Below are 48034 nucleotides of genomic sequence, written 5' to 3'. Positions count from 1 at the left end.
AAAAAGACACACTTTTTGTCGTATATCCCTCGCCGGAATCGGCCACCCGCCTGGACTCCAAAAGCCGGCAACCTAGATGGTGAGGTCGATTTTCCAAATGGTGAGGAAAGGATGGTGAGGTCAGCCGTCACCAGCCCCACCAGTTAACACGCGCCCCATTGACTGCGGGGCGACCTCACCATTTGCCACTGCGGGCGCAGGAGGAGGCAGCACCACGCCACAGAAAGCGTTAGATTGGCTCGCCCGCAATCTGATAGTCCTCCGGGTCGCCAACTGGAACCTCGGTGCCGTCAGACATCTTGAGGTCCTCGAGCTCGTGGTCTGGGTCCACCAGCTCGATATCGAAGCCCGACTCGCGGATGCGGCGCAGGCCCTCCTTCAACATGCGGCGCCCCATGCGGTTAGTCGCGGTGACATTGGAAAGCTCCAAGACCACTTTGGCGGTGCTCAGGTCATAGCGCTCCAACTCGTGCAGGACGGTTTCCGCGGCGTTGAAGTTGAGCACGCCCTGCAGGTAGATAACCGTCGCGGTATCTTCGTCCACGATGCGGCGGATTGGCTGCACGCCATAGCGCTCCTCAGTGGACATCAGGTGCAACCCCATGTCCTTAGACAAAAGCTTGAAGGCTTCCACACCGCGCACGGAATTGCCCTCCTCATTCAGACGCGGCGAGAAGGTAGCCACACCCAGCTGGCCCGGCAGCGTACCCAGTAGGCCACCTGCCACGCCCGACTTCGCCGGAATGCCGACCTCCGCCATCCAGCGACCCGCGCCGTCGTACATACCTGCCGAGCTCATCAGCGCCAGCGTGAGGCGGCAAACGTCGGCATCTAGGATCTTGTCATCGGTTATCGGTTGACGGCCGCCGTTAGCCAGCGTCGCAGACATCACCGCGAGGTCTTTGACTGTCACGCGGATAGAGCACTGCCGGGTGTAAGTCAGCACCGCATCGTGGGCTTCATCCTCAATAATGTTGTAATTGCGCAGCATGTGCGCGAGCGCGAGGTTGCGTTCCGCGTTTTCAAGCTCAGAGCCGGAAACGCTTTCGTCAATATGCAGCTCATGACCCGCCAGGCGAGACATGTAGCTGCGGATACGCTCAACACGTTCATCGACGCCCGAGTCCACGCCGTTGATGAGCTGCGTGACCGCAATTGCGCCCGCGTTGATCATCGGGTTGACCGGGCGGTGGTCGTCGCGGTTCAAAGACAACTCGTTGAAGGCCTCACCGGAAGGCTCCATTCCCACAATCGAGCGCACCGCTTCCAGCCCCAGCTCCTGCAATGCAAGCGCATACACAAAAGGCTTGGAGATGGACTGCATGGTGAACTCGATATCTGCATCACCTGCCCAATAAACATGGCCAGTGGTGGTGCACATCGCTGCGCCTAGGTAGTCCGGGTTCGCAACCGCAAGCTCTGGAATATAGTCCGCTACTTTTCCGCGTTTATCATCACGGACATGGTCAAGGATTTCCCGTAAGTAAAAAGGAATTGGTGTTTTCATCTCGCTCTAGCTTACGGATGACTATGCTGGCCCGCATGAACAGCACTCCTCAGGTTCTTGTGATTGTGGACGTACAAAATGACTTCTGCCCCGGCGGAGCCCTCGCAACGAGTCGCGGTGATGCGGTAGCCCGCGGCATCGCAAAGCTTGTGCGTGAAGCGTCGTATGACGTCGTCGTGGCTACGCAGGATTGGCACATCGAGCCGGAGGGGCACTTTGCCACCGAGCCGGATTTCATCGATACCTGGCCTGTGCATTGCGTTGCAGACAGCCAGGGTGCGGCCATGCACGCTGCGCTTGCCGACGCCCCCATCGACGCCTACTTCCACAAAGGCGCCTACACCGCTGCCTACTCCGGCTTTGAGGCCGAGTGCACCGACGATGGAGCAAGCCTCGCGCAGTGGCTGCGCGACCGTGGCGTAAAGGGCCTCGACATCGTGGGGATTGCCACCGATCACTGCGTGCGCGCCACCGCTCTCGATGCATTAAAAGAGGGCTTTGGCGTCAACGTTCTAGAAAATTACTGCGCGCCGGTGAGCGAAGAGCGCGCAAAAAAGACCTTTGCCGAACTGCTAGAGGCAGGGGCAAAGGTCAGCTAAAAGCGGTTAAATCCGCGCCGAGTTAGCGGCGCTCAGCGAGCAGGCGCTGCAGTTCCTTCAGGTCGTTCTTGCGACGCTTGGAACGGAATACAGAAAAAGCGATAAGGCCAGCTACTGCTGCGCCAACGCCGGCGAGTGCCATCTGTACGTTGCGGTCCTGCAGCTTCTCGGTTGCGGCGCCCTTTGCGTCATCAACCAAGTTCTGCGGCTTGCTGCGATCCGCGAGCTCGTCGAGGGTGCTAGCCAGCTGGCGGCGGGTGCGCTCGATGTCGCGCTGAATGTCGTTAATGTCGCGTGCCACGTTGTAACTCCTGAATTTGTTTTCGCATTTATGGCGTTAATGGCTCAGCTTCCACCGAGTCAATCAAAGAATAAGTCTACAGTGTTTGCCCGCCGGTGTGCACGGTATGGTTGAGGGCATGACTGAAGCAAAGCGTTTGGAAATCGGAGATACTGCCCCCACCTTTACTTTGAGCGATGACGAAGGCAACTCCGTCAGCCTTAGCGATTACGCAGGAAAGCGCGTGCTTGTGTACTTCTACCCGCGCGCTAATACCCCGGGTTGTACCAAGGAGGCTTGTGACTTCCGGGATGCTTTCGAGCAGCTCAATGGTCTAGACATTGCCGTCGTTGGCATCTCCCCTGATAAGCCGGAGGCCTTGGCCAAGTTCCGCGCAGACCACGAGCTGAACTTCCCGCTGCTTTCAGATCCTGACAAAAAGGTCATGAGCGCATACGGCGCATTTGGTGAGAAGAAGAACTACGGCAAGGTAGTCCAGGGCGTTATCCGCTCCACCTTCTTGGTCGAGGCCGATGGCACCATCGTCCAGGCACTCTACAACGTCAAGGCCACCGGCCACGTGGCTCGCGTGATGAAGGGTCTTTCCTAAACAAACAGATGAGCACTAAGCAGGACACAGAGCTGCTGGTTCCCCGCCGGCGCCCCGCCCAAGCACGCAGCCGCGAGAAGTTCAATCGAATCCTCAAGGCTGCGCGAAGCGTGCTTGTCGACGTCGGCTTTGAGTCCTTCACCTTCGACGAAGTCTCCCGGCGCGCCGAGGTTCCCATCGGCACGCTGTATCAGTTCTTCGCCAATAAATACGTGCTCATCTGCGAACTAGACCGCCAAGATACCGCGGGCAACCTGGAGGAAATCCGCCGCTTCTCCGAGCATGTCCCGGCCCTGCAGTGGCCGGATTTCTTGGACGAGTTCATCGACCATCTGGCCCGTATGTGGCGTGAGGATCCTTCGCGCCGGGCAGTCTGGCATGCGGTGCAATCCACCCCTGCCCCCCGCGCTACCGCCGCCGATACCGAGCTGCAGATGCTCAAGCCCTTGGCGGATATCTTGGAGCCGCTTGCCCAGCAGATGAGCTATGACGAACGCATCGAACTTTCCGGTTTCTTGGTGCACACGGTGGTCTCCATGCTCAATTACGCGGCTTCGGGGGAGCCAGAGAGCTTTGATGACGTCGTGCGCGAAATCAAGCGCATGCTCATCGCCTATCTCTTCGCTGTAGCGACGAGCTAACCAGCTGAAGCAATCTGCAGCAGCACCGTCGCAGTGGCGTAATCACCATCGTGGCTAATGCTCAGCGAGGTGAAAAACTGGCCCAGGCTGGCTGCGGCGCGCTCGCGGATTGCGCCTTTAAGCGAGATAGCTACCCTGCCCCAGGCATCGGGCTGGACCTCAATTTCTGCCCAACGCACCTCATCTTCCGCAAGCACCGGCGGGCGCCCATAGAGGGCCTGCGACCACGCTTTGATGAAGGCTTCCTTTGCCGCCCAGCGTCCGGCCAAATGCTCAGCGCGGCGCTGTGGACTCGGCTTCGTCGCTGCCACGCGCAACTCCGTGGGGCTAAAGACGCCCTCGAAGCGAGTGCCTGGCAGCTCCAGCTGCTGGGCAAACTCGGAGATACAAACGAGGTCCGTGCCCACGGCGAAGGTTGCTTGGCTCATGGCCGCTTATTCTAGCTGGCCAACTCCGCCTTGAGGGTTTCCATCTCTGCGCCACCGGCCATCCACTTCGTCAGCTCTTCGACGCTCGCGTCGGCCTTGTCAGCGTTCAGTGCCACCTCGCCAAGGTTCAAGACCACGAAGCGATCTCCCACCAGGTAAGCGTGCTGCGGGTTGTGGGTAATAAAGACCACGCCCATGCCGCGCTGCTTGGCCGCCGCGATAAAGCGCAGCACCATGCCGGATTGCTTGACGCCTAGTGCCGCAGTCGGCTCGTCCAGCACGATGTAGCGCGCGCCGAAGTAGATGGCGCGGGCAATCGCGACCACCTGGCGCTGCCCGCCGGAAAGCGCCTCCAACTCGACGTCGATGTCGGGCAGCTCCACGCCCATCTGCGCCAGCTGCTCGCGGGCGATGGCGCGCATCTTATTCTCCTGCAGGCCGCCGAAACGGCCCGTGAGCTCTTGGCCTAAGAAGAAGTTACGCCAAACCGAAAGCTGCGGCACAAGTGCCAAGTCTTGATAGACGGTGGCAATGCCCGCGTCCAACGCGTCGCGGGGGTTAGAGAAGGTGGTGGGCGCGTCGTCGACAAGCAGCTGCCCGCCTGTTGGAGTGTTCAGGCCGGACAAAATTTTTATCAGCGTGGACTTGCCGGCGCCGTTATCGCCCAGCACGCACGTGACCGTGCCAGGGACCAGTTTCATGGAAATCCCGCGCAGCGCCTGAAAGTTGCCGAATGTTTGCTCAATCTCACGCAGCTCAATAGCTGTAGTAGTCATGATGGTCTGCCCTACTTTCGCTTGTTGAAATTAGCCACGGAACTATTGGTCAGCACCGCAAACAGCAACATGGCGCCGAGGAAGAACTTGAACCAGTCCGGGTTCCAGCCGGCATACACGATGCCTTGGTTGGTCATGCCGAAAATGACTGCACCAATAGCGGTGCCCACGGCCGTACCGCGCCCGCCAGTCATGGAGCAGCCGCCGATGACGGCCGCGATGATGTAGAGGAACTCGTTACCAATGCCTTGGCCCGCCTGGATGGAGTCAAAGGCAAAGAGGGTATGCATGCCGACGAACCATGCGGCGAAGCCGACGAGCATAAACAAAATCACCTTCACGCGGCGCACCGGAACGCCTACCGCGCGCGCTGCTTCTGCATCGCCGCCGACGGCAAAGACCCAGTTACCAAAGCGGGTCTTGTACAGCACGAAGGAGGCCAGCGCCACGAAGAAAATCCACCACAAGACGGTGGCACGAATGCTGAGTGTACCGATGTGGATGGTCCCGGCGAATATGGTCTGCGCTGTGGGAAAGCCCTCCATATCCGCAATGGACGGGGTGGCAACCTGGCCGGTAATCAGCTTCGTCACTGCGAGGTTTAAGCCTTGCAACATTAGGAAAGCAGCGAGAGTGATAAGGAAGGAATCAATCTTCGTGTGCACCACAAGCAGGCCATTTAAGGCACCGATGGAAAGCGCGACCAGCAGCGAGAGCCCCGCGCCTACCCAGGAGTTTAGGTGCAGGTTGTAGTTGAGCATGGTGGCCACCAGCGCCGCAGTGGTTACGGCAACGCCGGACGATAAGTCAAACTCGTTACCAATCATCAAAAGACCCACGGCGAGCGCGACGATGCCGAGCGTGGAGCTGGCATAGAGCACCGTGGAGAAGGCCTCCATCGAGCGGAACGAGGGCGCGACTGCCATAAACAGCGCGAAGATGACGAGCGCGCCGAGCACGCTGGCCAGCTCGGGGCGGCGCATGATTCTCGTACCCAGGCTGCGCTTGTGCAGCCTTCCATCCGCGCTTGGCGACGCCGTATTTTCCGCACCCTTTGCCGCATCTTTAGCCGCGGTGTTTGCTACTTGCGTGGTCCGAACTGTCATCGCAGGCCTTCCTTCGCAGATTCAGAAATCACGTCGACGTTGTTCTCGTCAACGAAGGATGGGCCGGTATAGACCGGGCGTCCACCGCCGACGGTCGAACCATTGCGGTGCGCAAGCCACAGCGCATCAACTGCGAGGTAGCCCTGCATATAAGGCTGCTGATCCACGGCCCAGGCGACGTCGCCTTGGGCGATGGCGTCGACAAGCTCAGCGTTGGTATCGAAGGTGGCGACCTTGGCGGATGCACCGGCGTCGGCAATAGCGTCGACCGCGCGAAGCGCGACGGGCGCCTGGAGCGCCATGACCCAATCGATGGACTTATCCTGAGCGAGCTTCGCGTTCAGCGTGGACTGCGCGGCGGTGAGATCCTGACCGTTGACGTAGAGCAGTTCCACCTTGCTGCCCTGCCCCTTCTTGAGACCCGCGCAGCGGTCCTCCTGGGACTTGTTGCCTTGCTCGTGGATAACGCACAGCGTGTGCTTCGCGCCCTGGGATTTCAGGCGCTCGCCCGCCTTGTTGCCAGCAACCTTTTCTTCTTGACCAAAGAAGGCGCTCATGCCGTACTTTTGATACTCATCCATGCCGGCGTTCAGGCCGACGGTGGGAATTCCAGCCTCGGAAGCTTTCTTGGCCACTGGGCCGATGGCGCCCGCGTTCGGCATGGTTACGGCGATGCCGTCGACGCCGGAATCGATGGCGGATTGGACGAGGTTAGCCTGGTTCGGTGCCTGCGGGTCGGAGGAGTAGCGCAGCTCGATGTTGTCTTTCTTGGCAGCGTCCTCGGCGCCCTTGCGGACCAAGTCCCAGTAGGTATCACCGGGGGCGCCGTGGGAGATCATCGACACCACGATGCGCTCGGTGTCCACTCCCCCGGCGAGGCCGCCTTCTTCGTCAGCACGCGGGGCACCACCAGTAGCCGAACATCCCCCAAGTGCGACTACCAAAGCCACAGTTCCCACAATCTTGTTTGCTTTAACGTTGAACTTCACTCTTGCATAGTGCCCCACCGCAAGCAGCTACTCAAACCCCATGACCTGCATCTTTATCGTTTCAGACGGAACACGCTGGCACTTTCGCGGCGAATTTCACCCCCGTTTTGCGCGAACGACACACAAGAAGAGGGCTACCCCACAAGCTGGGGTGCCCTCCCTAAACCGCGGTCCTAAAGGTTTTTATCCTTTCCCAGGGCTAAGCACACCAACCTGGGCGGCGGCGAGATCGTCTGCGAGTGGCTCGAGGACCTCTTCCGCCTGCAGATTGGGAAGCCAGGCATAGCCCTGGCCTGAAAATGACAGCGCGAAGGGTTCGCCGTCTAGGTGGTTGACCAAGCGTTCGCCTGTGAAATGCGGCTAGAAATCACCCAAGAACTGGGAAACTAGCTCTTCAGCACGCTTTAGTTCCACGCGCGATTGGCCCCGGCGCACGCCTTCCCCGGCAGGACCTTCGGGCTCTACCTCTGCATAAATCTCGCATGCACTCGCCGGAACCACAAGCGCACTGCGGACAATCCCGCGCTGTTGCGTGTATTCATCAAAGAACCTATCGATACTCATTACCGGCGCCAGTCTAGCCGCTAAAATCATCCCCATCATGGCAGCCCGCTCCCCTTTTCGCCCGTACTACATAGTCGGCATCCTCAACCTCATCGTCGTAGCTCTCGTCATCTTTGGCGCAACTCTCGACGCCCCGACTTCGTCCACCTCAGCGACTGCGCCCACAACCACTGCAAACGATAGTCTGGACAATATACCCAACAACCCCACGGCACCGGCTCCAGCAACAGCTTCAGACGCAGCTTCGGCAGCACCCGAACCCCCTGCGACACCTGCACCAAATCCAGCATCAGAACAGCTCAACGCTCTGCCGGTTAAGGGCCGCGCGCCAAAGACTGACTACGAACGTGAGCAGTTCGGGCAGGCGTGGTCTGACGATGTCACAGTGGAATTTGGCCACAACGGCTGCGATACGCGAAACGACATTCTGCGCCGTGACCTCGTAGATATCACGCTCAAAGAAAACACTCATGACTGCGTGGTCCTGACAGGTACGCTGCACGATCCCTATTCCGACACTGAGATCAGCTTCCAGCGCGGGCAAGGCACCTCCGAGTTGGTACAGATTGATCACATCGTGCCGCTTGCCGACGCCTGGCAAAAAGGCGCCCAAGAATGGTCACCAGAAAAGCGCCGCGACTTTGCCAACGACCCGCGCAACCTCCTCGCGGTCGACGGCCCACTTAATCAGCAGAAATCCGCAGGCGACGCAGCAACCTGGCTGCCGCCAAGCAAGGAATACCGCTGCACCTACGCGCAGAAAATCATTGAAGTTAAAGCTATCTACGGACTGTGGGTAACACAGGCCGAACATGACGCCCTAGCTAGCCAGCTAGCTACCTGCCCTTGAGCTACCCCCACATTCTACCTGCCATGAATCTGCATATTTTGCGCATAGTTTGACCCTAAAATAGGGCACACCTTTTAGACAATAAGCCTGTATGCCGCGGGAAACGTGAGCACCCAAGCAAAGCAACGGCCGATATCATGCCCTGGAATAAATACAATCCGGGGCTAATAAGTTTTACCCCCAAACTTTAAAAAATTGGGCAAATAGGCGGCCAACCCTTTTCCAATTTCCTAGTATCAACGTCAGCGAAATTGATAGCCAAGTCACATTTTCTCCCATGTGTGTCGAGGGACTCAAAGACGCAACTCTCAACTGTCGACTCTGCGAACGGAAAACCCGATGTTCAAATACATCCTGAAGAAGACCGCTAGCTGGTTGCTAGTTATCTTCCTCGCGACCAACATCGCTTACCTTCTCGCGGCCACATTCCTTGATCCGCGTTCCAATTACATTGGCCGTAACCCGCCTCTTCGGCCAGAAGAAATCTCCAATATCCTCCAGCCATTGGGCCTCGACCCAGAAACACCCCTCCTCGAGCGCTGGTGGAACTGGTTTAGTGGGATTTTGTTCCACTGGGACTGGGGCAGCTCCCCTTTGGGAGACCCAGTCAGCGCCCAAATCGGCCACCGTGCGCTCGTGTCTGCCCAGCTTCTCCTCCTAGCAACCGTGCTTTCTGTTGTCATCGGTGTTGCTTTGGGCGTCTACACCGCTGCGCGCCAGTACAAGGCTGCCGACCGCGTATGGCAGGGCATATCCATCATCACGATGAACACCCACGTCGTTGTCGCTTCTATCTTGGTGGTCGCAGGTGGCCTGTGGCTAAACCGTGTGACTGGGCACCGCATCGTCTACGTCACTGGCTCTGCTATTCCGGACACCACTGGTTTTATCCCCAAGCTGATCGACTACGCCCAGCACCTCATCCTGCCCACCATCGCCCTGGTCGTCATCAGCTACGCCGGCTACCACATGATGCAGCGCACTCTCCTGCTGGACAACCTCAATGCCGACTACGTTCGCACTGCCCGCGCGAAAGGGCTAACCCGTGCTCAAGCCATCCGCAAGCACGCACTAAGAACCTCGATCATCCCGGTGGCAACGTCAGTTGCTTTCTCTGTGCCTGGAATCTTCACTGGCGCGATCATGACCGAGCAGATCTTCGCGTGGAAAGGCATGGGCCAGTACTTCATCGAAACCATCAGCCGCAACGACGTCAACGGCACCACCGCGGTCGCCGCCTTCGGCGCAGTGATGATTGCATTCTCTGCAATTCTTGCTGACCTCGTCGTTGTAGCACTCGACCCACGAGTGAGGGTGAGCTAAATGTCCCCAGAGAAAAAGTCCACGACTCCTCGCGCTTCGGCACGCCACCCAGAACGCCATCGCCGCAACGACCTCGCTATCGACTCCGCGGCGGATAACCTCGGTGTTCGCCCACACACCGCCACGGCCGACTTCAGCATGGCCTCGGAGCCAAGCGCCCAATCTGCACTGGCTTCCGGTGTTGACGTCGATGACGCCCAACGCCGCCAATTCACAGGCAACGACGGAGACGAAAAGGAAGAGGTATTCCGCGGCACGTCGAAGCTGAAGCTGTACACGCGGCGCTTCTTCCGCAACAAGTTCGCTTTAATCGGCGCAATCATCTTCCTGCTTCTAACCTTGCTGTCTCTTTTCGGCGGCCTTGTTGCCAAGTGGCCTTTCGACGAGCCTGACTTCTTGAACCTCGCCACAGGGCCTTCGCCGGAGCACTGGTTTGGCACCACCGATTCCGGCAACGACCTCTTCGCCCAAACCGTGCACGGTCTGGGCCGATCGCTCATCATCGCGTTGGTCGTCTCCATTGCCACGACCGTCCTTTCGGCACTCATCGGCGCGGCCGCAGCCATGTACGGCGGACACATCGAAAAGGCGATTCTGGCTATTATCCACTTCTTGCTCGCCATCCCGACCTTCCTGCTCATCGCCCTCGTGGTGGCAGACTCCGGCGGCGACTGGAAGCTGCTCATCGTGGTCCTCATCGCCTTTGGCTGGATGTACCCCGCCCGTGTTATTTGGGCGATGGCGCTGTCCGTGCGCGAAAACGACTACGTGCGAGCGGCCGACTACATGGGCGTATCGCGCTTTCGCACCATCGTTCGCCACATCGTGCCCAACATCGGATCGCTGCTCATCATCCAGTTCGCACTGGGCGTCGTGAGCACCGTCATGTCAGAAACAGCACTGTCCTTCTTGGGTTTGGGCGTGAAGCTTCCCGACGTCTCTTTGGGCACGCTGCTTTCCGTCGGCGCCAACGCCGTCGAATCTTCGCCTTGGCAGTTCTACTTCCCAGCGGGCGTGCTGACCCTACTCACTGTGTCCATGGCATTCATCGCGGATGGCCTGCGCGATGCCATTGACCCCAACTCGAACTCCGGAGGCCGAGCATGACAACGCCTACTACCCCATTGCTGCAAGTCCGCGACCTCGCCGTCACCTTCCCTTCTGAGGCAGGTTCGGTCCACGCCGTGCGTGGCGTCAACTTCGATCTTCTGCCTGGCCGCACCCTCGCCATTGTCGGTGAGTCCGGCTCCGGCAAATCTGTGACCTCCATGGCGGTGATGGGCTTGCTGCCTGAATACGCCAAGGTGGAAGGCTCCGTAAAATTCAAGGGTACTGAGCTCATCGGAATGTCCGACAAAAAGATGTCCGAAATCCGTGGCCAAGACATCGCCATGATTTTCCAGGATCCACTCTCTTCGCTGACTCCCGTCTTTTCCATCGGTGACCAGCTCAAGGAAGCCATCCAGATTCACCGCTCACTATCGGATAAGGAAGCCGAGCAAGAGGCCATCCGCCTTCTGGATTTGGTGGGTATCCCTGAGCCTGAAAAGCGCATCAAGTCCTTCCCGCATGAATTCTCCGGCGGTATGCGCCAGCGCGTGGTCATCGCTATCGCGATGGCCAACAACCCCAAAGTCATCATCGCCGACGAGCCAACCACCGCTCTCGACGTCACCATCCAAGCGCAGATTCTTGAGGTGCTCAAGGTCGCCCAACGCGAAACCGGAGCAGCGGTCATCATGATTACCCACGACATGGGCGTTGTGGCGGGCACTGCTGACGATGTCCTCGTAATGTACGCTGGCCGCGCCGTCGAATATGGCGACGTAGACACCATCTTTACCAACCCCAAGATGCCTTACACAGTGGGACTACTCGGTTCTACCCCGCGCGTGGACAAGTCAAGCGACGAGCCGCTGGTGCCCATCAACGGCACCCCGCCGCGCCTAATCGAGATTGTGCCGGAATGCTCGTTTGCTGCCCGCTGCCCCGTGGCACAGGAAGGCTGCTGGAAGCAGGAGCCTGAATTGCGCGCGCTTGACGACGCCCCGCAGCACGCCGCTGCTTGCCTGCGTTCCGATGAGATCAATCAGGGCAGCATCGGTGGCGAGCGAATGTACCCGCTGCCACAGATTTCCCCCGATGCCCTAGGCGATACCCCGTATGACGAGCGCCCCGTGACCCTAGAGGTAGAAAACCTCGTCAAGGAATTCCCGCTCATCAAGGGCGCCATCCTCAAGCGTCGCGTGGGCACCGTGCATGCGGTCAACAACATCAGCTTCACAGTGCACCAGGGCGAGTGCTTCGCCATCGTGGGCGAATCCGGTTCCGGCAAGACCACCACCCTGCTGGAAATCATGGATCTTAACCCACCTAAGGGTTCCACCATCGTTGTTAACGGCACCGACACCTCCGGTCTTAGCAGCTCAGCTCGCCGCAGCCTGCGTAAAGACATCCAGATCGTCTTCCAGGACCCAATGAGCTCGCTGAACCCGCGCATGACAATCCGCGAGATCATCGCGGAACCACTGGAATCGTTGGGTTACGAAGGCGACGTCGGCAAGCGTGTGAGCGAGCTAATGAAGCTCGTCGGCTTGGAATCTCATCAAGTAGACCGCTTCCCGGGGCACTTCTCTGGCGGTCAGCGTCAGCGCATCGGCCTGGCCCGCGCACTGGCTACAAGCCCGTCAATCATCGTCCTCGACGAGCCTGTTTCTGCTCTGGACGTGTCCATCCAGGCCGGCATCATCAATCTGCTGCATGACCTGAAGAACCGCCTGGGCATCTCCCTGGTCTTCGTAGCTCACGACCTATCCGTGGTGCGCAATCTTTCCGACAAAGTCGCCGTCATGTACAAGGGCGACTTCGTGGAATACGGCGCCACCGACGAGGTCTTCGATAACCCGCAGCACGCATATACCAAGGCGCTGCTGTCCGCTATCCCTATCCCGGATCCTGCCGTGGAACGCAACCGCAAGCGGGTGATCTACGAGGAACATGCCTCCTAGAAACCCCACGCTCGACCTAAAACTTAATATTTCATCTCTTTGTAATTCCTCCCCCTCTCACAAGGAAGATTCGAACCATGAACCTTAAGCTCCGTAATGCTACTTTGGCGGTCATCACTGCCTCCGCTCTCGTCATCTCCGGCTGCTCTAGCAGCGATTCAGGCTCCTCGGGCGAAGCCATCGACGTCAAGCTCAACGGTTCCTACAACCCAAAGGACCGCTCCGAGCTGAAGGAAGGCGGCGAACTTCGCCTGGCACTGGATGAGATTTCCCAGCAGGAAAACCCATTCCAGGCTGACGGCACCCGGTATACCAGCGATGTGTGGAAGTACTACAACCCGCAAATCGGGCTTTTCGACGGCTCCGGTGAGTTCCACCCCAACAACGACTACATCACCGACATCAAAGAAGAGGAGAAGGACGGCAAGACCGTCATCACCTACACCATCCATGACAAGGCCCAGTACAACGACGGCACGCCGATTGACTGGAAGTCCTTCGAGCACACCTGGAAGTACAACAACGGCGAGGACGAGTCCCTCAATGTCTCCAGCACCGAAGGTTACGAGCTCATCGAATCTGTGACCAAGGGCAAGACCGACAAGCAAGCTGTGGTCACCTACAAGCATGCATACCCATGGTGGCAGGGCCTGTTCAACTTCTTGCTTCCTCCGCAGGTCGACTCCGCAGAGAAGTTCAACAAGGCATACCTGGGCAAGCTGCGCCCAGAGTGGGGTGCTGGCCCGTTCAAGGTCGACAACGTCGACTTCGTCGGTGGCACGGTTTCCTTCGTGCCAAACGAAAAGTGGTGGGGTGACAAGCCATTCCTGGACAAAGTCACCTACCGCCAGATGGAAGACCAAGCTTCCATCAATGCCTTCAAGGCAGGCGAAATCGACGCCACCGGCGTGGGCAATAAGGATCGCCTAGCTGCGGTTAAGGACATGAATGACATTGAGATCCGCACCGCAATGATGCCTTCTAACTCCCTGATTGTTTTGAACTCTGGCAACGAGATGCTGAAGGACATCAAGGTCCGCGAGGCAGTGTTGACCGGCATCGATCGCTCCCAGTTGGCAGCCATTCGCTTCAACGGTCTCAACGGTTACAAGGAAGAGCTGCCGGGCTCCCTCAACCTCTATCAGACCCAGAAGGGCTACGAGGACAACGTTGGTGCCGTCGTGAAGTTCGACGCCGAAAAGGCCAAGTCGCTGCTGGAAGAAGCCGGCTGGAAGGAAGGAGCCGACGGAATCCGCGAGAAGAGCGGCAAGAAGCTCTCGCTGCGCTATACCCTGCTAGGTGACAGCGTCATTAGCAAAGCAATGGCCACCGCAACGCAGAAGATGCTCAAGGACATCGGAATCGATCTGAAGGTCGAAGAGCGTCCTTCCTCCGACTTCTCGGAGATCGCCACCAAGAAGGATTTCGATATCTTCCCGATGGGGTTCACCGCCGGCGATCCATTCGGCATCGCGTACTTTGGTCAGGTCTACCGCTCCGACTCCGAGCTGAACAAGTCCGGCACCGGTACCCCGGAGATGGATAAGAAGATCGAAGAGCTGGCCAAGATCGCAGATCCTGACGAGCAGATCAAGAAGGGCAACGAGCTGGAGCGTGAGGCTCTGTCCACCTATGGCATCATGCCTATCTACAACGGCCCGGCCATGGTCGCTACCAGCCCGAAGCTAGCTAACTTCGGTGCTGCTTCCTTCGCTGTACTCGAGGTCGAAGACATCGGCTACACCGAGTAAAGCCTCAGCCGCAAACAAAGCTGGCTCCACTCGTTGACAATGAGTCATTGAGTGGAGCCAGCTTTTTGTTTTAGTAATCGCCCTAGTTATCGCCCTTGAGCTGGTCACGCAGCTCGTCGAAATACTGGCGTGCCGTCTGCGGTGTATTGCTCTGTGGTGCACCGCCGGAGTACGGCGGCTGCTCAATAGCTTGCGCGCTCTGTTGGGCTTGCTGCTGCGCCTCGCGCGCCGCCTGCTGCGCGCGCTGCGCCTTCTGCGCACGCAGCTGCTCCAAGCGCTCGCGCTGCTCGCGGTCGAGCCCACCAGAGGCTTCGTTGTTAATAGCCTGAGTCGACAGCAGTACGTCGCGCATGCCGCCGAAGAGATCCTGCATGCCGCCTGGGTTGGACGGCATGTAAAGGACGTTAGTGTGAGAACGGTCGGCGACGTCGACCATCGCGTCCAGGTACTGGGAAACCAGCATCAGGGTCTCTGGGTTTTCCTGAACGCCAGCCGCACGCAGCATCTCGTACTGCTGCGCGATACCCTCGACAATTTCCTTACGCTGCTCAGCCACACCGCGACCCTGCAGCTTCTTTGCCTCAGCGGCGCCCTCGGCTTCTTTAACCACGCGAATCTTCTCCGCCTCAGCCTGTGCGATAGCCGCCTCGCGCTCACGCTGCGCAGCGTTAATGGAATTCATCGACTCGCGCACGCGGGTATCCGGACGAATATCGGTAACCAGGGTGTTTACGAAGTGCCAGCCATATGCAGCCATGTTATCGCGCAAAGAAATTGCGACGTTCTGCGCGATGGTGTCCTTGGATGAGAAGGAATCATCCAAGTCCATATTGGCAACCGAGGAACGAACGTTATCCTGCACGTAGGCCACGATCTGCTGTTCGTGGTTGGAGAGCATGTAGTAGGCCTCGCGCTCGCGGCCTTGAACAACCTCGTATTGAACGGCGACCGGAATCTGAACGAAGACGTTGTCCTTGGTCTTGGTCTCCACCATGACATCGAGCTGGCGCACCTGCAGGCTGATCTTGTCGCGCACGCGATCAACCCACGGCAGCTTGAAGTGCAGGCCAGCGTGCGCCACGGTGACGAACTTGCCTAGGCGCTCCACGATGGCCGCCTCTCGCGTGCGGACAATGAAATAACCATCAAAAATGGTCAAAACAATCGCCAGCAGAACAACGCCAACAACAATCATTCCGATCATTGGTTCTTCCTCTCGTTCAATTCCTCATTCAATTCTTGATTTACTCCTCACCTTTCCACACCTTGAATAAGTGCGCGAGTAGAAAAGAAGAAACTTAATGAAACTGCTACCGAATAAGACAAGGGGCTATGCAGCGAGCGCCAAGTCCGCCGTCTGCTTTCCGTCTTCCACTCTATGCAGCGTCGTGCCGACACCGCCAGGCGCAGGAACTGATCGACGACCGACCGGGGCCGGCCGACGCAAACGGACGTTCTAGTGGTCATCAACCAAGTGGAAAAGGTCGCCCAGAATGCCCTCGCCGTCGTGGCTGATTCCGTTGTGTTGGAACTTGTTAGTCACCATTGGGCGCAGGTCACGGTAGGCGCTAGCGGTCTGCATCGCCTCTTCGAAGGGCACGAAGATGTCATCCAGATAGACAGCTGCGGCGGCCTGCACCTCAGCGTTGCCCAATACCGCGGCGTCGTAAGGCGCAGCATCCCACTCAAACTGCGCCAACGCTTCTGCCGAATCCTTGAACGCATGCAGCGCCGGATCCTCATCGAACTGCCACGGGAAGATGTGCTCGCCTGTCAGCCACGTGCCTGACTCGGCAAACTCCGGGAACTCCTCGCGCACGCGGTGCGCCGCCCAGCCCGTGACGTGCTGGCCGCCCACACTGCCATAAATGGATTCGTGGATGGCCGCATACAATGGCCCACCCTGGAAGCTCACGCGAGCACCAACCTCGTGGAGGAAATCGGAGCGCAAGTGCTTCTCCCCACCCACGGTGCGGAAAGGCTCCTCAAGCAGGTAGCCCAGGGAATCGAATCCGGAGCCGCGGCCCAGCTCGATGCCGATGGTGCGGAAGCGAAGCGAGCTCAAGCGCTCCCCAGTAGGCAAAACCTCCTGCGAGTTGTCCAGGTGATCGATGATTTCCGCGATGCGCTGCTGCGCGAAAGGTACGTAGTCGAAGAAGCGCTGTTGGCGCACTTTGAGCTTGGTGAACGTGGAACGGTAAAGATCGTCTGCGCCCTTGTCCAAGGTCGGTAGGCCGCCGGTCAGGAAGGCCTTGTCCACTGACTCGGGGAACAAGGAGACATAGCTCGTGATGCAGAATCCGCCAAAGGACTGGCCGAACAAAGACCACTTGTCGATGCCAAGGTACTCACGCAGCCGCTCCGCATCGCGCACGATGTTGTCCTGGCGCAGTAGTTTAAGGCGATCGACGCTTAAGTCGGCGGCGTCGGAAAGCTCATCAATGCGATAGCTGCGCCCCGTGCCACGCTGGTCCATCAAGATCCAGCGAAACCGCTCCAAGCCCTTCCCAATAACGCCCGTCGGCCCCAGTGGACGCGGGGCTGGGAAGCCTGGCCCGCCCTGGTTATAGAGAATGGCGGGCTTATCCGGGTCACCGATTTCGCGGGCATAGAGCTCAAACGTGCCCTGTTGCGGGTCGTTGTAGTCCCAAGGGACGGAAAGTGTGTGCTCTTTTACTGGATATCCGAAACGGCGAGTCATGGATAAAAGTTTAGCGCTGTACCAAACGGCACAGCGCTAAAAACTTTTCTTATTCAGGGAACACTCGTTTAGTAAACGGTGAAGCCCTTGTCGCGGAAGACGTCACGAATTGCTTCGATATCCTCCGGCTTTGGCGGCTTCGTATCCTCAAGGGTGTACGGATAGCCCAGTTCATGCCACTTATCAGCACCCATGTTGTGGAACGGAAGCACCTCGATACGCTCGACGTTGTTGCTCCAACGCCCCACGATCTTGGCGACGTTTCGCACATTTTCCGGGGAATCCGTCAGGCCTGGAACCACCACGAAGCGGATCCACACCGGCTTACCCATCGCCGACAGTCGGTCACCGAAATCGATGGTTGGCTGCAGCTCGCGGCGAGTGACCTTTTTGTAGGTTTCTTCGTCGCCAGACTTGACGTCGAGAAGCACAAGATCGATGTTTTCCAGGTCTTCGTCCCGCAGGCGCGTACCCAAAAAGCCCGAGGTATCGATGGTGGTATGGATACCCGCATCGTGGACTTCCTTGAGCACGCGGCGCGTGAACGCAATCTGGAACAACGGCTCGCCACCTGAGATGGTCAGACCGCCACCGGAAGTCTTGAAGATGGGCTTGTAGCGCTTGATGCGCTTGACGACGTCCTCGATGCGCTCGAGGGTGCCCACCTTCATCTCCATGGTGTCTGGGTTGTGGCAATACTGACAGCGCAGTGGGCAACCGGACATGAACATCGTCATGCGGGTACCTGGACCATCGACGGAGGTCACCAGCTCCCAGGAGTGCACCAAGGCGATATCGCCAGTACGGCGTGCCTCCATGAGCTCCGGGCGCTTGATCTCGTCGAGGGAGTTATCGGTACCTAGGCCGGCGGCCGCACCGCGCACCTTCTCGCCCGCTTGGGGGTCGAGGTGCACGACTCCAGTAATGCCATCAGCCATTTTTTATGAACCCTGGTGGAAGGTACGGGAGATAACGTCGAGCTGCTGCTCCTTGGTCAGCTTGACGAAGTTAACTGCGTAGCCAGAAACACGGACGGTCAGGTTCGGGTACTTCTCTGGGTGCTCGACAGCGTCCTCGAGGGTTGCCTTGTCCAGAACGTTGATGTTTGCGTGGTACAGGCCCGCGTTCATCTGGTGCTCGTCGCGGTTAGCCTTCATGTCTGCCAAGCGCTCGTCGAAAGTTGGGGTTGCCATGGTGATACTCCTTGAAGTGAGTTGAGGTTGAATGGGGGAAACTTGATTGCCGGGGTGGCTTACTTGGACTCCATGATGAAGCCTGCGTCCAGCACGCCCACCAGGTTGTCGATGCGCTCCTCCGGAGTGCGGCCGAGACCAGACGGGGTGATGGTGTTGGTCAGCGAGATGCCGTCCAACGCATCCTTGTAGTCCAGCTTGCCCACCGACAGCATGGAAGCGACCATGCCGTGGCTGTCAGCGCCGTTCTCTGGGTTTGCGCCCGGCGCGAACGGGGTGCCTGCCTTGTGGCCGGATGGGAAAGCACCGGTTGCCTTGCCGTAGACCACGTTGGAGGTAATGGTCAGAACGGACTGGGTTGGAATTGCGTTGCGGTACATCGGGATGGCCTTAATCTTATCCATCACGGTGTGGACGATGGTTGCGGCGATGTCGTCGGCGCGGTCATCATCGTTGCCGTAGAACGGGAAGTCGCCCTCGGTCTTGTAGTCAACGATGAGGCCGGACTCGTCACGGACCGGGTACACCTTGGCGTACTTGATGGCGGACAGGGAGTCAGCCACGATGGACAGGCCAGCGATGCCGCAGCCCATGGAGCGAACGATGTTGGAATCGTGCAGCGCCATCTCGACTGCCTCGTAAGCGTACCTATCGTGGCAGTAGTGGATGATGTTCAGAGCCTCGACGTAGGTGCCGACTACCCAGTCGAGCATCTCCTCGTACTTCTTCCAAACCTCGTCGAAGTCGAGCGGGCCGTCGCCCTGGATAGCGTCGTAGCCCTCAACAACCTGCTTGCCGGTAACCTCGTCGCGGCCGCCGTTGATGGCGTAGAGCAGGGCCTTTGCAGCGTTGACGCGAGCGCCGAAGAACTGCATCTGCTTGCCAACTTCCATCGGGGAAACACAGCAAGCAATCGCTGCGTCGTCGCCCCACTGCTCACGAATCTGCCTATCAGACTCGTACTGAATGGAAGAAGTGGTGATCGAGATGTGAGCACAGAACTTCTTGTAGCCCTCTGGCAGTGCTGGGTCCCAGAAAATGGTGATGTTTGGCTCTGGTGACGGGCCAAGGTTGACCAGGGTCTGCAGCAGACGGAAGGAGGTCTTGGTGACCATGTGGCGGCCGTCATTGCCGAAACCAGCGTCAGACCAAGTTGCCCAGTATGGGTCGCCGGAGAAGATCTGGTCGTAGTCCTCGGTGCGCAGGAAGCGAACGATGCGCAGCTTCAGAACGAGATGGTCGATGATTTCCTGTGCGTCCTCTTCGGTGATGATACCGGCTGCGAGGTCGCGCTCGAAGTAGCAGTCGAAGAATGCAGACAGGCGGCCGATGGACATTGCGGCGCCGTCCTGGGACTTGATGGAAGCCAAGTAGCCGAAGTAGGTCCACTGAACAGCTTCGTGAGCAGTCTTTGCAGGACCGGAGATGTCGAAGCCGTAGGACTGAGCCATGGCCTTGAGCTTCTTCAGAGCCTTGATCTGCTCTGCATGCTCCTCGCGGTAGCGTGCCCAGTGTTCGCTGAATCCGAGCTCGCCGACCTCATGCTTCTTAGCGTCCTTCTCGGCAATCAGGTAGTCGACACCGTAGAGAGCCACGCGGCGGTAGTCACCGATGATGCGGCCGCGACCGTATGCGTCAGGCAGACCGGTGATGATGTGTGATGATCGAGCCGCACGAATACGTGGGGTGTAGATATCGAAGACGGCGTCGTTGTGGGTCTTGCGGTAGCGGGTGAAGATCTTCTTGATGTCTTCCTCCGGCTCCTTGCCTGCCTCACGGATGGCCTGCTCAACCATGCGCCAGCCGCCGTTTGGCATCATGGCACGCTTGAGCGGAGTGTCGGTCTGCAAGCCGACGATGACGTCGTCATCCTCAGAGATGTAGCCGGCCGGGAAAGCATCGATGTCGGTTGGGGTGTGGGTGTCGACATCGAAAATGCGCTTTTGGCGCTCTACTGACAGGTAGTCCTTTTCGAGGGTGTCCCACGTGCGCTGGGTCTTTTCGGTTGGGCCCGCGAGGAAGGAAGCGTCTCCATCGTACGGAGTGTAGTTGCGCTGGATGAAGTCCCGGACGTTGATGCCTTCAGTCCATGGACCAGGCTCGAATCCTTTCCAGGCTTCAAACTGCAGCGGTTGCGTTGCGGTGGTCACGATTGTGACTCCCTTCTTGTTTGACACATTTCATTCAAGTGATTCGGGGCGCCTTGCCGCTGTTTCCTGTCACTGTGTTCCGTACGTTTCCTAGCGGAAACTTTGGTCTCACCCTTAAGCGACGAGCGCCTCTTGTCTCCAATTTTAGGAGCCGTGACTGCACCCTCCTACTTGAGCAATTGTGCAACAGAGCACATCCGCGTTTATTCGATGCCCACGCAGGTCATCAATTTCATAAAAGACGGACATACCGTTTAGATCGGGGGTAAATTGCCCCCGATCGTAAGCTTCCCCACAACGCATTGATAGCTTTTTTATCAGCAATTTCCGAATTACCTGCCGATCGGAAGAAAACCATTGTTGCGAATTTCTATAGCTAAACACCAGCTCAGATTCTTAATGCACATAGTGTTTATTTACTTCAGTAACAGGATAAATCGGGCACAAAATCACATTCTGCGCCCGATTGTTTCCACTTCCGATCGCGATTTTCGCAAGCTTTAGAAAGGCAAGCGTGGCAGCGGAATTCCCAGTGTTCGGCTCAAGAAATTCGCCAGCGCAAAGCCTCCACCGACTACCGCCAAAAGGCCCACCAACACCGCGGCTAGGACGCCGCCGCTACTCGACGCCCCGCTCGACAGGCCCGCCGTAGAGCCAGTGGAAGACCCGGCTGCCGATCCCGAAGCCGATCCCGAAGCCGACCCGGTAGTAGATGCACCAGCATCATGATCCCGAGCAGTTAGCCACTGTTCCTTATCCAGCACGCCGCTGCTCAGACGGGTCTCGCCGATCCAGCCGTACCACGGGTCTTGTGGGTGGCCTTCTCCGCGGCCTGCGCCCATTACCCACTGCAGGTCACGCGGCAACAGCCCCTCCGCTCCCTTGGCATTACGCAAAATCGGCGCACCGTTGATGAACATCTCCACGGTGTCCTTTTCTGGGTCGTTGACCACAGCAATGTGCATCCACTCGTCCTTCGGCACCTCGTGCGACCACACAGTCGAGCCGCTTCCTTCTTCCGGCTCTGCCCACCAGCGCAACTCCCGCAGGTTCGACACACCGAACATCACGGTGGGATCAGTATCCGTCGAGCCCGGTACCAACTTGGAAATCTGCGAATCCCGCGAAATCGCACTGCCCCAGCCATGCTTTTCGCCATCAAAGTCCTCCGGCAGCTTCACAAAAGACTCAAAGGTATAGCCCGAATCGGAATCAAAGCGATTAATAGCTGCATCCTTGGCCGACTTAAACTCCGCAGTCGTAGGTTTGCCGGCCGGGTCAGCCCAATAAAGCGAGCCGCTATCCGACGACAATGGGTGATGGTCCGAGCTATACGTCACCCGGTCTGCGCCAACGACGCCGCCTTCACGATGCAAGTCACCCTCACCCGCAATATCCGGAATGATGGTGCCAGCGCCGGCAGGTGCGCCGTCGTTAAGCGCTGCACCTTCCTTGTCCATTGCCTCACCTGGACGCCAATGGAAGACAGTGTTGTCATTTTTCACAAAGTCATCCGGACCCTGCGGAAGCTCATCGGCCTTAATTTCGTATGGCCGATAACCGGCAGACACGATATCGCGCGCCTCCTGCGCCAAATCGCCATTGTTTTCATCACCGACCTGGAACTGCGGGTCAAAATCAGCGAAGCGTTCCGCGAAATTGAACGGAATCTTGTAACTATCGCCCTTGCCCTCCAAAATCAGCTCATCGAATTGCGTGAGTTCTTCCTGGGGCTTCTGCGCGACCCATGGCGAAAGCGCTGCCATCTCGAGTTCGTTGCCGGTGAGATCAAACTCAAGGACGCCCAAAAGGCCGTTTCCGCCCTGATAGGCCATCTGATAATCCTGCAAGATAGCTACAACATCGTGTCCGTAGTCGTTCTTGTCCACTCGGTAGCCTGCGCCATGGTGATGACCACCCATGGTGAGGAAAATCTGGTCGTTTTTACTGATGAAATCGTCCCACAAGTGCTTGCCATAATCGTCTGAATAGAAAACCTCACCGGAGCCATCAATGTTCAAGACCTCATGGGTAGTCAGGATTACCGGAAGGTCAGGGTGTTCATCGATAGCCTGCTGCGCCCAATCCAGCACCTCGTTGTTGGCGCGCCATGCAAGGGCCAAGACCAAATACTCTTGGCCTTCGGCTTCAAAAATGTGGTACTCGGAATCAGAATCGACCCCAGTGAAGCGTTCCTGGAACGTCGAGTTGGCCTCCTTGGCGCGGTCAGCCCCAAACCACTGGTTGAAAGGCTGGTAGGAAGCATCGCCGGTCAAGTCGTGATTGCCAGGAAGGATGGAGTAGTTAAGATCCGACTGGTCGAGCGTACGCATCGCCTCGTCGGCGACCTTCCACTCCCCTTCCACATCAGACTGGTCCACGACATCGCCCAAGTGAGTAGCAAACTGCATATTTAGGGCGTCTTTGTTTTCCGCAAGCCATTCGGTTTGCGCCCGATAAGGCTCACTTCCGTAGCGCTCCTGCGCGAGGTTGCCAGTCTCAGGGGTGGAATAGCGAGAGTAGAACTGCGTATCGGGAAGCACGCCGAGTGTAAAGCGTGAGCCTTCCGAAGCAGACTGCGCCAGCGCATGTGGGGCAACGAGGCTGCTTGCGCACAGCGAAGAGATAACAAGAATGCCGATTTTACGATGCGAGAGGACCATGAATTTTCTCCGTTTGAGATTCCGGGGGACCTCAAGAGCCTAAGAAACTTAGGTTGCGAAAGTATTACCTTCACGTGAAATGTTGGGCTAAGTAGCAAAAAGTGTGTCTGATTCCAAGCATTGGTGCTGGCCAGAATATATAAATGCTTGGTTTGTTTCATCGAATACGAAATAGGCCAGGTTAGATAGCGAAATACCGCTTTCGATGTGAGTCTGTGGTAGTCCACAGCATCCGACTCTTAGAAGCCGTGAATACAACTTCATTGTCGCGGGGGTTCATCAGAGCGGAATGCAACGGTTTAGATTAGCTACCTGCAGCGCATTGCAGGTGGAACGCTTAAAGGCTTCATACCGGCCCTCTACGCCGCCTCAAACGAGGCGCACACAAACTGGTATGTGCGATCTCCGAGGCGCGCACCTTGTGCTCACAACGATGGAAGCCACGTAGCCCCTAGGAGGCTTTATGCCCGGAGATACGTACCCACGACACGCCGTAGCGGACACACTTTTTGCTACTTAGCCCGAAATGTTCATGGCGCCAAGAAATAAGCCCTGAACGGCAAAAAGCCTCCGTGTGACACGGAGGCTAAGCGTGCGCCCGGAGAGACTTGAACTCTCACGTCATAAGACACTAGAACCTAAATCTAGCGCGTCTGCCAATTCCGCCACGGGCGCTTGCAACGAAAGTAGTTTACATGTTTTCTACGCCCACGCTAAAACTGGCGCACCCGAATCCAGTTTTTTGTTTGTGTTGAGTAGGCTGTTACGGGTGAGTAATAACAAAGCGCCAAAGCGGCAGAAGCTGAAAGTGCGATGGTGGCATATCGTCCTCATCGCGTTTTTCGTGGTGCTCTTTTTATTGCTCGCCTACTGGCAGTGGACGCGCTTCCGCTCCGGCTCCGGCACCTTCCAAAATTTAGGCTATGCCTTCCAATGGCCACTCTTCGCTGTCTTTGTGGTTTATGCGTATAAGACCGCCCTAGGTTATGAAAATGAGCGCATCGAGGCAGAGAACGAAGCCGCCGAAATGGGTGTCACGGACTACCAGCACCAAGCAAAGTCCGAGCAAGGCGAAGTCACTAAGATCGATGAGGACTTCTTGCCGCAGCGCCCGCAGATGGACGTAGAAACTTTTAACGCCTTAAACCAACAGCGCCGCAGGCGTGGCGACGACCAGAATTAGAAAGTAGGGCCATGACTAACCAAGTTCACCCAGACCGTAAGGCCCGCATCCGCGGCCCACTCAAGTTCTTTTCCATCGCCGCAACCGTGACCGGTATCTTCCTACTTCTCTTGGTTGCGCGCATGGTTCTCGAGTACGTCGTCGGCGTGGAGATTCCGCACTGGGGCCTCTACATTGCCCAGGCCCACGGCGTGGCTTACATGATTTACTTGCTTTCGATTCTCATCCTCGGCCCGCGTGCGCTGTGGCCAGCAGGCAAGCTCATCACCACTGCCCTAGCCGGCGTTGTGCCTTTCCTATCTTTCTGGATGGAATACAAGCGACGCCGCGAAGTCACCGAGCAATTCCAGCTTTAGTCCAGAAGCAGAAGGCCCAGCATCTGCTGGGCCTCAAGTGTATCCGGGGTAAAGCTACGCCAGCTTGGCGATGACGCTAGTAAGCTGCGCCAGCGCACGCCCGCGGTGGGAAACCGCGTTCTTTTCCTCCGGGCTCATTTGTGCCGAGGAGCGCTGCTCGCCCTCCGGCTGGAAAAGCGGGTCATAGCCGAAGCCATTCTCGCCCTTTGGTGCGCGCAGCAGCATTCCTGGCCACCGGCCCTCAGCTACGTGTTCCGCGCCGTCTGGCGTGACCAATGCGCACACGGAGACAAAGGCGGCTTGGCGTCGTTCGTCGGGAACATCAGCCATCTGTGCGAGAAGCAGCTCGTTGTTGGCTTGGTCATCGCCGTGCTGACCAGACCAGCGCGCGGAGAGCACGCCCGGCATTCCATTGAGCTCTTCGACGGCGATACCCGAGTCATCCGCAATCGTGGCGATACCAGTATTGGCAACGCCAGCACGGGCCTTAATCAGTGCGTTATCGGCAAACGTGCGTCCGTCCTCCACCGGTTCGTCATACGCCGGCACAGCGGAAAGCGGTAGCAACTCGACGCCTTCGATTCCCGCGTCTGCGAGGATGCGTTCGAGCTCGCCAAGTTTCTTCTTATTATTCGATGCGACGAGAAGCTTTACCATCCCAAAGCAGCCTTCTGCGCAGCAATCAGCTCGGTGCAGCCCTTCTGGGCCACATCCAGCATGGAGTTCAGCTCAGCGCGGCCGAACAAGCCGTGCTCGCCGGTGCCCTGAATCTCCACGAAGTCGCCGCCTTCCTGCATCACCACGTTCAGGTCGACCTCCGCGCGGGAATCTTCTTCATAAGGCAGGTCGAGGCAAATCTCGCCATCGATGATGCCCACGGATACCGCGGCGATTGGGTCCAGCAGCGGCTCGCCGGGCACGACGCCCTCGGACTTCAGGTACTCGATAGCATCTGCCAAGGCCACGTACGCACCGGTAATCGAAGCCGTGCGGGTACCGCCGTCTGCCTGCAGAACGTCGCAGTCGAGCTGGATGGTGTTCTCGCCCAGCTCGGAAAGGTCCACGGCAGCGCGCAGAGAGCGCCCGACCAAGCGGGAAATCTCGTGAGTACGGCCCTTGACTTTGCCCTTCATGGACTCGCGAGGCATGCGGTCGTGCGTGGCTGCCGGCAGCATCGAGTACTCAGCGGTCAACCAGCCCTCGCCGGAGTCCTTCTTAAAGCGCGGCACGCCAAACTCCACGGAGGCGGTACACATCACGCGGGTGTTGCCAAACTCGACGAGCACGGAACCTGCCGGGTTGGTGGTGAAGTTACGGGTAATACGCACGCTACGCATTTGGTCTAGCGCGCGACCATCAGCACGAGAAAAATCAGTCATGCACCCAAGGGTACTAGAGCTCGAACTCCATGCCCGGCGCGCCCAAGACGATCTCACCGTCGAACTCCGCCTGCGCTGCACGCAGGGTTTCTGAACTATCTCCCCATGGCTGGAGGTGGACGAGCACCAGCTTAGCGACGCCCGCCTCCCGCGCCACGCGGCCAGCCTCCGCGCCCGACATATGCATGTTAGGGGCCTTGCCTTCCGACGTCGCGCCCCATGCGGCCTCGCAGAGGAAGAGGTCGGCGTCGCGGGCAGCATCGACAAGCGCGGGGGTCGGGCAGGTATCGCCGGAGTAAGTAATGGTCTTACCGGTCTTCGCATGCTCCATGCGCAGCGAATACGTCTCCACTGGGTGGATCACCTTAAAGGGTGTCATATAGACGTCATCGATGAGCTGACTTTCACGGTCTATCCACGGGGAAAAGGCGAAGGTATCCGACATATCGTCGACGCCATCGACCTCGTCGGAGGAAAGACGACCCAAATGCTGTGGCGTATATGACGGCCCAAGGCAAAAATTGCGCGAAGGCGCAGGCGCCGTGGGATGGAAGCGACGCCAGACCATCAACGAGGGAAAGTCCATGCAGTGGTCGGCGTGAAGATGGCTAAATGCGACATGCGCATTGCAGGGGTCTTGGGCTTCTTGTAGGCGCGCCAAAGTTCCAGGACCCATATCCATCACGATTGATGGCGCATCAGGAAAGGACACCAGATACCCAGAGGCGGCGTTTCCCGGGACTGGGACGGAGCCGGAACAGCCAAGAATCGTCAGCTTCATGTGTCCAATAGTTCCACGAAACCTTCCCGATTGCTGGGATTGGGGTGAAAAAGACGTGAAACCGTGTCACGCGCGGTAGGTCACAATTGCGGGCCTAAGAAGCGGGAAGCCAAACGCGAAAAGGTCTCTGGGTCACCGGTTGATTCGAATTTACGGATCGGAGTGGCGTCTTCCGGCGCCAGCATGTCGGTTTCAGTAAGGATACGCATCACGTCCTTGGCCGTTTCTTCTGCAGAGGAAACGAGGGTGACGGACTCACCCATAGCCAACTGGATGACGCCAGTGAGCAGTGGGTAATGTGTGCAGCCGAGCACCAGGGTGTCGACGCCCGCGGACTGCAGCGGTGCGAGGTAGCCCTCAGCGACGCCGAGGATCTGGCGGCCGGCAGTAATCCCCCGTTCTACAAAACCTACAAAGTCCGGACACGCCACCGCATGCGCCTCGACGTGTGGGTTGACAGCGAAAAGGTCTTGATAGGCACCAGAGTTCACGGTGCCCTCAGTACCGATAACGCCGATTTTGCCATTGCGCGTAGTAGCGATGGCGCGTCGGACTGCCGGGCGGATGACCTCAACAACCGGGATGTCATAGCGCTCGCGAGCATCGTGCAAGAAGGCCGCCGTGGCGGTATTGCAAGCGATGACGATCATCTTGCAGCCGCGTTCTACGAGTTCATCTGCAATGGCGGTAGATAGCTCGCGCACCTCAGCGATGGGACGCGGGCCGTACGGCGAATGCGCAGTATCTCCAATGTAGATGATGGACTCGTTGGGCAGCTGCTCAATGATCGTTCGCGCAACCGTGAGTCCGCCCACGCCGGAATCGAAAATACCGATCGGGGATGCAGCGGATGCCATTTACTTCTTCGCCACCTTCACTGGGTCGTCGGAAGTGATAATCATACCCGCAGCGATACCACCGATCGCGCCGAAGAGGTGCCCTTGCCACGAGACTCCCTCATAGACCGGCAGCACGCCCCACACCAAGCCCGAATAAGCAAAACCGAGGAATACGCCCAATGCCGTTTGGGCGAAAGAACGGTTAAACAGGCCACGTACGATGAGATAGCTCAGCCAGCCATAAACCAAAGAAGAAGCACCGATGTGCGAGGTACCAGGCCCGCCGAGGAGCCAAGTGCCAATGCCGGCAATCAGCACCGTGATGATCGTGACCTCCCACCAGGCTTTCCGGCCAGAAAGACCAATGAGGAAGCAAAAGATAGCGCCCGGCACCGAATTGCCGATGAGATGCTCAAAGTTCGCGTGCAGCAACGGCGCCGTAAAGATGCCCCAGATACCGTTGAAATCCAACGGGTGGATGCCGTAGTTGGCCAAGTTGCCATTAAAAAGCACGTAGTTGACCAACTGCACGGCCCATTCCACAATCAAAAAGGCCACGGCAATCCCCAGGCCTGTGCGGATGCGCCCGCCGCGCGTGTAATTTTTTGAATCGCCACGATTTTTCAAAACGGTAGAACGCGAGGAATCACCTGAAGTCATAATGGCAATAACTTTAGTCCAGCATAGAGCTATAAGCCTCTAAGCCCAGGCCAGGGGCCGCTTTCACGATTGCCTCGACGATCGCTCGTTCGACAACCTCCGCCGCAGCATCGCACAGCGCCGCTTGCGTCGCGGTATCAACCCCACCGTTTTCTGTGGCAGTCGACAGCGCGAAAAGCGTGTCCCCGTCCAACGGCGAATGCGCCGGGCGCACTGCCCGAGCGATACCGTCATGTCCCACCATGGCCAAGCGCTTGGCTTGAGCCTTGGTCACCGGGGCGTCGCAAAACACTGCCCCAATCGTGGTGTTGAGCTTGGACTCCGCGGGGTGCTGCAGCTGGCTGAAACGCGCGACGTCGATAGGCGCGGCATGCGGTGCACCAAACAGGCGCCCAGTCTCTGCGTCCACAACGTTGCCCACGGGGTTCGCTACCACCAGGGCGCCAACCGTAAACTGCCCCATCGGCGTGCGCACCTGCTGCTCCGTCAAGCCCAAACCGCCGCGGAGCTTGCCAGCAGTAGCGCCCACACCAGCGCCTACGCTGCCCGTCGAATCATCATGTTCCGCAATAGCGCGCCGCACCGCCTCCGCACCATCAGATGCTGTGGGGCACTCAGCACCAACAAGGAGATCGAAAATCACCGCCGCCGGCACAATCGGCACACGCGGACCAGGCTTGTCCTCACCCAGCACCGGGAAACCGATGCCTTGGGAAGCTAGCTCGTTCATCACGCCGTCGGCAGCCGCGAGCCCAAACGCAGAACCGCCAGCCAAAGTGATGGCATGCACGCGCTCAACGGTGTTGTGTGGCTCGAGGAGATCCGTCTCCCGCGTGCCTGGGCCGCCGCCACGAACGTCGACGCTCGCGAGCGCGCCTTCAGCGCCGCAATACAAAACCGTGACGCCAGTGTCATGCCTGCTGACATGGCCAATGGAGATAAGCGCCATGATTTAGCCCATCAACACCTGCAGCAGAGAATCCTGGCAATAAGCCAACCATTCCACGAGCATGTCGCGGTCCTCGCTCATCGATTCCTCTGGGACATCGCCTGCAGCCACAAACAAACGCAGATCGTTCAAACCCGCAAGGAAGGCATGCGCTTCTTCCTCGCTGATAGTGACCTCCACGCCGCCCGTCGGCCCCAACGCAGTGTTAATAACCTGCAGGTTCTTCAGCTTTGCGCGCGCAATGTCATTTTCATGCAAAGAACGCAAAAGAGAGTTATCGCCTTCGTATTCCTCATCCCCCGGCTTCTCAAAGTCAGGGAAAAGACGAGCCAAGGAAGGGTCTTCCGGCGCCTCCGTATGCCCAGTTGGCATATCCAGCATCTGCGCAAGCTCATCCTGCGGGGCAGACTGAGCACGGGCAATAATCGCCTCAGAGACAGTAGAGGTGAGGTCACCTAAAACCTCGCGCTCCATCGGCTCCAAAATGGTGGTGTAACGCGCCGCGCGCATCAGCGACTTCTTCTTTTTCCAAGCTTGCATCTGACTGTGCCTTCCTAGCCTGCCTGCTGCATCGTGGCCCACAGACCAGCAATCTGCAGCTTCTTTACGTCTGCCTCGACTTTGTCGCGCTCGCCCGTCGATACCGCAGCCTTGCCTTCAGTATGGACCTGCATCATCAGCTCGTTTGCGCGCTTTTTGTCGTAGCCCAAAACCGTCTGGAAGACGTAGGAAACGTAGCTCATCAGATTGACTGGGTCGTCCCAAACGATGCACATCCAAGGGAGGTTTTCGCTGGTTGCAACATCGACTTCGATGGCCTCATCTAATTCCGGAGTGGCCATGGGCGACCCCAGGCGGACAGAACCACCAGGTAGAGCAAAGTGCGCATTCATGCCTTCTACCCTATCGAAATTTCTACACATACATTAAAAGATTAAAGGAGTAATCGCTGCTAAGAAGTTGGCCGCTAGGTACCATTTCCGATGTGACTAACATCGCCGAACATACTTTTCCCTCCGACCCTGACCGCTCCACAGCGCTGCTGACCGATAAGTACGAGCTGACCATGCTCCAAGCAGCGCTCAAAGACGGTTCCGCGCACCGCCAGGTGACCTGCGAAGTTTTTGCCCGCCGTCTGCCCAATGAGCGGCGTTATGGCGTGGTCGCCGGCACTGAGCGTGTGCTACGTGCGGTTCGAGACTTCCAGTTCACCGCCCAGCAGCTGGCGCAGATGGACTTTCTCGATGAGCAGACCAAAGAATACCTGCGCAACTACCGCTTTTCCGGTCACATCGACGGCTACCGCGAGGGTGAGATTTATTTCCCTAACACTCCCCTGCTTACCGTTCGGGGCACCTTCGGCGAGTGCCTAATCCTAGAGACCGTCATCCTGTCGATCATGAACTCCGACTCGGCAGTGGCGTCGGCAGCCTCGCGAATGGTTACCGCTGCAGATGGGCGCCCCATCATTGAAATGGGCTCCCGCCGCACCCACGAATATGCCGCAGTCACCGCTGCCCGCGCCGCCTACCTGGCGGGCTTCAACGCCACCTCGAATCTGGAAGCCGGATACCGCTACGACATACCCGTCTCTGGCACCGCTGCCCACGCTTGGACGCTAGCGCACGTCAACGAGGATGGCTCACACAATGAGGAAGCAGCGTTTCGCTCCCAGATTGATACGCTCGGAGTTGATACCACCCTCTTGGTCGATACCTATGACATCACCAAGGGTGTCGAAACCGCAGTGAAAGTAGCCGGCCCACAGTTGGGCGGAGTACGTATCGATTCCGGCGATCTCGGCCCAGTTACCCGCCGCGTGCGCAAACAACTCGACGACCTAGGCAACCACAACACCAAGATTGTGGTCTCCTCCGACCTCGACGAGTTCGCCATCGCGGGCCTACGTGGCGATCCGGTTGACGTCTACGGCGTGGGTACCTCCGTCGTTACCGGCTCCGGCGCGCCAACTGCCGGCATGGTCTACAAGGTCGTTGAGGTAGAGGGCCATCCGGTGGCAAAGCGTTCTTCTTCGAAGCAATCGCAAGGCGGCGCCAAGCGTGCTTTGCGCACCTACCGCTCCACAGGTGTCGCGGTCGAGGAGATTGTGCTGCCTTTCGACGCCGCGGATCCTGACACTGGCACTCTTTCCACCCGCGAGATGACAGTCCCGCTAATGCGTGACGGAGAGATTGTCGAGGGACTGCCCAACCTGCACCAGGCCCGCGAATATCGTGCCCAAGCGATTACCACCCTGCCGTGGGAAGGCCTTGCGCTTACTCGCGATGAGCCGGCAGTTCCGACCCGCCTGGTGGGATTTCCTGAGCACTCGTAACTCCGCTGGCAAAGCCACAGCTGTGGATAACTTTGTTGACGAATAAACGAAGCTGACCGGGCTGCTAGGCACCAGACTAGACCGGCCGAGAGTTATCCACAGGCAGAAAATTGCCTCTTGTTTTGTCTTCTTGGCAGCCCCTACTGTCAGGGCTATGACAACCACGCACCCACCGCTTATCGCAGCGTTGCGGCTCGACGTCACCAGCCTAGAGCCCATCGCTGGTCTAGACGTCCGCGCTCTCACGCGCATGGGTGTAAGCCGTGTCGATGCAACCATGGCCGTGCGCCTCGCCGAGGTTTATTACGGAAAGACTCATGCCACACGCCTCCAGGCCGCAGCCCGCGCAAATGCTCAGTCCCAAGGCCATAGCCTGCGCGTTCTAGAGAAGATCGAGGGAAAACTAGCGAAGATACGCAACTCCTGGCAGATACGCGCTCGCCTTTGTGCCACACCGGAGCACCTTATCGACGCCACCGCCCGCAAACTCATCAAGAAGCCACCGCGGAAACCACGCGCCAGCTTTTCCCACGGCGCGAACGGATGGATGCGGCTGGCCATTACCACCGACAAACCTTGGCTGAAGGATGCTCTCCAGCGGATCACCGGCCTTAGCGATTCCGTTACCCCTAGTGAGTCGGCAATCCTAAGAGGCTTCGAAAAATTAGGGCGGGGTGAGGCCTCGCTTAGCGACGTCGCTCCTGCCCCAGCGCGTGTAGCCAACGTCATCATTACGCTCGACGAACTCACCCAAATCGCACAAGGCGCTGGGGAAGAAATACAGCTACGAGCAACCGACGGTACGGTGCGCAACGGCGCCGATTTTGTCACTGAACGCTTAGCCCAGCAGGGGCTTGCAACCCTCGTTCATCCGCGGCACGGGCCAGTTAATCAGTATCGTATGCAGCGTTTTGCCAATGCGAAACAAAGGGACATGGCGCTTTCGACATTTCCACAATGCGCGCATCCCGGATGTACGATTCCCGGCACAGACTGCCAGGTTGACCACATCACCCCTTGGAAGTCGGGAGGCGAAACAAATGCCGGAAACCTATTGCCCTTGTGTCGTTACCACAACGGCCTGAAAGCAGAACATGCTACCTATCGGCGAACTAAACAAGGCGTCATGTTCATCCCGCCTTTCGCTGACCCCATCGCGTGCCGAGTTGATTAGCCCTAGCCTTTCAAGATTAGCCCTAGCCTTTCAAGGACAGCTCGAAAGGCCAATTCGGCATGCCTTCAGCATTGCTCCGGCATTGCTGCGGTTGGCTAAGCCTCTGGGTTCTTACTTAGTGTGGCAAGTAGCTAGACTGTGTCGAGTGAGCAACCAGCCTTTGAATCAAACCACGGAACTGCTCCTCGATACTGCCGTCGAAGCGCTCGGCGGCGCGCGGCGTGATGGCCAGATGAAGATGGCAAATGCAGTCACGCGCGCGCTCGAGTCAGAGCGCCATCTTGCGGTGCAGGCTGGCACCGGTACGGGCAAGTCGCTGGCTTATCTGGTTCCGGCGATCAGGCATGCACAGAACTCCGGGCACACCGTCATCGTCTCAACTGCTACCTTGGCGCTGCAGCGTCAGCTTGTTGAGCGTGACCTTCCGCGATTGGTCGACGCTCTGGAAGCGGTAATGGAAGTTAAGCCCACATTCGCAATCATGAAGGGCCGTTCCAACTACCTCTGCATGAACAAGGTGGCGCGAGCCGAGGAATTGGCGGCGGAAGATGCCCTGATGGAAGAACAAGAAGTCTCCCGAATGGGCCGGCATATTCAGCGCATCTATGAGTGGGCGGATGAGACCGAATCGGGTGACCGCGACGACCTTGATCCTGGCGTCCCCGACTTAGCTTGGCGCCAAGTTTCTGTCACTTCTGCCGAATGCCTCGGCGCATCGCGTTGCCCGCACGGTGAGGAATGCTTTGCTGAGGCGGCGCGTCGAAAAGCAGCGGATGTCAACATCGTGGTGACGAACCACGCCCTGCTTGCCATCGATGCGGTATCGGATATCAATATTCTCCCCGAGCACGAAGTTGTAATCATCGATGAGGCCCACGAACTCGATGGGCGTATCACCTCGGTGTCTACTGCGGAAATCACCGGTCGTGCAATCAAGATGGCGGCTAACCGTGCTAAGTCTCTTGGCGCGCAAGGCAAAGACCAGAGGCTTTCGCAGATGGCCGATGAATTCGTGATGCTTCTAGGCGAGTTTCCGCCCGGCCGCTGGATCGATATGCCGGACAATGCCAAGCAACAGCTGACCGCGCTGGGCGATACTCTACGCGATTGCAAGGAAGCCATCGCTCGCGCGCCTGAAGGTGAGCAGACAAACGATCCAGAAACCTTCGCCGAACGCCAGAACTTGGCCAATCACTTGGTCACTATGTCCGAGGCAGTTGCCCGTATTCTGGATGTCTTCGCCACTGGTGATCCTTCCGCGCAGGAAGACGTGGTGTGGGTAGAGCGCGATGAGCGTTCGATGATCGATACGTTGGCTGTCGCTCCCTTGTCCATCGCTGGCATGCTCCACGAGAAACTCTTCGGCGAACAGACTGTTGTGCTTACCTCGGCAACCCTTGCGCTCGGTGGCCGCTTCGATGCCATGGCCGCGCAATGGGGCATGCCGAAAGGAACGTGGGACTCCCTCGATGCGGGCACTCCTTTTAACCCCGCCGAGAAGGGAATCCTTTACGTAGCCAAGCACTTGCCACAGCCAGGCCGCGATGGGCTCGCTACAGAGACACTCGAGGAAATGCGTGAGCTCATCATGGCCGCAGGCGGCCGGACCCTCGGGTTATTCTCCTCGCGGCGCGCTGCTGAACAGGCAGCGCAGGAGCTCAAAGCGAAGCTGCCTTTTGATATTTATGTCCAAGGCGAAGACTCGATTGGAGCGCTTGTCGACAAATTCAGCAAGAACGAAAACTCTTGCCTCTTCGGTACGCTCACGCTCTGGCAGGGCGTCGACGTGCCGGGGCCTTCCTGCTCACTCGTGCTGATTGACCGCATCCCCTTCCCCCGCCCCGATAATCCCCTCATGCAAGCGCGTACCGAGGCCGCGCAGGCAGCAGGGCGCAGTGGGTTCATGGAGGTATCTGCAACTCATGCGGCACTGCTCATGGCACAGGGAGCTGGACGGTTATTGCGCTCGATCAATGACCGCGGTGTCGTCGCAGTCTTGGATAGCCGCCTCGAAACCAAACGCTACGGCGGATTCCTGAAAGCATCCATGCCGCGTTTTTGGACAACAACCGATTCCGAGACGGTAAAGGCAGCGCTTAAACGGCTCGTGGCAGCGCACACACAGTAGCAGAGTCAGGGGCGACCTCGGTAAAGCCGGCGTCGCGGATGATGACGGCTTCAGGTCGCGCGCAGGCTTCTTGGAAGTCGGCGTGGCTTACCTCGCGTACTGAAAGCGCGAAGTCGCGCTCAGCCCACGCCCGCGCCTCGTCGAGGCTCATTGCCGCCGCAAGCATCATCGACCCATGCCCCACCTGGGCCGCTGCTTTACCGGCCGACATTCCTAGCGAACCATCGACGTAAATAGCCGGCGTATCCGGTGCTGCTGGGCCTGGTTCGTCCCGCTCTAAGTCGGTGTGACCGATTTGTAGTTTCCGAATGGCCGGTTCAACATCAGCGACCGCAGAAGGCACAAAAGCACGAGCACGATCGCTAACGGTTACGCCAGGTAGCTGTTGGACATCGCTCCATGCTTTGTTCCGCGCACGGCGTGCGACCTTGCGGATGCGGTGTCCATACCACTGCGCGAGCGCTTCGGCGAAAGCACCATCCTCGCCTGCTCGCTCGTCGAGGCATACCGCCACGACTGCCTGGGCTGCGGCCTCAAGGACCTCAGTACGGCTCGGAACGGGCTGCTTTGGGATATGCAACGCAATCTGCATTGCTTGAACGGTTTCCGGCTTTGCAGGATCTTCTGGGTCGTCACGCCAGTTGCGCGAGTCCATGGCGCTCACCAGACGTGCATGTGCAACATCAAAGCTAGTCAATTGCAATCTCCTCTGCGGGCACCCCAAGAATCTGGAGAACTTCGTCCATATACGGATGATTGACGGAAGCATCAGCGACTTCTTTAAGCGCAGGTTTCGCATTGAACGCGATTCCGAGGCCCGCAGCAGTGATCATATCGATGTCATTGGCGCCATCCCCAACTGCGACTGTTTGGCTCATCAGGAGACCCGAGTCCGCGGCGAACTCGCGAAGGAATTCTTCCTTCGCCTTTCGGTCGACGACCTTGCCGATAACACGGCCGGTGAGCTTTCCATCGACGATCTCCAGGGTATTAGCGCGCACATAGTCAAGCTCCAGTTCCTTGGCAAGGCTTTCCAGCACTTGGATAAATCCGCCGGAGACTACAGCAGTGCGATACCCCATCCGCTTTAGGGTTCGCACGGTTGTCCGCGCTCCTGGGGTAAGCTCCAACTGCTGAGCAACTTCGTCGACTACTGCCACGTCCAAGCCAGCCAAAGTAGCTACACGCTCACGAAGAGACTGCTCAAAATCGAGCTCGCCCCGCATTACCCTTTCGGTTACTGCAGCGACTTCTGCTTCTTTGCCTGCGTGAGCGGCCAACATTTCGATGACCTCTCCTGTGATAAGAGTGGAATCGCAATCGAAGCACACGAGGCGCTTTGCCCTACGCTGCAGGCCCGCTCTCTCGATCGCGATGTCAACGCCAAGCTCATTCGACAACTGCGCCAAAGCTGCACGGACTGGATCGGCAGAGCCTTCCAAGCTAATGAATAGTTCGAATCCTAAAAGCGGGGAAGTCGACAACCCGCGAATGCGATCGATATTCGCATCGAAGTTTGCCAGGCACTGAGCAAGTGATGACATAGTCTGGGCTGATAACTGCTCCCCCAGAATCACCACCGAGTGAGTCGAGCGCGGGCGGGAGCCGGACTCTGCCTCTTCTACAGACAGAGTCACCTGTTGGTTATAGATACTCAACGTATTGCGCAGACCATGTTCCAGTTGCGGCAATCTTTCGCCAGCAACACGGACATAGGCCGAAAGCGAGATGCGGCCCGAAAAGATGGCTTGCTCGACATCGACAAGCTCCGCGCTATGCGAAGAGAGCACTCGGAAGAATGCCGCCGATACGCCAGGCTTATCGGGGCCGGAAGTCGTAATCACCGCGAAGGTATCACACGCGGGAACCTTTACGTTGTCAGCTTGATAATCCACTCGGTTAGTATCCCACGCGAATCGATGGAAATGGGAGTAATCGCCAAGCATTTGACTTGGATAGTGCCTTGAACGCACAAAACCGCCTCCCCCGTTGCAAGTACAGTTGGGGAGGCGGTTGTCAGGAGTAAAGCGGCTAGCTCTAGTGCTTAACAGTCAGTGCTAAAAGCTCTAGTGGTGGCCGACGTGCGCTTCCTCGCGCATGCGCTTAACCATGTGCGGGTAGTGCAGCTCGAAGGCCGGACGCTCAGAGCGGATACGCGGCAGGGAAACGAAGTTGTGGCGCGGCGGCGGGCAGGAGGTAGCCCACTCGAGGGAGTTACCGTAGCCCCAAGGGTCATCAACGGTAACGATCTCGCCGTAGCGCCAGGACTTGAAGACGTTCCAAACCAGCGGGATAACGGAAGCACCGAGGACAAAGGAGAAGATCGTGGAGATCTGGTTGTAGACGGTGAAGCCATCAGACTCGAGGTAGTCAGCGTAGCGACGTGGCATACCCATGTTGCCCACCCAGTGCTGGACAAGGAAGGTGCCGTGGAAGCCGATGAAGGTCAGCCAGAAGTGAATCTTGCCGAGGCGCTCGTCGAGCATGCGGCCGGTCATCTTCGGGAACCAGAAGTACAGACCTGCGAACGCGGAGAACACAACCGTACCGAACAGGGTGTAGTGGAAGTGCGCAATCAGGAAGTAGGACTCAGCAAGGTGGAAGTCCAGTGCCGGGGAAGCGAGCATAACGCCGGTCATACCGCCGAAGAGGAAGGTGGACATGAAGCCCATAGCGAAGATCATCGGGGTATCCCAGGTGATGTGGCCCTTCCACATGGTGCCTACCCAGTTGAAGAACTTAACGCCGGTCGGAACCGCGATGAGGAAGGTCATGAAGGAGAAGAACGGCAGCAGGATAGCGCCGGTAACGAACATGTGGTGCGCCCACACAGCCATGGACAGGGAGCCGATGGCCAGAACCGCGAACACCAGGCCGATGTAGCCAAAGACTGGCTTACGGGAGAAGACCGGAACGACCTCGGAGATAACGCCGAAGAACGGAAGTGCCAGGACGTAAACCTCAGGGTGGCCGAAGAACCAGAAGAGGTGCTGCCACAGGATGGCGCCGCCGTTAGCGGAGTCGTAGATGTGGCCGCCGAGCTTGCGGTCATACAGGATGCCCAGTGCTGCAGAGGTCAGCAGCGGGAAGATCATCAGAACGATGACGGAAGCGGTGAAGATACACCAGGTGAATACCGGCAGGCGGAACATGGTCATGCCAGGCGCACGCAGGGTGAGGATGGTGGTGATCATGTTGACTGCGGAAGCAATGGTGCCAACACCGGTAGCGCCAACACCGACAATCCACATGTCGGCACCGATTCCTGGGGTGTGGACAGAGTCAGCCAGCGGGACATACATGGTCCAGCCGAAGTCAGCAGCACCACCTGGGGTGGCAAAACCAAGCAGCATTACGATACCGCCGGTCAGGGTGATCCAGAAGCCGAATGCGTTCAGACGTGGGAAGGCAACGTCCGGCGCGCCAATCTGCAGCGGCAGGATGTAGTTACCGAAACCCCACACAACGGGAGTAGCGAACAGCAGCAGCATCACAGTGCCGTGCATGGTGAACAGCTGGTTGAACTGCTCGTTGGACAGGAACTGCAGACCCGGGCTGAAAAGCTCAGCACGAATCAACAGGGCCATGAAGCCACCGAGGAAGAAGAAGCTGAAGGACATGATCAAGTACATGATGCCTAGCTGCTTGTGGTCGGTGGTGGTAAGCATTACCCAAGCCTTAGAGCCGGTCTTGGCATTGCCAGTCGGCTCTGGACGGGTTGGCGCGACGTAATCGTCGAGCCTTGGCGCCACAGCGGTCATTAATTTCCTCCTGAAGAACAAGTGCCATGCACGTCAAAGCCTAAAAATAAGCCTTAGCGCCACAACACCTAAGTTTACTCGACTTATATTAGGGGACTTCGCTGTGAAATTTCCAGCTTTCCCCAATGACCATAGAAGCTAGTTAACCCCGTTTTTAGGCAGTATTTTTCGAAAATTCCCAGCACGACGGCCACCGGCCGAAAACCTGCCCCAAAACCATTGCACTTCTGCGTGATTCTCGCCACAGGATTTTGCGGTTGCCTGGCGTCAAAACGACGAAACGCACCCCCTAAGGTAATCAACCGGAAGATTGATTAATCCTTGGAAGTGCGCGTGACTCCCAACGCTCAACAGTCGCTGTTAATTATGCGACTCAAGAGAGGGAGGTGGCAGCCGAGCTGGCGGGGCGAGTTAGAAGTCCCAGTCCTCATCGGTGGTGTCTTCTGCCTTACCAATGACATAAGAGGAACCAGAGCCAGAGAAGAAGTCATGGTTCTCATCCGCGTTCGGAGACAGCGAAGACAAGATGGCCGGGGAAACCCGGGTCTCGTCCGCCGGGAACAGCCCCTCGAAGCCGAGGTTGTTCAGCGCCTTGTTGGCGTTGTATCGCAGGAAGCGCTTGACGTCTTCGGTCCAGCCGAGCTCGTCGTAAAGATCTTCCGTGTAGTCAATCTCGTTGTCGTAGAGATCGTAGAGAAGATCGAAAGTGTATTCCTTAATTTCTGCCTGCTCTGCTTCAGAAAGCTCGTTGTAGCCATTCTGGAACTTATAGCCGATGTAGTAGCCGTGAACGGCTTCGTCGCGAATGATCAGGCGGATGATGTCCGCGGTGTTGGTGAGCTTAGCGCGGGAAGAGAAGTACATCGGCAGATAGAAGCCGGAGTAGAAGAGGAAGGACTCAAGCAAAGTGGAGGCGACCTTCTTCTTCAGCGGATCGGCGCCCTTGTAGTAGGACATGACGATCTTTGCCTTGCGCTGAAGATTCTCGTTTTCCTCAGACCAACGGAATGCATCGTTGATCATCGGAGTGGAAGCCAGCGTCATAAAGATGTTTGAGTAGGACTTCGCGTGAACCGACTCCATGAAAGCGATGTTGGTGTAGACGGCTTCCTCGTGCGGAGTCTTTGCATCTGGCAGCAAAGAGACAGCACCAACGGTGCCCTGAATGGTGTCGAGGAGGGTAAGACCCGCGAAGACACGCATGGTGGTCTGCTGCTCGTGCTCAGTCAAGGTCTTCCAAGACTGCAAGTCGTTGGAAACAGGCACCTTCTCTGGCAACCAGAAGTTGCCGGTAAGGCGGTCCCAGACCTCGGAATCTTTATCGTCTGGAACGGTATTCCAGTTAATAGCCTTCACAGGCTCTGCGTGGCTAGCGATGTACTCGTCATACTCGTGCGACACGGTCAGACTCCACCTTCTTCTTAAACGGAATTCATCTTGGGCTAACTGCGGTTAACCATTCTCCGACGAGCGTACCACCCTAGGCCCGGCCAACGATGAGCGCTGCAGCTTTAGAAAGCGGCCTAAACGGCGGTCTCAAATGCGGCCTAACAAGTAGTCTCAAGGTCGGAATCAAAGACTGCCTAATCTGAGCTTTAGAAAAGCCGGGAAATACAACTTTGGTGCGTACCCCGAAAGTTTAGAGGTTGAACGCAATTCAAAAACTATTGCACGCATTGAAAGCGTTCGATTCGGCAATCGCTTAAGATGTATTTACGTTTCAAGATTGGCTTATGGATGCCGGCAATTATTCTCTTTCAGCTTTGTCTCGTGCACTCTCAAACTGCGGTCTCATAAAAGGAGGAGCCCCTACAGTGACCAGCACCAGCGAGTCTCCTACTCCCCTGCTCAATACTGTTCTGGACGAAATCGGCGCAGAAATAGTGAGCGGCGCCATTGAAACTGGCCAGCGCTTCACCTTGCAAGATATCTGCGTTCGTTTCGACATTTCGCGCACCGTTGCCCGCGAGGCCATGCGCGCTCTGGAGCAGCTAGGCATGGTTTCTTCCTCACGGCGCGTCGGTATTACGGTTCTTCCGTTGAGCGAGTGGTCAGTATTCGATCAATCGATTATTGACTGGCGCCTAGCTTGCGAGGCTTCCCAGAAAAAGCAGCTCAATTCTCTCAACCAGCTCCGCCTTGCCATCGAACCGATCGCCGCAAGGATGGCCGCCACGGAAGCAACGGAAGAGGAAAGAGAAGAAATCCTGGAGCTCGCAAAGCGTCTCCACGAGTTGGAGATGAAGCCTTCCCGCCGAGTTGGCGAAGAGCTAGCTACGGATCTGCGCTTCCACAGTATGGTGCTGCACGCTTCGGGCAACGAGATGTTCGCGGCGCTTACCCCTTCCCTACTCTCAATGCTCAAAGGAAAGTCAGTTTTCGGTTCGGAAAAGCGCAACCCCATCGCCGGCACCGCCCACTTGCATCAAGAGTTGGCGCGCGCAATCGCGGAGCAACGCCCAGACGATGCGGAGAATATCGCGCGGGCCATCCTGGACGAGGCCCGCGCAAGCGCCGGAGCGAAGGCTTAAAAGGCTCCTTTGCGCCAAGCAAGGGGAAAGAAGCAAACAAGCAAGGCGAAAAGAGCGAAACAAACACAAGAACAAAAGTAGAGCCCTCACCCGTTAAGGTGAGGGCTCTTTGCAGTTAGAGCATGCAGGAAACGCAGCCTTCGACTTCGGTTCCTTCAAGCGCCATCTGACGAAGGCGGATGTAGTACAAGGTCTTGATGCCCTTGCGCCATGCGTAAATCTGCGCCCTGTTGATATCGCGGGTGGTGGCGGTGTCCTTGAAGAACAAGGTCAGGGACAAGCCCTGATCCACGTACTTGGTGGCGGCAGCGTAGGTATCGATGATCTTTTCGTAGCCGATCTCGTAGGAGTCCTTGAAGTACTCCAGATTGTCGTTGTCCATGTGCGGCGCCGGGTAGTAGACGCGGCCAATCTTGCCTTCCTTACGGATTTCGATCTTCGACGCAATTGGGTGAATCGAAGAGGTCGAGTTGTTGATATAAGAAATGGAGCCTGTCGGCGGCACTGCTTGTAGGTTGCGGTTGTAGAGGCCATGCTTGGCGACGTCCGCCTTCAGCGCAGCCCAGTCTTCCGCAGTTGGGGTGTGGATAGACGAGGCGTCGAAAAGCTCCTGCACACGTGCGGTGCGTGGGGCGAACTCGGCTGGGTCATAACGATCGAAGAACTCGCCAGAGGCGTACTCAGACTGCGGGAACTCGGAGAAGTACTCGCCGCGCTCGCGGGCAATCTTGTTGGAAGCACGCAGAGCAGCGTAGAGGACCGCGGCGAAGTAGGCGTTGGTGAAGTCCAGCGCTTCCTCGGAGCCGTACTCGATGTGCTCGCGGCCCAAGAAACCGTGGAGGTTCATCTGGCCAAGGCCGATGGCGTGGGAATCATCGTTGCCCTTGCGCACGGAAGGTACAGAGTTGATGGCGGTCTTGTCGGCCACGGCGGTAAGGCCGCGGATGGCGGTCTCGACGGTCAAAGCGAAGTCTGGGGAATCCATGGTGGTGGCGATATTCAGCGAACCAAGGTTGCAGGAGATATCGGAGCCCATGGTCTCGTAGCTGAGATCGTCGGCAAATACGGACGGAGAGTTGACCTGCAGGATTTCCGAGCAGAGGTTGGACATGTTGATGCGACCGGTCTTGACCGGGTTCGCGTTATTTACGGTGTCCTCGAACATGATGTACGGGTAACCGGATTCAAACTGCAGCTCGGCGATGGTCTGGAAGAAGTGGCGGGCGTTGACCTTCTTCTTGCGAATGCGTGGGTCCTCGACCATCTCTTCGTAGTGCTCGGTGATGGAGATGTCACCGAAGGCCTTGCCGTAGACGCGCTCGACGTCGTATGGCGAGAACAGGTACATATCGTCGTTCTTCTTGGCCAGCTCGAAGGTGATGTCCGGGATGACGACACCCAGGGAGAGGGTCTTGATACGAATCTTCTCGTCGGCGTTTTCACGCTTGGTGTCGAGGAAGTTCATGATGTCTGGGTGGTGCGCATTGAGGTAGACGGCACCTGCGCCCTGACGCGCACCCAACTGGTTTGCGTAGGAGAAGGAATCCTCCAACAGCTTCATGACTGGGATAACGCCGGAGGACTGGTTCTCGATGTGCTTGATCGGAGCGCCGGCCTCGCGGATGTTGGACAGTAAGAGTGCCACGCCGCCGCCGCGCTTGGAAAGCTGTAGCGCAGAGTTAATGGAACGGCCGATGGACTCCATGTTGTCCTCGATACGCAGGAGGAAACAGGAAACGAGCTCGCCGCGCTGCGCCTTGCCAGCGTTGAGGAAGGTCGGGGTTGCCGGCTGGAAGCGGCCGGTCATGATTTCGTCGACGAGGTGCTCAGCGATGGTGGTGTCACCGTCTGCCAAGAACAGAGCTGTCATAGAAACGCGGTCCTCGAAGCGCTCGAGGTAACGGCGGCCGTCAAAAGTCTTGAGCGTATAAGAGGTGTAATACTTGTACGCACCCAAGAAGGACTTGAAGCGGAATTTATAGGAATAAGCGCGCTTGAATAGGGACTTGATGAAGTCAAAGTCGTACTGCTCGAGCAGAGCTGGCTCGTAGTACTTGTTTTCCACCAGGTAACGCATCTTTTCTTCCAAGTCGTGGAAGTAGACCGTGTTCTGGTTGACATGCTGCAGGAAGAACTGGTTGGCAGCCTCGTGGTCCTTATCGAACTGAATCTTGCCCTCTTCGTCGTAAAGGTTCAGCAAGGCATTCAGAGCATGGTAATCAAGCTGTTCTTCTGGCTTCACTGGTTCGGCTACGGTCTTGCCCAATTGCGTTGTCACGGCTTTTGGAGCCTTCCTTTGCTTGGCAGCGCATGTCTTACGCCGCGGTGAGAAACGGTTTAGAAAAATATGTAAGGTAACTGCGCATTGCACAGTTACCTATTTTTATAAGTTTAGGCAGCGGCTTCCAGCCCTAGGGCCGTTGCGTTCGCCAGCAGGCCTTCCCTGCAAATCTTAACGTCTTCATCGGTACCAAGTAACTCGAAGCGATAAACGTAGGGCACCTTGCACTTGGCGGAGATTACGTCTCCGGCCTTGCCAAAGTCTGCGCCGAAGTTACTGTTTCCGCCGGAGATAACCGCGCGGATGAGGCCGCGGTTGTGCTCATTGTTGAGAAAACGAATGACTTGCCCCGGAACAGGGCGAGAGTTCTCGCGGCTAACAGAGGCCCCTCCCCCGTAGGTGGGGCAGACAAGAACATAAGGCTCATTCACAATGAGCGGCTCATCATTCTTACGCAGTGGGATGCGGGCGCTTGGCAGGCCCAGCTTGTCAACGAAACGGCGGGTATTTTCCGTTGCGGAGGAAAAATACACAACCAACATTGCTATAAGCCCTGCCCCGTTTAAGCGGTGGCGCTTAGAGCGGCCAGCTCCTTGATGCGCTCTGGGCGGAAGCCAGACCAGTGCTCACCATTAGCCTCAACGACCGGCGCCTGCACGTACCCCAGTGCCATGACGTAGTCACGAGCATCATCATCAAGGGTGACGTCTACAGAGGTGTATTCAAGGCCAGCACGGTCGAGGGCCTTCTTAGTAGCGTTGCACTGGACGCAGGCTGGCTTGGTGTAGAGAGTGATGCTCATGATGAAAGTCCTTTGACGCTAGTTCAAGTTTTTAAGGGTTATCCGGCCTAACTAGGTGCGCTTTTAGCGCTTCATCCAGCCCACCGGAACGACACGAACGACACTATACTTTGTGGCGAAAAGCTGCAACCCATACTATATATAGTAGTTACATTCGTGATATTCCCAGGATGTTATCTACCCAGGCCCCACATGTTGACCTACCCAACGCACGGCCATGAAATTACATCGATGAGACTCCTGCAGGTTTACCTGCCGGCAACCTAAAGTTGTGACAAAGAACACTATTGTCACCAATTCTTTGCCCACCGATCGTTTTAACAACACCCGCAACAGGAGATGCGGATCGGGCAGCCAAGGCGACGTCGGCAAGCGTAAAAGAAAAGCACCCGCCTAGAACCGAAGTCCTAGGAGGGTGCTTCTAATCAAGAAAGCCGATGCTTCTAGCCCTGGCGAGCCTTGAAGCGCGGATCCTTCTTGTTGATCACGAAGACCTTACCGTGGCGGCGAATAACCTGGGCGCCCGGCTTCTTCTTCAGCGACCGAAGAGACTTACGAACCTTCATCGGGCGCTCCTTTCGTTATGCGCAAACTTCATGCGGTTGAATACTTTTAAAGCACAGCCATCAAAGTTACGGCCATGACACGAGGAAAAATCTTACCCCACGCGCGCGCCATAACCAAAACACTGATTAATTAGCGTAGCGCTCCTGCATCTCATCGCCTACTTCTTCCAGACTACGGCCCATCGTCTCCGGCACCAACAGCTTGGTATAAGCGATCGCCGCAAAGCCTAAGAAAGCAAAGATCATAAAGGCAACGGGACCAGTCAACCACTCGACCATTGGCAGGAAGAACTGCGCGACCGCCCAGTTGGTTACCCACAGGGAAAGCCCGGCGATACCCATGCCGATGCCGCGGACCTCAGGGGGAACGAGCTCGGAGATGAGCAGCCAGGTGGTCGGCGATACAGCGGCCTGCTGGAAAGCAATGAAAAGGGCCATAAACGCCAGCGACAACAACGCCATAGGTGTTGAGCCCTCGGCAAAGCGGTACGCGATGGAAAGAACGACCAAGGAAATGACGTTTCCGGTCAGGCCGATGCTGAGCAGGCGCTTGCGCCCGATGCGGTCGACGACTTTCAGACCCAACCAGCAGGCGACTACGGAGACGGTGCCGATGAGGATGGAGGTATACACGGCGTTCGCTGTAGAAATACCCACCTGACTCATCATGGTCGGGGCAAAGTACACGATGGCATTAACGCCGGTTATCTGCTGAGTAAGCCCCATCAGCATGGCAAGCAGCACGGTCACTTGCAGCCAGCGTTCTTCCTTTAGGCGCGCCCATTCGCCGCGTTTTGCGGCTCCGGAAGCTCCCGCCGCCCCAGCGGTTCCGAGCTCGGTTCCAGAGATACCGACCCGTGCAGCAAGCTTCCAGGCCTCGTCGATGCGATGCTTCTTTAGCAGCCAGGCCGGTGTATCGGGCAAGAAGATCATGCCCACGGCGAGCATGGCACCTGGTACGGCGGCAAGGCCTAGCATCCACCGCCATGAGCCGGTGCCGGCGAGCGCGGAGTTGACCAGGTAGGCCACCAACTGACCGACGACGATCATCAAGGTATTCAGCGAAACCAGGCGGCCGCGGGCACGCGCTGGGGAAATCTCGGAGATATACATCGGCGAAACAATGGATACTGCGCCTACCGCAACCCCCAGGAAGGTGCGGGCGGCAGCTAGTGCCACAACAGAACCGGCAAGCGCACACCACACCGAACCAGCGACGAATACTGCGCCACCGAGAATCAGGGTCTTGCGGCGGCCGATTGCATCCGCGACGCGGCCGGCAACGAGCGCGCCGACGGCGGCGCCAACTAAGAGCATGGAGGTAACCCAGCCCTCCTGGTTGGCATTCATGTCGAATTCGGGACCGATGAATAGCAGCGCACCGGACATAACGCCGGTGTCGTAGCCAAAGAGGAGGCCACCTAGTGCGGCGACTGCGGCGACGACTTTGACATAGGTTTTATTTTTCACTCGTTCATCCTTGCAGCCCGCTACCATGGGCGTCATGTCGCAAACTGGACTTCCGCTGCAAGAAAGCATCATAAAAGCCCTGGGTGTTAAACCCTTAATCGATCCAGAACAAGAAGTGGAATCGCGCGTTAACTTCCTTGCGGATTATCTGCGCAACACTGGCGCCAAAGGTTTCGTCCTGGGCATTTCAGGCGGGCAGGATTCCACTCTGGCCGGCCGCCTGGCGCAGATGGCGGTGGAGAAAGTTGAAGGCGCGCAGTTCTGGGCTGTACGTCTGCCGCACGGCGTGCAGGTCGATGAAGAGGACGCACAGATTGCCCTTGACTTCATCCAGCCGGATCATCGCCTGACGGTGGATATCGCCCCGGCCACGCAGGGCATTGACGACGCCGTGGCGAAGAGCCTGGGCAAGCCGGGCTTAGGCGATTTCAACCGCGGAAACGTCAAGGCCCGTCTGCGCATGACGGCACAGTACGCCATCGCCGGTGAGGTCGGCGCGCTGGTCATCGGCACCGATCACGCTGCTGAGAACCTCGCGGCCTTCTTCACCAAGTGGGGCGATGGTGCGGCTGACCTCGTGCCGCTGGAAGGGCTCAACAAGCGCCAGGGCGCCCAGCTGCTGCGCCACTTGGGTGCGCCGGAGTCGACGTGGAAGAAAGTCCCCACGGCAGATTTAGAGGAAGACCGCCCACAGCTGCCTGATGAGGAAGCTCTCGGGGTAAGTTACGCTCATATCGATGACTACCTTGAGGGCAAAGAGGTCCCGGACTCTGCCCGTACCCGTATCGAAGAGCTCTGGCATCGCGGCGCGCACAAGCGCATCATGCCGCCGGGCCCGCACTCGCTTTAGCTCCGTACTCGCTACAACGAGCCCGACCTATCCTTCTAGAAGTTGCAGGGTGGCATGCGCGGCGTCGCCAAGCGCGCGATGATAGGCCACGCCATGGGTCAACGCGTGTACCGCAAGGGGATGTAGCTGATGGAGCGGGAACCAACGCTTTTCATCGGGCGATAGCCCGTAGCCGCGATAGATATCGTCCAGGTAGGGCGCGCCAAAAAGAGCCAGCATGGCCAGGTCAGTGTGCGGGTGCCCGCCATGGGCGGCCGGGTCAATCATCACCGCACTTTCGGCAGTAAATAACACGTTTCCGGCCCACAAATCGCCATGGATGCGTGCGGGACGCACATCCCACTGCCGCTTTAGCACCGCATCGCAGGCGCGCTTGACGACGTCCCGGTAGCCCTCATCCAGCGCACCATTAGCCTCCACGAAGGGCAGCACCCGCTGGTGCACATAAAAATCGCCCCAGTGCTCGACCGGCCGGCATTCCTGCTCAACACGGCCAATATAATTGCGGCCCGTCCACCCCTCCGGAGCCACACCGAAAGCATCCGCGCCAGAGGCGTGCACCTCCCGCAGCGCCCGCCCGAAAGCCTGCGCCGCACTAGCCGTGGGCCGCGACTCCACAACGCGACGGGTGCTAATGAAGCGCGCTCCTACTCCCGCCACCTCAGCAACAACGTCAGGCCGTGCCTGCGCCAGCCACCGCAACCCCGCTACCTCGACGCCAGCTTGGTCCGCAGTGCCTACTCGCTTCATAAAAGTCTCCATGGCGCCCCACCGTACGCCCCCACCCCGGACATGTACTCTTAGCAGGAGCTAAGAAACAAAGGGATATACGACAAAAAGTGTGTCTTTT

The 48034-nt window shown here is 57.8% G+C and carries 47 protein-coding genes and 1 tRNA gene; 15 read left to right on the top strand and 33 right to left on the bottom strand.

Going from position 1 to position 48034, the window contains the following annotated elements; genetic code table 11:
• Positions 1-229 precede the first annotated feature (229 nt).
• The gene (locus HMPREF2888_RS00950; protein ID WP_061924324.1) at positions 230-1507 is read right to left on the bottom strand and encodes a glutaminase; all 1278 of its coding nucleotides are present in this window, start codon (positions 1505-1507) and stop codon (positions 230-232) included.
• A 35-nt stretch (positions 1508-1542) separates the two neighbouring features.
• On the opposite strand from HMPREF2888_RS00950, the gene HMPREF2888_RS00945 reads away from it, so the two are divergent.
• A complete protein-coding gene (locus HMPREF2888_RS00945; protein ID WP_061924443.1) occupies positions 1543-2106 on the top strand; it encodes an isochorismatase family protein in 564 nt (187 codons plus the stop codon).
• Between the two features lie 22 nt (positions 2107-2128).
• Here the strand turns inward: HMPREF2888_RS00945 and HMPREF2888_RS00940 are convergent, their stop codons facing one another.
• A complete protein-coding gene (locus HMPREF2888_RS00940) occupies positions 2129-2407 on the bottom strand; it encodes a DUF3618 domain-containing protein (RefSeq protein ID WP_061924326.1) in 279 nt (92 codons plus the stop codon).
• A 118-nt stretch (positions 2408-2525) separates the two neighbouring features.
• On the opposite strand from HMPREF2888_RS00940, the gene bcp reads away from it, so the two are divergent.
• Both bcp and HMPREF2888_RS00930 read left to right on the top strand, forming a co-directional pair.
• Positions 2526-2996: a thioredoxin-dependent thiol peroxidase gene (gene bcp / locus HMPREF2888_RS00935; protein ID WP_061924446.1), complete on the top strand. Its 471-nt coding sequence runs from the start codon at positions 2526-2528 to the stop codon at positions 2994-2996.
• 8 nt (positions 2997-3004) lie between these two features.
• Complete coding sequence (locus tag HMPREF2888_RS00930; RefSeq protein WP_070518067.1) at positions 3005-3637, top strand: TetR/AcrR family transcriptional regulator; 633 nt, start codon at positions 3005-3007, stop codon at positions 3635-3637.
• Here HMPREF2888_RS00930 and HMPREF2888_RS00925 read toward each other — a convergent pair.
• The 6 genes from HMPREF2888_RS00925 to HMPREF2888_RS00905 all read right to left on the bottom strand — a co-directional run bounded on the left by HMPREF2888_RS00925 (position 3634) and on the right by HMPREF2888_RS00905 (position 7500).
• Positions 3634-4065 carry a holo-ACP synthase AcpS gene (locus HMPREF2888_RS00925; protein ID WP_061924333.1) on the bottom strand — a complete coding sequence of 144 codons (432 nt, stop codon included), beginning with the start codon at positions 4063-4065 and terminating at the stop codon, positions 3634-3636. The two genes, HMPREF2888_RS00930 and HMPREF2888_RS00925, sit on opposite strands and share 4 nt — an antisense overlap.
• Positions 4066-4076: 11 nt before the next feature.
• Positions 4077-4841 (bottom strand): ATP-binding cassette domain-containing protein, encoded by a 765-nt coding sequence (locus HMPREF2888_RS00920; RefSeq protein ID WP_061924336.1) that lies wholly within the window; start codon positions 4839-4841, stop codon positions 4077-4079.
• An 11-nt stretch (positions 4842-4852) separates the two neighbouring features.
• Entirely contained in the window at positions 4853-5947 is a 1095-nt protein-coding gene (locus HMPREF2888_RS00915; protein WP_371326261.1) for an ABC transporter permease, read from the bottom strand.
• Positions 5944-6936 (bottom strand): substrate-binding domain-containing protein, encoded by a 993-nt coding sequence (locus HMPREF2888_RS00910; protein ID WP_061924340.1) that lies wholly within the window; start codon positions 6934-6936, stop codon positions 5944-5946. Before HMPREF2888_RS00910 ends, HMPREF2888_RS00915 begins: the two co-directional genes overlap by 4 nt.
• A gap of 183 nt (positions 6937-7119) precedes the next feature.
• Positions 7120-7275, bottom strand: coding sequence for a hypothetical protein (locus HMPREF2888_RS12805; RefSeq protein ID WP_158510293.1), 156 nt, complete (start codon positions 7273-7275; stop codon positions 7120-7122).
• Between the two features lie 21 nt (positions 7276-7296).
• Positions 7297-7500: a hypothetical protein gene (locus HMPREF2888_RS00905; RefSeq protein ID WP_141741026.1), complete on the bottom strand. Its 204-nt coding sequence runs from the start codon at positions 7498-7500 to the stop codon at positions 7297-7299.
• A 37-nt stretch (positions 7501-7537) separates the two neighbouring features.
• Between HMPREF2888_RS00905 and HMPREF2888_RS00900 the strand changes: the two genes are divergently transcribed.
• The 5 genes from HMPREF2888_RS00900 (at position 7538) to HMPREF2888_RS00880 (ending at position 14432) form a co-directional block, all read left to right on the top strand.
• Positions 7538-8350, top strand: coding sequence for an HNH endonuclease family protein (locus tag HMPREF2888_RS00900; RefSeq protein WP_061924348.1), 813 nt, complete (start codon positions 7538-7540; stop codon positions 8348-8350).
• A 339-nt stretch (positions 8351-8689) separates the two neighbouring features.
• Complete coding sequence (locus tag HMPREF2888_RS00895; RefSeq protein WP_061924351.1) at positions 8690-9673, top strand: ABC transporter permease; 984 nt, start codon at positions 8690-8692, stop codon at positions 9671-9673.
• On the top strand, positions 9674-10780 hold the full coding sequence (locus HMPREF2888_RS00890) for an ABC transporter permease (RefSeq protein WP_061924355.1): 1107 nt from the start codon (positions 9674-9676) through the stop codon (positions 10778-10780).
• The gene (locus HMPREF2888_RS00885; protein WP_061924358.1) at positions 10777-12681 is read left to right on the top strand and encodes an ABC transporter ATP-binding protein; all 1905 of its coding nucleotides are present in this window, start codon (positions 10777-10779) and stop codon (positions 12679-12681) included. The genes HMPREF2888_RS00890 and HMPREF2888_RS00885 overlap by 4 nt, the downstream gene beginning before the upstream one ends.
• 77 nt (positions 12682-12758) lie before the next feature.
• Positions 12759-14432 carry an ABC transporter family substrate-binding protein gene (locus HMPREF2888_RS00880; RefSeq protein WP_061924361.1) on the top strand — a complete coding sequence of 558 codons (1674 nt, stop codon included), beginning with the start codon at positions 12759-12761 and terminating at the stop codon, positions 14430-14432.
• A gap of 82 nt (positions 14433-14514) precedes the next feature.
• Here HMPREF2888_RS00880 and HMPREF2888_RS00875 read toward each other — a convergent pair whose 3' ends face one another.
• The 7 genes from HMPREF2888_RS00875 to HMPREF2888_RS00845 form a co-directional block, all read right to left on the bottom strand.
• The gene (locus HMPREF2888_RS00875) at positions 14515-15636 is read right to left on the bottom strand and encodes an SPFH domain-containing protein (RefSeq protein ID WP_061924365.1); all 1122 of its coding nucleotides are present in this window, start codon (positions 15634-15636) and stop codon (positions 14515-14517) included.
• Between the two features lie 252 nt (positions 15637-15888).
• Positions 15889-17133, bottom strand: coding sequence for an alpha/beta fold hydrolase (locus HMPREF2888_RS00870; RefSeq protein ID WP_061924368.1), 1245 nt, complete (start codon positions 17131-17133; stop codon positions 15889-15891).
• Positions 17134-17201: 68 nt separating this feature from the next.
• Complete coding sequence (gene pflA / locus HMPREF2888_RS00865; protein ID WP_061924371.1) at positions 17202-18071, bottom strand: pyruvate formate-lyase-activating protein; 870 nt, start codon at positions 18069-18071, stop codon at positions 17202-17204.
• Between the two features lie 3 nt (positions 18072-18074).
• A complete protein-coding gene (grcA2, locus tag HMPREF2888_RS13165; RefSeq protein ID WP_061924374.1) occupies positions 18075-18326 on the bottom strand; it encodes an autonomous glycyl radical cofactor GrcA2 in 252 nt (83 codons plus the stop codon).
• 59 nt (positions 18327-18385) lie between these two features.
• Positions 18386-20476 (bottom strand): formate C-acetyltransferase, encoded by a 2091-nt coding sequence (gene pflB / locus HMPREF2888_RS00855; protein ID WP_061924377.1) that lies wholly within the window; start codon positions 20474-20476, stop codon positions 18386-18388.
• 500 nt (positions 20477-20976) lie between these two features.
• Positions 20977-23139 carry a LamG-like jellyroll fold domain-containing protein gene (locus HMPREF2888_RS00850; protein ID WP_061924380.1) on the bottom strand — a complete coding sequence of 721 codons (2163 nt, stop codon included), beginning with the start codon at positions 23137-23139 and terminating at the stop codon, positions 20977-20979.
• 593 nt (positions 23140-23732) lie between these two features.
• A tRNA-Leu gene (locus tag HMPREF2888_RS00845) sits at positions 23733-23814 on the bottom strand.
• Between the two features lie 94 nt (positions 23815-23908).
• Between HMPREF2888_RS00845 and HMPREF2888_RS00840 the strand changes: the two genes are divergently transcribed.
• A complete protein-coding gene (locus HMPREF2888_RS00840) occupies positions 23909-24322 on the top strand; it encodes a hypothetical protein (protein ID WP_061924384.1) in 414 nt (137 codons plus the stop codon).
• Positions 24323-24333: 11 nt separating this feature from the next.
• Positions 24334-24678, top strand: coding sequence for a DUF3817 domain-containing protein (locus HMPREF2888_RS00835; protein ID WP_061924386.1), 345 nt, complete (start codon positions 24334-24336; stop codon positions 24676-24678).
• Positions 24679-24732: 54 nt separating this feature from the next.
• Here HMPREF2888_RS00835 and rdgB read toward each other — a convergent pair whose 3' ends face one another.
• The 8 genes from rdgB to clpS all read right to left on the bottom strand — a co-directional run bounded on the left by rdgB (position 24733) and on the right by clpS (position 30179).
• The gene (gene rdgB, locus HMPREF2888_RS00830) at positions 24733-25335 is read right to left on the bottom strand and encodes an RdgB/HAM1 family non-canonical purine NTP pyrophosphatase (protein WP_061924389.1); all 603 of its coding nucleotides are present in this window, start codon (positions 25333-25335) and stop codon (positions 24733-24735) included.
• Entirely contained in the window at positions 25329-26057 is a 729-nt protein-coding gene (gene rph / locus HMPREF2888_RS00825; protein ID WP_061924392.1) for a ribonuclease PH, read from the bottom strand. The genes rdgB and rph overlap by 7 nt, the downstream gene beginning before the upstream one ends.
• 13 nt (positions 26058-26070) lie before the next feature.
• Positions 26071-26838: an MBL fold metallo-hydrolase gene (locus HMPREF2888_RS00820; RefSeq protein ID WP_061924395.1), complete on the bottom strand. Its 768-nt coding sequence runs from the start codon at positions 26836-26838 to the stop codon at positions 26071-26073.
• Between the two features lie 80 nt (positions 26839-26918).
• Positions 26919-27695, bottom strand: coding sequence for a glutamate racemase (gene murI, locus HMPREF2888_RS00815; protein ID WP_061924398.1), 777 nt, complete (start codon positions 27693-27695; stop codon positions 26919-26921).
• Positions 27696-28337 carry a rhomboid family intramembrane serine protease gene (locus HMPREF2888_RS00810; RefSeq protein WP_061924401.1) on the bottom strand — a complete coding sequence of 214 codons (642 nt, stop codon included), beginning with the start codon at positions 28335-28337 and terminating at the stop codon, positions 27696-27698.
• A gap of 13 nt (positions 28338-28350) precedes the next feature.
• Positions 28351-29286 carry a P1 family peptidase gene (locus HMPREF2888_RS00805; protein WP_201040747.1) on the bottom strand — a complete coding sequence of 312 codons (936 nt, stop codon included), beginning with the start codon at positions 29284-29286 and terminating at the stop codon, positions 28351-28353.
• A gap of 3 nt (positions 29287-29289) precedes the next feature.
• The gene (locus HMPREF2888_RS00800) at positions 29290-29826 is read right to left on the bottom strand and encodes a DUF2017 domain-containing protein (RefSeq protein WP_061924406.1); all 537 of its coding nucleotides are present in this window, start codon (positions 29824-29826) and stop codon (positions 29290-29292) included.
• A gap of 14 nt (positions 29827-29840) precedes the next feature.
• Positions 29841-30179 carry an ATP-dependent Clp protease adapter ClpS gene (gene clpS / locus HMPREF2888_RS00795; RefSeq protein ID WP_201040749.1) on the bottom strand — a complete coding sequence of 113 codons (339 nt, stop codon included), beginning with the start codon at positions 30177-30179 and terminating at the stop codon, positions 29841-29843.
• A gap of 101 nt (positions 30180-30280) precedes the next feature.
• On the opposite strand from clpS, the gene HMPREF2888_RS00790 reads away from it, so the two are divergent.
• The 3 genes from HMPREF2888_RS00790 (at position 30281) to HMPREF2888_RS00780 (ending at position 34923) form a co-directional block, all read left to right on the top strand.
• Positions 30281-31621 (top strand): nicotinate phosphoribosyltransferase, encoded by a 1341-nt coding sequence (locus HMPREF2888_RS00790; RefSeq protein ID WP_061924449.1) that lies wholly within the window; start codon positions 30281-30283, stop codon positions 31619-31621.
• A 154-nt stretch (positions 31622-31775) separates the two neighbouring features.
• Positions 31776-32795: an HNH endonuclease signature motif containing protein gene (locus HMPREF2888_RS00785; RefSeq protein WP_070432970.1), complete on the top strand. Its 1020-nt coding sequence runs from the start codon at positions 31776-31778 to the stop codon at positions 32793-32795.
• Positions 32796-32940: 145 nt separating this feature from the next.
• Positions 32941-34923, top strand: coding sequence for an ATP-dependent DNA helicase (locus HMPREF2888_RS00780; protein ID WP_371326260.1), 1983 nt, complete (start codon positions 32941-32943; stop codon positions 34921-34923).
• Here the strand turns inward: HMPREF2888_RS00780 and HMPREF2888_RS00775 are convergent.
• The 4 genes from HMPREF2888_RS00775 to nrdF all read right to left on the bottom strand — a co-directional run bounded on the left by HMPREF2888_RS00775 (position 34892) and on the right by nrdF (position 40085).
• Positions 34892-35578 carry a peptidyl-tRNA hydrolase gene (locus HMPREF2888_RS00775; RefSeq protein WP_061924454.1) on the bottom strand — a complete coding sequence of 229 codons (687 nt, stop codon included), beginning with the start codon at positions 35576-35578 and terminating at the stop codon, positions 34892-34894. The genes HMPREF2888_RS00780 and HMPREF2888_RS00775 overlap by 32 nt on opposite strands.
• A 34-nt stretch (positions 35579-35612) precedes the next feature.
• Entirely contained in the window at positions 35613-36818 is a 1206-nt protein-coding gene (gene serB, locus HMPREF2888_RS00770; RefSeq protein ID WP_070518069.1) for a phosphoserine phosphatase SerB, read from the bottom strand.
• Positions 36819-36989: 171 nt separating this feature from the next.
• Positions 36990-38684: an aa3-type cytochrome oxidase subunit I gene (gene ctaD, locus HMPREF2888_RS00765; protein WP_062043443.1), complete on the bottom strand. Its 1695-nt coding sequence runs from the start codon at positions 38682-38684 to the stop codon at positions 36990-36992.
• A 411-nt stretch (positions 38685-39095) separates the two neighbouring features.
• On the bottom strand, positions 39096-40085 hold the full coding sequence (gene nrdF, locus HMPREF2888_RS00760) for a class 1b ribonucleoside-diphosphate reductase subunit beta (protein WP_061924418.1): 990 nt from the start codon (positions 40083-40085) through the stop codon (positions 39096-39098).
• Positions 40086-40498: 413 nt separating this feature from the next.
• Between nrdF and HMPREF2888_RS00755 the strand changes: the two genes are divergently transcribed.
• Complete coding sequence (locus HMPREF2888_RS00755) at positions 40499-41215, top strand: FadR/GntR family transcriptional regulator (RefSeq protein ID WP_070518066.1); 717 nt, start codon at positions 40499-40501, stop codon at positions 41213-41215.
• Between the two features lie 115 nt (positions 41216-41330).
• On the opposite strand, the gene nrdE is transcribed toward HMPREF2888_RS00755, so the two are convergent.
• The 5 genes from nrdE to HMPREF2888_RS00730 form a co-directional block, all read right to left on the bottom strand.
• Complete coding sequence (gene nrdE, locus HMPREF2888_RS00750; protein ID WP_061924424.1) at positions 41331-43493, bottom strand: class 1b ribonucleoside-diphosphate reductase subunit alpha; 2163 nt, start codon at positions 43491-43493, stop codon at positions 41331-41333.
• Positions 43494-43606: 113 nt separating this feature from the next.
• Positions 43607-44038 carry a class Ib ribonucleoside-diphosphate reductase assembly flavoprotein NrdI gene (nrdI, locus tag HMPREF2888_RS00745; RefSeq protein WP_061924427.1) on the bottom strand — a complete coding sequence of 144 codons (432 nt, stop codon included), beginning with the start codon at positions 44036-44038 and terminating at the stop codon, positions 43607-43609.
• A gap of 20 nt (positions 44039-44058) precedes the next feature.
• A complete protein-coding gene (nrdH, locus tag HMPREF2888_RS00740) occupies positions 44059-44298 on the bottom strand; it encodes a glutaredoxin-like protein NrdH (RefSeq protein ID WP_061924430.1) in 240 nt (79 codons plus the stop codon).
• Positions 44299-44741: 443 nt separating this feature from the next.
• Positions 44742-44864, bottom strand: coding sequence for a type B 50S ribosomal protein L36 (gene ykgO / locus HMPREF2888_RS00735; RefSeq protein ID WP_003847162.1), 123 nt, complete (start codon positions 44862-44864; stop codon positions 44742-44744).
• A 126-nt stretch (positions 44865-44990) separates the two neighbouring features.
• On the bottom strand, positions 44991-46361 hold the full coding sequence (locus HMPREF2888_RS00730) for a sugar porter family MFS transporter (RefSeq protein ID WP_061924432.1): 1371 nt from the start codon (positions 46359-46361) through the stop codon (positions 44991-44993).
• Here HMPREF2888_RS00730 and nadE point away from each other — a divergent pair.
• Positions 46360-47184, top strand: a complete 825-nt coding sequence (gene nadE, locus HMPREF2888_RS00725) for an ammonia-dependent NAD(+) synthetase (RefSeq protein WP_070518068.1) — start codon at positions 46360-46362, stop codon at positions 47182-47184. The two genes, HMPREF2888_RS00730 and nadE, sit on opposite strands and share 2 nt — an antisense overlap.
• A gap of 27 nt (positions 47185-47211) precedes the next feature.
• Here nadE and HMPREF2888_RS00720 read toward each other — a convergent pair whose 3' ends face one another.
• Complete coding sequence (locus HMPREF2888_RS00720; protein WP_246815011.1) at positions 47212-47934, bottom strand: fructosamine kinase family protein; 723 nt, start codon at positions 47932-47934, stop codon at positions 47212-47214.
• Between the last annotated feature and the right edge of the window lie 100 nt (positions 47935-48034).

This window comes from Corynebacterium sp. HMSC077D03, assembly GCF_001808545.1.
Lineage (GTDB): Bacteria > Actinomycetota > Actinomycetes > Mycobacteriales > Mycobacteriaceae > Corynebacterium > Corynebacterium simulans.
Note: the sequence above shows the minus strand (reverse complement) of the source record. Positions and strands in the feature narration are given on the sequence as shown.

Excerpts from the sequence above, each read along its gene's own strand:
- HMPREF2888_RS00950 (WP_061924324.1), bottom strand. The coding sequence starts at position 1,507 with ATGAAAACACCAATTCCTTTTTACTTACGGGAAATCCTTGACCATGTC.
- HMPREF2888_RS00945 (WP_061924443.1), top strand. The coding sequence starts at position 1,543 with ATGAACAGCACTCCTCAGGTTCTTGTGATTGTGGACGTACAAAATGAC.
- bcp (WP_061924446.1), top strand. The coding sequence starts at position 2,526 with ATGACTGAAGCAAAGCGTTTGGAAATCGGAGATACTGCCCCCACCTTT.
- HMPREF2888_RS00930 (WP_070518067.1), top strand. The coding sequence starts at position 3,005 with ATGAGCACTAAGCAGGACACAGAGCTGCTGGTTCCCCGCCGGCGCCCC.
- HMPREF2888_RS00925 (WP_061924333.1), bottom strand. The coding sequence starts at position 4,065 with ATGAGCCAAGCAACCTTCGCCGTGGGCACGGACCTCGTTTGTATCTCC.
- HMPREF2888_RS00920 (WP_061924336.1), bottom strand. The coding sequence starts at position 4,841 with ATGACTACTACAGCTATTGAGCTGCGTGAGATTGAGCAAACATTCGGC.
- HMPREF2888_RS00915 (WP_371326261.1), bottom strand. The coding sequence starts at position 5,947 with ATGACAGTTCGGACCACGCAAGTAGCAAACACCGCGGCTAAAGATGCG.
- HMPREF2888_RS00905 (WP_141741026.1), bottom strand. The coding sequence starts at position 7,500 with ATGAGTATCGATAGGTTCTTTGATGAATACACGCAACAGCGCGGGATT.
- HMPREF2888_RS00900 (WP_061924348.1), top strand. The coding sequence starts at position 7,538 with ATGGCAGCCCGCTCCCCTTTTCGCCCGTACTACATAGTCGGCATCCTC.
- HMPREF2888_RS00895 (WP_061924351.1), top strand. The coding sequence starts at position 8,690 with ATGTTCAAATACATCCTGAAGAAGACCGCTAGCTGGTTGCTAGTTATC.
- HMPREF2888_RS00890 (WP_061924355.1), top strand. The coding sequence starts at position 9,674 with ATGTCCCCAGAGAAAAAGTCCACGACTCCTCGCGCTTCGGCACGCCAC.
- HMPREF2888_RS00885 (WP_061924358.1), top strand. The coding sequence starts at position 10,777 with ATGACAACGCCTACTACCCCATTGCTGCAAGTCCGCGACCTCGCCGTC.
- HMPREF2888_RS00880 (WP_061924361.1), top strand. The coding sequence starts at position 12,759 with ATGAACCTTAAGCTCCGTAATGCTACTTTGGCGGTCATCACTGCCTCC.
- HMPREF2888_RS00875 (WP_061924365.1), bottom strand. The coding sequence starts at position 15,636 with ATGATCGGAATGATTGTTGTTGGCGTTGTTCTGCTGGCGATTGTTTTG.
- HMPREF2888_RS00870 (WP_061924368.1), bottom strand. The coding sequence starts at position 17,133 with ATGACTCGCCGTTTCGGATATCCAGTAAAAGAGCACACACTTTCCGTC.
- pflA (WP_061924371.1), bottom strand. The coding sequence starts at position 18,071 with ATGGCTGATGGCATTACTGGAGTCGTGCACCTCGACCCCCAAGCGGGC.
- grcA2 (WP_061924374.1), bottom strand. The coding sequence starts at position 18,326 with ATGGCAACCCCAACTTTCGACGAGCGCTTGGCAGACATGAAGGCTAAC.
- HMPREF2888_RS00850 (WP_061924380.1), bottom strand. The coding sequence starts at position 23,139 with ATGGTCCTCTCGCATCGTAAAATCGGCATTCTTGTTATCTCTTCGCTG.
- HMPREF2888_RS00835 (WP_061924386.1), top strand. The coding sequence starts at position 24,334 with ATGACTAACCAAGTTCACCCAGACCGTAAGGCCCGCATCCGCGGCCCA.
- rdgB (WP_061924389.1), bottom strand. The coding sequence starts at position 25,335 with ATGGTAAAGCTTCTCGTCGCATCGAATAATAAGAAGAAACTTGGCGAG.
- rph (WP_061924392.1), bottom strand. The coding sequence starts at position 26,057 with ATGACTGATTTTTCTCGTGCTGATGGTCGCGCGCTAGACCAAATGCGT.
- HMPREF2888_RS00820 (WP_061924395.1), bottom strand. The coding sequence starts at position 26,838 with ATGAAGCTGACGATTCTTGGCTGTTCCGGCTCCGTCCCAGTCCCGGGA.
- murI (WP_061924398.1), bottom strand. The coding sequence starts at position 27,695 with ATGGCATCCGCTGCATCCCCGATCGGTATTTTCGATTCCGGCGTGGGC.
- HMPREF2888_RS00810 (WP_061924401.1), bottom strand. The coding sequence starts at position 28,337 with ATGACTTCAGGTGATTCCTCGCGTTCTACCGTTTTGAAAAATCGTGGC.
- HMPREF2888_RS00805 (WP_201040747.1), bottom strand. The coding sequence starts at position 29,286 with ATGGCGCTTATCTCCATTGGCCATGTCAGCAGGCATGACACTGGCGTC.
- HMPREF2888_RS00800 (WP_061924406.1), bottom strand. The coding sequence starts at position 29,826 with ATGCAAGCTTGGAAAAAGAAGAAGTCGCTGATGCGCGCGGCGCGTTAC.
- clpS (WP_201040749.1), bottom strand. The coding sequence starts at position 30,179 with ATGAATGCGCACTTTGCTCTACCTGGTGGTTCTGTCCGCCTGGGGTCG.
- HMPREF2888_RS00785 (WP_070432970.1), top strand. The coding sequence starts at position 31,776 with ATGACAACCACGCACCCACCGCTTATCGCAGCGTTGCGGCTCGACGTC.
- HMPREF2888_RS00775 (WP_061924454.1), bottom strand. The coding sequence starts at position 35,578 with ATGGACTCGCGCAACTGGCGTGACGACCCAGAAGATCCTGCAAAGCCG.
- ctaD (WP_062043443.1), bottom strand. The coding sequence starts at position 38,684 with ATGACCGCTGTGGCGCCAAGGCTCGACGATTACGTCGCGCCAACCCGT.
- nrdI (WP_061924427.1), bottom strand. The coding sequence starts at position 44,038 with ATGTTGGTTGTGTATTTTTCCTCCGCAACGGAAAATACCCGCCGTTTC.
- nrdH (WP_061924430.1), bottom strand. The coding sequence starts at position 44,298 with ATGAGCATCACTCTCTACACCAAGCCAGCCTGCGTCCAGTGCAACGCT.
- ykgO (WP_003847162.1), bottom strand. The coding sequence starts at position 44,864 with ATGAAGGTTCGTAAGTCTCTTCGGTCGCTGAAGAAGAAGCCGGGCGCC.
- nadE (WP_070518068.1), top strand. The coding sequence starts at position 46,360 with ATGGGCGTCATGTCGCAAACTGGACTTCCGCTGCAAGAAAGCATCATA.
- HMPREF2888_RS00730 (WP_061924432.1), bottom strand. The coding sequence starts at position 46,361 with ATGGTAGCGGGCTGCAAGGATGAACGAGTGAAAAATAAAACCTATGTC.
- HMPREF2888_RS00720 (WP_246815011.1), bottom strand. The coding sequence starts at position 47,934 with ATGAAGCGAGTAGGCACTGCGGACCAAGCTGGCGTCGAGGTAGCGGGG.